47 protein-coding genes (2 of these 47 cut by a window edge) are annotated in these 57,671 nt (G+C 34.6%); 13 read left to right on the forward strand and 34 right to left on the reverse strand.

Going from position 1 to position 57,671, the window contains the following annotated elements; genetic code table 11:
• From KZH69_RS14835 to KZH69_RS14845, 3 genes are all read right to left on the reverse strand, one after another.
• Nucleotides 1-1,452 carry the 5' portion of an aminopeptidase P N-terminal domain-containing protein gene (locus tag KZH69_RS14835; protein WP_219318261.1) on the reverse strand. The gene continues 39 nt to the left of window position 1, outside the view, so the window shows 1,452 of its 1,491 coding nt (coding positions 1-1,452); its start codon is at nt 1,450-1,452; its stop codon lies beyond the left edge, outside the window.
• A 400-nt stretch (nt 1,453-1,852) separates the two neighbouring features.
• Nucleotides 1,853-2,398: a DUF1697 domain-containing protein gene (locus KZH69_RS14840; RefSeq protein ID WP_219318262.1), complete on the reverse strand. Its 546-nt coding sequence runs from the start codon at nt 2,396-2,398 to the stop codon at nt 1,853-1,855.
• A gap of 56 nt (nt 2,399-2,454) precedes the next feature.
• Nucleotides 2,455-2,901 (reverse strand): NanQ anomerase/TabA/YiaL family protein, encoded by a 447-nt coding sequence (locus KZH69_RS14845; RefSeq protein ID WP_219318263.1) that lies wholly within the window; start codon nt 2,899-2,901, stop codon nt 2,455-2,457.
• A gap of 190 nt (nt 2,902-3,091) precedes the next feature.
• On the opposite strand from KZH69_RS14845, the gene recG reads away from it, so the two are divergent.
• The 6 genes from recG to pheT all read left to right on the forward strand — a co-directional run bounded on the left by recG (nt 3,092) and on the right by pheT (nt 14,686).
• The gene (recG, locus tag KZH69_RS14850; RefSeq protein ID WP_219318264.1) at nt 3,092-5,200 is read left to right on the forward strand and encodes an ATP-dependent DNA helicase RecG; all 2,109 of its coding nucleotides are present in this window, start codon (nt 3,092-3,094) and stop codon (nt 5,198-5,200) included.
• A 461-nt stretch (nt 5,201-5,661) separates the two neighbouring features.
• The gene (locus KZH69_RS14855; protein WP_219318265.1) at nt 5,662-6,720 is read left to right on the forward strand and encodes an efflux RND transporter periplasmic adaptor subunit; all 1,059 of its coding nucleotides are present in this window, start codon (nt 5,662-5,664) and stop codon (nt 6,718-6,720) included.
• Nucleotides 6,721-6,788: 68 nt separating this feature from the next.
• Entirely contained in the window at nt 6,789-9,887 is a 3,099-nt protein-coding gene (locus KZH69_RS14860) for an efflux RND transporter permease subunit (protein ID WP_219318266.1), read from the forward strand.
• A gap of 44 nt (nt 9,888-9,931) precedes the next feature.
• On the forward strand, nt 9,932-11,242 hold the full coding sequence (locus tag KZH69_RS14865; RefSeq protein ID WP_219318267.1) for a TolC family protein: 1,311 nt from the start codon (nt 9,932-9,934) through the stop codon (nt 11,240-11,242).
• Nucleotides 11,243-11,268: 26 nt separating this feature from the next.
• On the forward strand, nt 11,269-12,132 hold the full coding sequence (locus KZH69_RS14870) for a bestrophin family protein (RefSeq protein ID WP_219318268.1): 864 nt from the start codon (nt 11,269-11,271) through the stop codon (nt 12,130-12,132).
• 133 nt (nt 12,133-12,265) lie between these two features.
• Nucleotides 12,266-14,686, forward strand: coding sequence for a phenylalanine--tRNA ligase subunit beta (gene pheT, locus KZH69_RS14875; RefSeq protein ID WP_219318269.1), 2,421 nt, complete (start codon nt 12,266-12,268; stop codon nt 14,684-14,686).
• A 110-nt stretch (nt 14,687-14,796) separates the two neighbouring features.
• Here pheT and KZH69_RS14880 read toward each other — a convergent pair whose 3' ends face one another.
• The 5 genes from KZH69_RS14880 to KZH69_RS14900 all read right to left on the reverse strand — a co-directional run bounded on the left by KZH69_RS14880 (nt 14,797) and on the right by KZH69_RS14900 (nt 23,867).
• Nucleotides 14,797-15,351, reverse strand: coding sequence for a fasciclin domain-containing protein (locus KZH69_RS14880; RefSeq protein WP_219318270.1), 555 nt, complete (start codon nt 15,349-15,351; stop codon nt 14,797-14,799).
• A gap of 206 nt (nt 15,352-15,557) precedes the next feature.
• Nucleotides 15,558-17,810 carry an OmpA family protein gene (locus tag KZH69_RS14885; RefSeq protein ID WP_219318271.1) on the reverse strand — a complete coding sequence of 751 codons (2,253 nt, stop codon included), beginning with the start codon at nt 17,808-17,810 and terminating at the stop codon, nt 15,558-15,560.
• Between the two features lie 11 nt (nt 17,811-17,821).
• Nucleotides 17,822-18,760: a PorP/SprF family type IX secretion system membrane protein gene (locus KZH69_RS14890; RefSeq protein ID WP_219318272.1), complete on the reverse strand. Its 939-nt coding sequence runs from the start codon at nt 18,758-18,760 to the stop codon at nt 17,822-17,824.
• Nucleotides 18,761-18,792: 32 nt separating this feature from the next.
• Nucleotides 18,793-23,145 (reverse strand): T9SS type B sorting domain-containing protein, encoded by a 4,353-nt coding sequence (locus KZH69_RS14895; RefSeq protein ID WP_219318273.1) that lies wholly within the window; start codon nt 23,143-23,145, stop codon nt 18,793-18,795.
• A 215-nt stretch (nt 23,146-23,360) separates the two neighbouring features.
• Nucleotides 23,361-23,867 (reverse strand): DUF2911 domain-containing protein, encoded by a 507-nt coding sequence (locus KZH69_RS14900; protein ID WP_219318274.1) that lies wholly within the window; start codon nt 23,865-23,867, stop codon nt 23,361-23,363.
• Between the two features lie 172 nt (nt 23,868-24,039).
• On the opposite strand from KZH69_RS14900, the gene KZH69_RS14905 reads away from it, so the two are divergent.
• Both KZH69_RS14905 and KZH69_RS14910 read left to right on the forward strand, forming a co-directional pair.
• Entirely contained in the window at nt 24,040-25,956 is a 1,917-nt protein-coding gene (locus tag KZH69_RS14905; protein WP_219318275.1) for a DUF294 nucleotidyltransferase-like domain-containing protein, read from the forward strand.
• Complete coding sequence (locus KZH69_RS14910; protein ID WP_255558135.1) at nt 25,956-26,555, forward strand: 3'-5' exonuclease; 600 nt, start codon at nt 25,956-25,958, stop codon at nt 26,553-26,555. The genes KZH69_RS14905 and KZH69_RS14910 overlap by 1 nt, the downstream gene beginning before the upstream one ends.
• 10 nt (nt 26,556-26,565) lie before the next feature.
• Here the strand turns inward: KZH69_RS14910 and KZH69_RS14915 are convergent, their stop codons facing one another.
• From KZH69_RS14915 to KZH69_RS14990, 16 genes are all read right to left on the reverse strand, one after another.
• Entirely contained in the window at nt 26,566-27,054 is a 489-nt protein-coding gene (locus KZH69_RS14915) for a 4'-phosphopantetheinyl transferase family protein (protein ID WP_219318276.1), read from the reverse strand.
• Nucleotides 27,051-27,305, reverse strand: a complete 255-nt coding sequence (locus KZH69_RS14920) for an acyl carrier protein (protein WP_219318307.1) — start codon at nt 27,303-27,305, stop codon at nt 27,051-27,053. Before KZH69_RS14920 ends, KZH69_RS14915 begins: the two co-directional genes overlap by 4 nt.
• A gap of 183 nt (nt 27,306-27,488) precedes the next feature.
• Nucleotides 27,489-27,815 carry a hypothetical protein gene (locus KZH69_RS14925; RefSeq protein ID WP_219318277.1) on the reverse strand — a complete coding sequence of 109 codons (327 nt, stop codon included), beginning with the start codon at nt 27,813-27,815 and terminating at the stop codon, nt 27,489-27,491.
• Between the two features lie 3 nt (nt 27,816-27,818).
• Nucleotides 27,819-29,249 (reverse strand): NADH-quinone oxidoreductase subunit N, encoded by a 1,431-nt coding sequence (locus tag KZH69_RS14930; RefSeq protein WP_219318278.1) that lies wholly within the window; start codon nt 29,247-29,249, stop codon nt 27,819-27,821.
• Nucleotides 29,250-29,262: 13 nt separating this feature from the next.
• Complete coding sequence (locus KZH69_RS14935; protein ID WP_219318279.1) at nt 29,263-30,756, reverse strand: complex I subunit 4 family protein; 1,494 nt, start codon at nt 30,754-30,756, stop codon at nt 29,263-29,265.
• A gap of 10 nt (nt 30,757-30,766) precedes the next feature.
• A complete protein-coding gene (gene nuoL / locus KZH69_RS14940; RefSeq protein ID WP_219318280.1) occupies nt 30,767-32,686 on the reverse strand; it encodes an NADH-quinone oxidoreductase subunit L in 1,920 nt (639 codons plus the stop codon).
• 12 nt (nt 32,687-32,698) lie between these two features.
• Nucleotides 32,699-33,016: an NADH-quinone oxidoreductase subunit NuoK gene (gene nuoK / locus KZH69_RS14945; protein ID WP_219318281.1), complete on the reverse strand. Its 318-nt coding sequence runs from the start codon at nt 33,014-33,016 to the stop codon at nt 32,699-32,701.
• Complete coding sequence (locus KZH69_RS14950) at nt 33,013-33,534, reverse strand: NADH-quinone oxidoreductase subunit J family protein (RefSeq protein WP_219318282.1); 522 nt, start codon at nt 33,532-33,534, stop codon at nt 33,013-33,015. Before KZH69_RS14950 ends, nuoK begins: the two co-directional genes overlap by 4 nt.
• A 4-nt stretch (nt 33,535-33,538) precedes the next feature.
• Nucleotides 33,539-34,015 carry a 4Fe-4S binding protein gene (locus KZH69_RS14955; RefSeq protein ID WP_219318283.1) on the reverse strand — a complete coding sequence of 159 codons (477 nt, stop codon included), beginning with the start codon at nt 34,013-34,015 and terminating at the stop codon, nt 33,539-33,541.
• 4 nt (nt 34,016-34,019) lie between these two features.
• Nucleotides 34,020-35,072: an NADH-quinone oxidoreductase subunit NuoH gene (gene nuoH, locus KZH69_RS14960; RefSeq protein WP_255558136.1), complete on the reverse strand. Its 1,053-nt coding sequence runs from the start codon at nt 35,070-35,072 to the stop codon at nt 34,020-34,022.
• A gap of 22 nt (nt 35,073-35,094) precedes the next feature.
• Nucleotides 35,095-36,216: an NADH-quinone oxidoreductase subunit D gene (locus KZH69_RS14965; protein WP_219318285.1), complete on the reverse strand. Its 1,122-nt coding sequence runs from the start codon at nt 36,214-36,216 to the stop codon at nt 35,095-35,097.
• A 6-nt stretch (nt 36,217-36,222) separates the two neighbouring features.
• Nucleotides 36,223-36,699 carry an NADH-quinone oxidoreductase subunit C gene (locus KZH69_RS14970; RefSeq protein ID WP_219318286.1) on the reverse strand — a complete coding sequence of 159 codons (477 nt, stop codon included), beginning with the start codon at nt 36,697-36,699 and terminating at the stop codon, nt 36,223-36,225.
• A gap of 11 nt (nt 36,700-36,710) precedes the next feature.
• The gene (locus KZH69_RS14975) at nt 36,711-37,271 is read right to left on the reverse strand and encodes an NADH-quinone oxidoreductase subunit B (protein WP_255558137.1); all 561 of its coding nucleotides are present in this window, start codon (nt 37,269-37,271) and stop codon (nt 36,711-36,713) included.
• Nucleotides 37,262-37,612, reverse strand: coding sequence for an NADH-quinone oxidoreductase subunit A (locus tag KZH69_RS14980; RefSeq protein WP_219318287.1), 351 nt, complete (start codon nt 37,610-37,612; stop codon nt 37,262-37,264). The genes KZH69_RS14975 and KZH69_RS14980 overlap by 10 nt, the downstream gene beginning before the upstream one ends.
• Before the next feature lie 28 nt (nt 37,613-37,640).
• Nucleotides 37,641-38,654 (reverse strand): 2-oxoacid:ferredoxin oxidoreductase subunit beta, encoded by a 1,014-nt coding sequence (locus tag KZH69_RS14985; protein ID WP_219318288.1) that lies wholly within the window; start codon nt 38,652-38,654, stop codon nt 37,641-37,643.
• Between the two features lie 2 nt (nt 38,655-38,656).
• Nucleotides 38,657-40,522, reverse strand: a complete 1,866-nt coding sequence (locus tag KZH69_RS14990; protein WP_219318289.1) for a 2-oxoacid:acceptor oxidoreductase subunit alpha — start codon at nt 40,520-40,522, stop codon at nt 38,657-38,659.
• A gap of 154 nt (nt 40,523-40,676) precedes the next feature.
• On the opposite strand from KZH69_RS14990, the gene KZH69_RS14995 reads away from it, so the two are divergent.
• Both KZH69_RS14995 and nifJ read left to right on the forward strand, forming a co-directional pair.
• Nucleotides 40,677-41,024, forward strand: coding sequence for a 4Fe-4S dicluster domain-containing protein (locus tag KZH69_RS14995; RefSeq protein WP_219318290.1), 348 nt, complete (start codon nt 40,677-40,679; stop codon nt 41,022-41,024).
• A gap of 160 nt (nt 41,025-41,184) precedes the next feature.
• Entirely contained in the window at nt 41,185-44,721 is a 3,537-nt protein-coding gene (nifJ, locus tag KZH69_RS15000) for a pyruvate:ferredoxin (flavodoxin) oxidoreductase (protein WP_219318291.1), read from the forward strand.
• Between the two features lie 104 nt (nt 44,722-44,825).
• On the opposite strand, the gene KZH69_RS15005 is transcribed toward nifJ, so the two are convergent.
• The 5 genes from KZH69_RS15005 to KZH69_RS15025 are packed head-to-tail and all read right to left on the reverse strand — an operon-like array spanning nt 44,826 to nt 49,659.
• On the reverse strand, nt 44,826-46,100 hold the full coding sequence (locus KZH69_RS15005) for a beta-ketoacyl-[acyl-carrier-protein] synthase family protein (protein WP_219318292.1): 1,275 nt from the start codon (nt 46,098-46,100) through the stop codon (nt 44,826-44,828).
• Between the two features lie 12 nt (nt 46,101-46,112).
• Nucleotides 46,113-46,541 carry a 3-hydroxyacyl-ACP dehydratase FabZ family protein gene (locus tag KZH69_RS15010; protein ID WP_219318293.1) on the reverse strand — a complete coding sequence of 143 codons (429 nt, stop codon included), beginning with the start codon at nt 46,539-46,541 and terminating at the stop codon, nt 46,113-46,115.
• 19 nt (nt 46,542-46,560) lie between these two features.
• Nucleotides 46,561-47,613, reverse strand: coding sequence for a type III polyketide synthase (locus KZH69_RS15015; protein ID WP_219318294.1), 1,053 nt, complete (start codon nt 47,611-47,613; stop codon nt 46,561-46,563).
• A 42-nt stretch (nt 47,614-47,655) separates the two neighbouring features.
• Nucleotides 47,656-48,366 carry a methyltransferase domain-containing protein gene (locus KZH69_RS15020; RefSeq protein WP_219318309.1) on the reverse strand — a complete coding sequence of 237 codons (711 nt, stop codon included), beginning with the start codon at nt 48,364-48,366 and terminating at the stop codon, nt 47,656-47,658.
• A gap of 54 nt (nt 48,367-48,420) precedes the next feature.
• Complete coding sequence (locus KZH69_RS15025) at nt 48,421-49,659, reverse strand: NAD(P)/FAD-dependent oxidoreductase (protein ID WP_369410667.1); 1,239 nt, start codon at nt 49,657-49,659, stop codon at nt 48,421-48,423.
• Between the two features lie 69 nt (nt 49,660-49,728).
• Between KZH69_RS15025 and dnaX the strand changes: the two genes are divergently transcribed.
• From dnaX to KZH69_RS15040, 3 genes are all read left to right on the forward strand, one after another.
• Nucleotides 49,729-50,814 (forward strand): DNA polymerase III subunit gamma/tau, encoded by a 1,086-nt coding sequence (dnaX, locus tag KZH69_RS15030; protein ID WP_219318295.1) that lies wholly within the window; start codon nt 49,729-49,731, stop codon nt 50,812-50,814.
• 290 nt (nt 50,815-51,104) lie between these two features.
• Nucleotides 51,105-51,479, forward strand: coding sequence for a DUF8439 domain-containing protein (locus KZH69_RS15035; protein ID WP_255558138.1), 375 nt, complete (start codon nt 51,105-51,107; stop codon nt 51,477-51,479).
• 118 nt (nt 51,480-51,597) lie between these two features.
• Nucleotides 51,598-52,155, forward strand: coding sequence for an acetate uptake transporter (locus tag KZH69_RS15040; protein WP_219318296.1), 558 nt, complete (start codon nt 51,598-51,600; stop codon nt 52,153-52,155).
• Between the two features lie 256 nt (nt 52,156-52,411).
• Here the strand turns inward: KZH69_RS15040 and KZH69_RS15045 are convergent, their stop codons facing one another.
• The 5 genes from KZH69_RS15045 to KZH69_RS15065 form a co-directional block, all read right to left on the reverse strand.
• Nucleotides 52,412-53,455 (reverse strand): o-succinylbenzoate synthase, encoded by a 1,044-nt coding sequence (locus KZH69_RS15045; protein WP_219318297.1) that lies wholly within the window; start codon nt 53,453-53,455, stop codon nt 52,412-52,414.
• A 278-nt stretch (nt 53,456-53,733) separates the two neighbouring features.
• Nucleotides 53,734-54,933 carry a tetratricopeptide repeat protein gene (locus tag KZH69_RS15050; RefSeq protein ID WP_219318298.1) on the reverse strand — a complete coding sequence of 400 codons (1,200 nt, stop codon included), beginning with the start codon at nt 54,931-54,933 and terminating at the stop codon, nt 53,734-53,736.
• Between the two features lie 140 nt (nt 54,934-55,073).
• Nucleotides 55,074-55,751, reverse strand: coding sequence for a metal-dependent hydrolase (locus tag KZH69_RS15055; protein WP_219318299.1), 678 nt, complete (start codon nt 55,749-55,751; stop codon nt 55,074-55,076).
• A gap of 54 nt (nt 55,752-55,805) precedes the next feature.
• On the reverse strand, nt 55,806-56,768 hold the full coding sequence (gene menA, locus KZH69_RS15060; RefSeq protein WP_219318300.1) for a 1,4-dihydroxy-2-naphthoate octaprenyltransferase: 963 nt from the start codon (nt 56,766-56,768) through the stop codon (nt 55,806-55,808).
• A gap of 74 nt (nt 56,769-56,842) precedes the next feature.
• Nucleotides 56,843-57,671 carry the 3' portion of a PH domain-containing protein gene (locus KZH69_RS15065; RefSeq protein WP_219318301.1) on the reverse strand. Its footprint extends 701 nt past the window's final position, so the window shows 829 of its 1,530 coding nt (coding positions 702-1,530); its start codon lies off the right edge, out of view — the gene reads right to left on this strand; its stop codon occupies nt 56,843-56,845.

The raw sequence follows: 57,671 nt of genomic DNA on the forward strand, positions 1-57,671 counted from the left end.
TTTTTCTGCCATCAGCTCTTCTATATCACTTGATTTTCGTGGAGCTTCAGTTGATAGAATAACTGGAGCATTATCCGTTACCAATATATCATCTTCGATTCGTACTGCAATTCCCCACCATTTTTTATCACAATCACTACCATTTGGAATATATATACCTGGCTCAACAGTAAGCACCATATCTTTCTCGAAAGTATTGTACATACCAGGATCATGCACATCCAACCCAATATGGTGAGAAGTTCCGTGAGGAAAGTATTTTCTGGAATCATCTGCTGTTTTGATGATTCCTAATTTTAGTAAACCATTGCTAATAATATCGCGAGCTGCTTTATCAGGAGCTATAAAACTATTGCCAATTTTTACCGTTACAATGCCCGCTTCTTGTGCTTCATAAACCAAATCGTAAATTATTTTTTGTTCTGGAGAAAATTTACCATTGGCAGGAATAGTTCGGGTGACATCGGCTGTATAACCATGATATTCAGCTCCGAGATCCATTAAAACCAAATCATTATCGACTTTCATTTTGCTATTTTCGATGTAATGCAAAACACAGCCGTTGTTTCCTGCGCCAACGATAGAAGGATAACCTTCGTATTCGCTGCCATATTTTTTATAGACAAATTCATGAATCCCTTGTATTTCAGCTTCAGACATTCCTGAATGCATGGCTTTCATAGTTTCGCGTTGACCCATCGCCGAAATACGAACCGCTTTGGTTAACAAAACCATTTCTTCCTTGGACTTAACCTCACGTAAACTCGCCATATAATTGGTAATAGTCTTGGTGTCTATGTTTGCTTTTTTAGGTGTAATGCTCTTAGAAGCATTAATTTCGTTTTGAATTTTAGAATCAGCATTGGTTTTAGTTTCAACTTTTGTATTGTAGCCAATTTGGTTTTTAAATGAACCTACTAATTTGTATAAATCAGCGTCCTCTTTTTTAGAATCGCGATAATCGTCTTTGAAATCAGTAAAGAAGACGTTGCTAAAATTATAAAAATCGATTCCTGAGTTTAAAAATTCTTTTCCATTAAGAGCGTTTTCAAAACCTAGATTTTTTTTGGTACCATCCACTCCTAAACGTACGCCTGTCCATTGTTCTGCTTTTGGATTTTTTTCTTGAACATAAAGAAGTTCATTATATGTTTTACCTTCTTTATTGGTTTGATTATCCGAAAAAATCACCAAGACACAATTAGGCTCTTTATATCCTGTCAAATAATAAAAATTAGGATCTTGATGGTATATAAAATCAACATCATTCGCTCTATTTCTAATGGCATTTCCAAAAAAAACGGCTACACTATTCTTCGGCATTTTTTTGCGTAAAGCTTCTCTTCTTTCCTTGTGAAATTGAGCCGACAGATAATCCGTTGGGTTTCCATTTTGAGCTATTGCCGTACAAACAAGTATTGCTGTGAGGATAAAAGAAAGTTTAAATTTCATATTGTTTCGGTTTTAGGATAATACCCGTTTGTTTTTAATGAATTGAAAGTAAATATAAATATTTTTTGCAGTTGGCTTGTGTTTTTTTCTTCCTTACTTACTATTACAAATAAAAAAGAGAACAATAAAGCAATGTACTTTAGAGCTCTCTTTTCAAAAATTGTAATAATTGAAAATTAACCAAACATTCAAATTATTAACAAAACGGGTAAACAATCCTCATCAATTTACCTTTTGACATTCTAATTCAGGATTATCTGAATTGTACTTATTCTTTGACAAAGAGTTCTTTTTTACAAATAGAATTCAGTATCAAAATGTTTAGTACCTACATTACTATAGATGTTGTCTTTAATAAAAGGTTGCGTCAAATTAGAATTATTTTTTCGCATTGTTAAATTTATCTCTCTTCATACATTTTAAACAACTGTGTAACGGTATTCCAATTGCGGATTGTTGCGGTTACATTCAGTTTTTTCTCGATGTATTTCTGATCAAATTTGGTTTTTCCTGCTCCTACAGCATATTTAATAAAGATTCTGTTTTCGTCGATGCTGGCTTCGTCTGGTTTTACCTGACTCATTTTTAAATCATTAATACTGTCACTTCGCAACGCAATTGAAACGAAAGCCACATATAATTTTTTAGAGTCAACATCATTTTCTTTCAAAAATGGATTGTTTTTGAGACTTTTTTCTAAATCCGATTTTCCAATAACAACGATAGGAACTTCGTGTCCAAAAGCTTTGAAAATTTCCTGTTTGATTTTAAAACCAACTGAAGCTGGGTTTTCCTCCTCGGTATCCACAAAAACATTTCCGGATTGAATATACGTTTGTACATTCTTGAAACCAATAGCTTCTAAAGTAGTTTTTAAAGCATCCATTTTTATCATATTGTGACCTGAAACATTGATGCCACGAAGCAGTGCGAGATGAGTTGTCATTTTTTTATTTTTATAAATGCAAAAGTATTGTGTTTATAGGTAGTAATGAGTGTTTATTAAATTTTCACCTTTACGACTACTTTTTTCACTTTCGAAATTTGACCTGCTTTGACTCCTGGTCTATGGAGATCTTCCGGAAAGAATAGTGTAAACATTCCTTCCTCTACTCTAAGCATTGAAGTTTCACCTTTATAGAAAGTGTAATCTTTTTCTAAGTTTTCTTCTACAACCTCTTGATTGGTTAAAGGGGTAAATCCCATCAGTTCAACTCCTTGAATAACATATTGTATATCGATGTATTTATGATGTCCTTCCAAAACACAATCTTTCTCTTCTTTGGTGTCATATTCCTGAACGATTGCAAAAATATCATCATTGTCAATTTGGTATTTTCCTGATTCTATTGTGGTCAAGTCAGTTTCAGTAATAAATTCAAATCCTTTAGCCAATCTTTTGGTAAGCTTACTGTATAGTCTGTAATTTTCTATTTTGTCGATAACCATTTTGTGTTTTTTTTATTTGATTTCAAAGGTATTGTGAATTATAAGAATTTCCTAAACATTCCCATTTCCAAATTTCCAAACAAAAAACTATCTTCGCTTTTTTAAAAAGAGAAAAGAAAATAGAACAAGGAGAATAGACTCCAAAAATCTAAATTCTAGAATCTGCAATCTAAATTCTGTAATCTAAAAAATGTCCAATAATCTCCTAGAAACTCCCATAGAATATCTTAAAGGCGTAGGTCCCAATCGGGGCGCGTTGTTGCGTAAGGAATTGGGAATTTTTAAATATGGAGATTTAGTCAATTTTTTTCCAAATCGTTACATTGATCGCACTCGTTATTACAAGATTAATGAGTTGCAGAACAATATTGCCGAAGTACAGATTATTGGTAAAATCATCAATATCAAAACAGTTGAATTTGGTCGCAACCAAAAACGATTGGTAGCTACGTTTGTAGATGATACAGGACAAATGGATCTCAACTGGTTTCAGGGACACAAATGGATTAAAGAGAGTTTGAAGCTCAATGAAGTCATTGTTATTTTTGGAAAATGTACTCAATACGGAAGCCAATACAGTATGGCGCATCCAGAAATCGAGTTGTTGAGCGAACACGAAAAAAGTTTGCGTTCCGCAATGCAACCTGTTTATCCTTCAACAGAAACATTGGCCAATCGCGGCATAACGAATCGCGTGGTGAATAAAATGATGCAGCAATTGTTTCTCGAAACGCAGGCATTATTTAGCGAAACTTTGCCTTCTTATTTGACCAGCGAACTCAAACTGATTCCCAAAAACGCAGCTTTATTCAACATACATTTTCCCAAAAGTGCCGAAATTCTGGCGAAAGCACAATTCCGATTGAAATTTGAAGAATTGTTCTTCATTCAATTGCAATTGATAACGAAGAATTTGATTCGGAAACATAAAATAAAGGGGCATCCTTTCACCACAGTGGGAGAGTTTTTTAATGACTTTTATCAAAATCATTTGCCATTTGAACTGACAAATGCTCAAAAAAGGGTAATCAAGGAAATAAGAACCGATATGGGAAGCAACGCCCAAATGAACCGATTACTGCAAGGTGATGTTGGGTCAGGAAAAACCATTGTGGCTTTTATGAGTATGCTTTTGGCACTGGATAATGGTTTTCAGGCCTGTTTGATGGCGCCAACAGAAATCTTGGCCAATCAGCATTTTATAGGATTGTCTGAATTGGCTGCTTCCTTAAATATCAACATAAAAATACTCACGGGTTCGACCAAAATTGCCGCCCGCAGAATCATACACGAAGAACTGGAAAACGGCACTTTGCAAATCCTTATCGGTACTCATGCTTTATTGGAAGACAAAGTTAAATTTCAAAATTTAGGCTTGGCAGTAATTGACGAGCAACACCGTTTTGGAGTCGAACAGCGTTCCAAATTGTGGAAAAAAAATACGGTTCCACCTCATATTTTGGTGATGACGGCCACTCCTATTCCAAGAACTTTGGCGATGAGTTTGTACGGCGATCTGGATATTTCAGTGATTGATGAATTGCCTCCGGGTAGAAAACCCATTCAGACTGTACATCGTTTTGATTCGAATCGACTAAAAGTTTGGAAATTCATTCGGGATGAAATTGCGTTGGGTCGCCAAATTTATATTGTTTATCCATTGATTCAAGAATCGGAAAAAATGGATTACAAGGATTTGATGGATGGTTACGAGAGTATTTCTCGTGATTTTCCACTGCCGCAATATTCGGTTTCGATCCTTCACGGAAAAATGAAACCTGCAGACAAAGATGAAGAAATGAAACGCTTTGCTGAAGGTAAAACAAATATTATGGTAGCCACAACCGTAATTGAAGTAGGTGTAAATGTGCCTAATGCGAGCGTTATGATTATCGAAAGTGCCGAGCGTTTTGGACTTTCACAGCTTCACCAATTGCGGGGTCGTGTAGGTCGAGGTGCCGATCAAAGTTATTGTATCTTGATGACTTCTTTCAAATTGTCAAGTGACAGTAAAACCCGAATGGAAACGATGGTGAGTACCAATGACGGTTTCGAAATTGCCGAAGTCGATTTGAAGCTTCGTGGACCTGGCGATTTGATGGGGACACAACAAAGTGGTGTTCTAAATCTCCAAATTGCCGATATTGTTCGAGACAGGGATATTTTAATGTTGGCACGAAACTATGCTATAAAAATTCTAAAGGATGATGCTCCTATGCAAAAACCGGAAAATGCTATCCTAAAAGCCGTTTTTATAGAATTGACCAAAAAGAAAAATATTTGGAATTACATTAGTTAAGTTACTAAGGTTCTGAGGTGCTAAGATTCTAAGTTTATAGAACATCTATTGTAAATTAAAGAAAATAATTAGGAGCGAAACAATAGGCTTTATCTGGAATTATGGGTTCCTGCTGTCCGCTATATTCCATCTCGCAAAAAAACGAGATGGAATACCACTTCCATCAGGGCTAAAGAGTCGGCAAAGTCTTAAAAAAAATCGCTATTGCACTTATTTTATTTTGTTCTAAGTAAAAAAACTCAGAATCTTTGTTTCTTAGCTGCTTAGGATCTTTTTCCAATTAAACCTTTCTATTTTTTTACTGTCTAAACCTTTAAGTTAAGTAGCGGTTTTGGCTAAATTTTAATATTTGTATGTACAAACGTTAAATAAAAATTAACAATTCAATTTTTCACAATTCTAAAACCTAAATTTGTCTTTTCCTTATCAAAGGATATGTTAAACTTCTTTTACTTTAAAAAATGAAAATAAAAAATCTTGTTTATGCCTTATTGTTAATAGGGTTTGGTGGATTTATCGCCTATAGAATTACTTCCAACAACGCAAAAAACAGTGGACCAAAAGATAAAGATGACAAAGACAAGCCAATCACCGTAACAGGAATAGTGGTTCATCCTAAAACTTTTGATAATAATTTATCACTTTCGGGTTCTATCGAAGCCAACGAACAAATTGAAATTCGTTCTGAAGTTTCAGGAATCGTTGAGGGGATTTATTTTCAAGAAGGAAGTAATGTGACAAAAGGGCAACTTTTGTTCAAAGTTAATGATATTGAATTAAGAGCACAATTGGCTCAAGCCAATACCAAAGAAGGTTTGGCTGCCGAAAATGAAAGAAGAGCTAAATTATTGCTACAAAAAGAAGCCATCAGCCAAGAAGAATATGACATTGCAAGAGCCGATCATAAATCTACTCAAGCCCAAAGTCAATTAATCAAAGCCCAAATTGCAAAAACATCGGTACGAGCTCCTTTCTCAGGAAAAATTGGACTTCGTTCTATTTCGCCAGGAATCTATATCACACCAACTGTTTTGGTTGCTAAATTGATCAACAGCAGTAAATTGAAAATTACTTTTTCGATTCCAGAGAAATATGCTTCTCAAGTTAAGACAAACGCACCTTTGAGCTTTACGGTTGAAGGTTCTGATGAAAAATTTACTGCTAAAGTCTATGCTATCGAGCCAGAAGTAGCCGTTACCACCCGAACTCTTCAGGTAAGAGCGATTACAGAAAACAGTCAGGGAAAATTATTGCCGGGTACTTTTGCAAATGTAGCAATGCCTTTGAGCATTATAAAAGATGCAATTGTCGTTCCTACCGAAGCGATTATTCCAGTTCAAAATGGTAAGAAAGTATTCATAGCCAAAAATGGTTTAGCCAAAGAACTTATGGTAGAAACAGCTACTAGAACAGATGCCTCTATCTTGGTGCTTTCTGGTTTGAAAGCTGGGGACACTTTATTAACAAGTGGTGTTATGTCCTTAAAAGACGAAGCACCAGTTAAAGTAATCATTAAATAAAATACCTATTTATTTAAGATTTTAGTATTGAATCTAAAATCTAAACTATAAAATCTAAAATTTTCTAAATGAGTTTATCCACTTTAAGCATAAAAAGACCTGTAATGACTATCGTTATGAACTTAACGATTATTTTGTTTGGTATTATAGGTTACACTTATCTGGGAGTTAGAGAATTTCCATCGATAGATCCAGCCCAAGTTTCGATTCGAACGAATTATACTGGAGCAAATTCGGATATTATTGAATCCCAAATTACTGAACCTTTAGAAAAAGCAATCAATTCTATAGATGGCATTCGAAATGTAACTTCCTCAAGTGCTCAAGGGAGCAGCACAATCACTGTCGAATTTAATTTGGACAAAAATCTAGAAGAAGCAGCTAATGATGTTCGTGATAAAGTATCACAAGCAATTCGAAATTTACCACAAGACATTGATGCTCCTCCTGTTGTTTCAAAGGCTGACGCTAATGGAGATGCTATTATTTCTATGACCGTTCAAAGTGATACTCGAAGTGCGCTGGAACTAAGTGATTATGCCGAAAATGTAATTGGACAAAGACTCGAAACCATTCCGGGTGTTAGTGGAGTTCAAATTTGGGGACAAAAAAGATATGCGATGCGATTGTGGATTAATCCAGAAAAGTTAGCCTCTTACGGTTGTACAGTTTCTGAAGTTCGTGATGCCCTAAACAGTCAAAATGTAGAATTACCTTCTGGAAAAATTACAGGTGATAATACTGAATTGACGGTTAAAACAGTTGGAAATCTTTCGAAACCAGAACAATTCAATAACATTATCATACGATCTGTTGGTGAAAAAATAGTACGCTTTAGCGATGTAGGTACTGCTGAATTAGGTCCTGAAAACGTTGAGACTAAAATGACGCAATCAGGTACTCCCCTAGTTGGTGTGGCGATTGTACCGCTTCCTGGAGCGAATTATTTGGATATTGCAAGTGCATTCTACAAAGAATTTGAGCGCCTAAAAAAGGATTTACCAAGTGATATCAAATTAAATATAGCGATTGACAACACTGTATTTGTGAAAAAATCAGTAATTGAAGTAGCCGAAACGTTAGGAATATCAATTGTATTGGTAATTTTAATTATTTTCTTGTTTTTTAGGGATTGGGCAATTGCTTTCAGACCTTTAATCGATATACCGGTTTCTTTGATCGCAACATTCTTCATTATGTGGCTTTTCGGATTCTCAATAAATGTGTTGACACTTCTCGCCATTGTACTTGCCACTGGACTAGTTGTGGATGACGGCATTGTGGTTACCGAGAATATTTTCAAAAAAGTAGAAGAAGGAATGTCGCCTATAGAAGCCGCAATAAAAGGGTCTAACGAGATTTTCTTTGCTGTAATTTCCATATCTATCACTTTGGCGGCAGTATTTTTGCCTGTTATTTTTCTCGAAGGATTTGTCGGACGATTGTTTCGAGAGTTTGGTGTGGTAATAGGAGCTGCAGTATTAATTTCAGCTTTTGTGTCCTTGACATTAACCCCAATGCTAAATGCCTACTTAATGAAAGGTGGTGAGCAAAAGAAATCAAAGTTCTACATTCGTACTGAACCATATTTTCAAAAATTAAACAGCACTTATGCCAATGCATTAGAACGTTTTATGAAAAGAAAATGGTTAAGTTTCCCTATTCTTATAGTGTGTTTTGGATTGATATATTTGTTTTTCAATATTTTGAAAAAAGAAACGGCTCCTTATGATGACCGAAGTGGTTTTGTGATGCGCATGACAACTCCCGAAGGTTCTTCATACGATTATACGGATCGTTTTATGCAGGAAGTTTCTAAATTGGTAGATGATTCTATTCCCGAAAAGAAAGTCAGTCTGGTGATTACTTCCCCAGGTTTTAACTCATCTTCTGTTAATAGTGGTTTTATTCGGGTTTCATTGGTGGAACCGGATCAAAGAAAAATGTCCCAAAAGGAAATTGCAGATAAATTGACCAAGTTAACCAGTCAGTATTCGGAGGCCAAAACATCGGTAATTGAACAACCTACTATCGCGGTAAACAGACGTGGTGGTTTACCAGTTCAGTATATTATTCAAGCTCCCAATTTTGAAAAACTTAGAGAAAAGATTCCTTTGTTTATGGATGAAGCAGCAAAAAGTGATGTCTTCTCTGTAACGGATGTGAATTTAAAATTTAATAAACCCGAAATCAATGTTTCAATTGACAGGGCAAAAGCCGAAAGTTTGGGAATATCAGTGAAAGATGTTGCTCAAACATTACAACTTTCTTTAAGTGGTCAGCGTTTTGGGTATTTTATTAGAAACGGAAAACAATACCAGGTCATTGGTCAGTTTGAAAGACAAGATCGTTCAAAACCTTTGGATTTAACTTCAATGTATGTTAAAAACAACAAAGGAGAACTCATTCAAATGGATAATGTGGTCAAGATTGAAGAACAAAGCAACCCTCCTCAATTGTATCATAATAATAGATATATGTCTGCTACAGTTTCTGCAGGTCTTGCTCCAGGCAAAAGTCTAAGCGATGGAATTGATGCGATGAATGAGATTAAAGCCAAAGTGCTGGATGATTCATTTACTACTGATTTAGGTGGTGAATCGAGAGATTTTGTCGAAAGTAGTTCGAATACTTCTTTCGCTTTTGGATTGGCTTTGCTACTGATTTTTCTAATATTAGCGGCTCAATTTGAAAGTTTTGTAGATCCATTTATCATTATATTAACTGTTCCAATGGCTGTTGCAGGGGCTGTATTTTCGCTTTGGTTGTTCAATCAAACGTGGAATATCTTTAGCCAGATTGGAACTATCATGTTGATTGGTTTGGTAACCAAGAACGGAATTTTGATTGTTGAATTTGCCAATCAATTACGGGAACAAGGTAAGCCAAAATTAGAAGCTATTTTGGAAGCTTCAGAATCCAGGTTGCGCCCTATTTTGATGACCAGTTTGGCTATTTCATTGGGAGCATTGCCAATCGCATTGTCACTTGGTGCCGCAGCTACGAGTAGAATTGGAATGGGAGTTGTAATCGTTGGTGGTACTATCTTTTCTTTGATACTTACTTTATTTGTAATACCGGCTCTATATCTTATGTGGTCTAAGGCAAGAAAACATTACCCAGAATTTGATCATATTGATGAATATGAAAGTGACGTAAAAAAATAATCTAAGACTCTAAGTTACTAAGGCTCTACCTTAAAAAAAACAATATGAATACCAAACTATCTTTTAAAAGTTTCCTACCGTTTTTCTTTTGCTTTGCAATAGGAAATGCACAAGAACTGCTTACTCTGGAAAATGCTGTTAAAATTGGATTGGAGAATAATTATGAAATAAAAATTGCCGACAATAATTTAAAAATTGATAAAACAAATGTAGCTATTGGAAATGCAGGAATGTTGCCTTCTCTAAGTGCAGTAGCCACAGACAATAATAGTATTTTGAATACTTCCCAAACCCGGTCAGACGGAACAACGGTAAACTTAAAAAACGCCAAAAATAATAATTTGAATTATGGCGTGGCTTTGGATTGGACCATTTTTGATGGTTTAAAAATGTTTGCCAAATATGATCAATTGAAAGAATTGCAAAATATGAGCGATGCGCAATTGAAAATGACCATTATCAATAAAGTGAGTAATGTCAATTCGGTTTATTATGATTTGATTCAGGAACAGCAAAAATTATCAGACTTGGATTCAACCATTATCATTTCCCAAAAAAGGCTAGAATTTACCAAAAATAGATACACAATCGGCAAAGGATCAAAACTCGACGTGCTGAATGCTCAAGTGGATTTAAATACGGATCTTGGTAATTTATTGAAAGAAAAACAGACGTATTCTAATGCTAAAACGCTTTTGAATCAGATATTAGCCAGAGATTTGAATGCAGATTTCAAAGTATCTCAAGGAATTAACGTGGACCGAAAATTGCAATTGGCTGAACTAATGGCTTTGGCTGAAAAGCAAAACCCTGAATTAGAGATGCAAATCATTAATAAAAAAGTATCGGAGCTTGAATTGAAGCAAATAAAAGGAGAACGATATCCAACGATTAAGTTGAATTCAGGTTACAATTTCAATGATACAAAATCAAGCCTTGGTTTTACCACCCAATCATCAGCACGTGGCTTGAATTATGGTTTTTCAGCCTCTTTGAATTTATTTGATGGTGATGCTCAAAACAGAAATGAAAAGATTGCAAAAATGCAAGTTGACAATTCTAAATTGCAAATTGATCAGCAATTAATTCAATTAAGAAGTAATTTGACGGTTGCTTTTCAAGTGTATTTAACCAATTTGGATTTGATTGATTTGGAAGCCAACAATACGGCTATCTCCAAACAAAACCTTGAAATCACTGCCGAAAAATTCAAAATTGGAACAATTACTTCAGTAGAATTCAGAGCTGCTCAATTAAACTACATCAATTCCAGAATTCGTTTGAGCAGTGCACAATTTCAAGCAAAATTATCTGAAATAACATTAAGGGAATTAGCGGGTAATCTTAATTTTTAGTTATTTTTGATGCCAAAATTGACAGAATGATTCCATACAACCCCAAAATTTGGTTAGCTTATATCTTTCGTTTTCGCAGATCGGATACTTTTAGAAATTTGTTCCCATTAATGCTATTTATTGCTATTTATACAGGAATAATTGCTTATTTCGAAATTGAATATTTCAAATTAACAGAGACTAGCCACGTAAAGAATCTTTTTGTGATTCATACAACTTTAGGTTTCGTCATCTCTTTATTGCTGGCATATCGAATCAATTCGGCCTATGATCGTTGGTGGGAAGGACGGAAATTATGGGGCGCTTTAGTTAATAATAGCCGAAATTTGGCCATTAAACTTTCTGTTATATTGAAGGATGAAAAAGATTTGGCATATTTTAGAAAGTTAATTCCAAGTTATGCATCGATATTAAATAAACATTTGAAAGATGAAGAAACGAGTATGCAATTGTTTGAGCATGTTGATTTGGCATTAGATCATTACAAACATAGACCGAATCAAATCGCTAAAATGTTATTTCAAAAAATTAATGACTTATATATTACTCATAAAATATCAGGAGATCAATTGATTATTTTAAATAATGAAATTCAATCTTTTACTGATATTTGTGGTGGCTGTGAGCGCATCAAAAATACCCCTATCCCCTATTCTTACAGTACTTTTATCAAAAAATTTATATTTATTTTTGTTTTAACTCTTCCTTATGCATATGTGTTTACTTTAGGATATTATGTAATTCCGGTTGTGACTTTTATTTTTTATGTATTAGCAAGTATAGAGTTAATTTCAGAAGAAATTGAAGAGCCTTTTGGGTATGACGATAATGATTTACCTACCACAAAAATTTCAGAAAATATTAAAAAACATATTGAAGAAATATTATAATAACAGTCGAGAAATTTGTGACAATAGAGGCAAATTTTGAGCCTAACTAACTTTGACCCTCAAGAAACATTGATTATATTTGCGCCCTCTACCGGAAGGTGGACGGACGAAGAAATCTTGAAAAAAACGTAACATGAAAATATCTTATAACTGGTTAAAACAATTTATTAAAATTGATTGGAAATCGGATGAAACAGCTGCATTACTTACCGATTTAGGACTTGAAGTAGAAATCGTCGAGAAATATCAATCGGTAAAAGGCGGATTGGAAGGAATCGTTATAGGACATGTTCTTACTTGTATTCCGCACCCAGATGCTGATCGCTTGAAAATCAGCACTGTAGATTTAGGTAATGGAGTTCCTTTGCAAATTGTTTGTGGTGCCAGTAATGTTGGTGCAGGACAAAAAGTGCCGGTTGCAACCATAGGGACCGTTTTATATGATAAAGATGGAAATTCCTTTATTATCAAAAAAGGGAAAATTAGAGGACAGGAAAGTCATGGGATGATATGTGCCGAGGATGAATTAGGCCTTGGCGAAAGTCATGAAGGAATTATGGTTCTTGATGAATCAATTCCTGCAGGAACATTGGCTTCAACAGTATTTAAAATAGAAAATGACGAAGTCTTTGAAATTGGTTTAACACCAAATCGTGCCGATGCCATGAGTCACTTAGGTACTGCACGTGATTTAAGAGCAGGACTGATACAAACTGGCATTAATGTAGAATTAATAACTCCATCAGTAAGTAATTTTAGAGTTGACAAAAGAACTTTAAAAATTGATGTTGATGTCAAAGATATTCAATTGGCTCCAAGATATTGTGGAGTTACTATTTCTGGTATCGTTGTTAAAGAATCTCCGGAATGGTTGAAAAACAGATTAAAAGCCATTGGAATCAATCCGAAAAATAATATTGTCGATGTTACTAATTATGTTTTGCATGATTTAGGTCAACCACTACATGCTTTTGATGCAGCTAAAATTAAAGGAAAGATAGTTGTACAAACACTTCCAGCCGGCACAAAATTCACCACTTTGGATGATGTAGAAAGAACTTTGCATGAAGAAGATTTAATGATTTGTGACGAAAAAGGTCCTTTGTGTATCGCTGGTGTTTTTGGAGGTAAAAAATCAGGAGTAACAGAAACGACCAATTCAATTTTCTTAGAAAGTGCTTATTTCAATCCTGTAAGTATTCGTAAATCAGCCAAAAGACATCAATTGAACACTGATGCTTCTTTTAGATTTGAAAGAGGTATTGACCCAACAATTACGGAATATGCATTAAAAAGAGCTGCTTTATTGATTCAAGAAGTGGCTGGTGGGGAAATCACATCGGATGTTGTTGACATATACCAAAAGAAAATTGAAGATTTTCCTGTATTTTTAAATTTCAAAAATGTTGACCGAATTATTGGCCAAGAATTGCCTAAAGATACAATTAAACAAATTTTAGCTTCTTTAGAAATTAAAGTAAACAGTGTATCAGATGCAGGCTTAGGATTGACAATCCCTGCTTACAGAGTTGATGTACAAAGAGAAATTGATGTAATCGAGGAAATTTTAAGAGTGTATGGATATAATAATATCGTATTTTCTAAAAAATTAAATGCCACGGTTTCTAATTCTCCACGCAATGAGGACTATAAAGTACAAAATATAATAGCTAACCAATTGAATTCTCAAGGTTTTCATGAAATGATGGCTAACTCATTAACTACAGCGTCTTATGTACAACTTTCAGAAACATTGAAAGAGGAATACAATGTAACAATGCTAAATCCATTAAGCAGTGATTTGGCAACAATGCGTCAGTCATTATTGTTTTCTGGATTGGAAGCTATATCCTATAACATTAATCGCAAAAATTCCGATTTAAAATTATTTGAATTTGGAAAATCATACCATAAGTTTCTTTCTGGTTATGAGGAAATCAAGCACTTAACCTTGTTTCAAACTGGAAATAGAAACCAAGAAAATTGGACAAATGCTCAAAAACCTTCTGATTTCTTTTTATTCAAAGGATATGTGGAAGGTGTACTTTCAAGATTAGGAATTTCGAATACTAAAAGCATAGCAGTAGCTTCTGATATTTTTTCAGAAGGAATTGCTTTCGGTTTGGGCAGTGATTCTTTGGTTGAATTTGGTGTAGTTAAGAAATCGGTTTTAAAGCATTTCGGAATTAAGCAAGAAGTTTTTTATGCTGATTTTAATTGGGCTAAAGTTTTAAAATTAATGTCGAGTAAAATCAAATACACTGAAATTCCAAAATATCCAGAAGTTCGTAGAGATTTGGCTCTATTGGTTGATCAAAATGTCACTTATAGTGCTATTTATTCTATTGCTAGGCAAACAGAAAAGTCATTATTGAAAAATGTCAATTTGTTTGATGTATACGAGGGACAAAATTTGCCTGAAGGAAAAAAATCCTATGCATTGAGTTTCACGATTCAAGACACTGCCAAAACACTTGAAGATGCTCAAATTGACAAAATAATGAATAAACTAATAAAGAATTTTGAAACAGAACTTGGTGCAAGTTTGAGATAATTTTTTTATAATGAATGTAAAATCCCAATACTATAAAAAATAGTATTGGGATTTTTTTGTCCAGATATGAATGAGGACTTGCAACAAATCAATCAACAACAAGCAAAAAATTATTGTTTTGGCAATAGCACAGTGTCAATCACATGGATTACACCATTAGATTGGTTTACATCAGCAATTGTTACTTTAGACTTTGTGCCTTTTTCATCTGTGATGTATAAATCTTTCCCTTGCATCCAAGCGGTTAATGTCCCACCGCTCACAGTCTTCAACATCGCTTTTCCATTTCCTTTTTTAATTTCATTCATAATATCTGTAGTATTCAATTTTCCGGACACCACATGATAGGTTAAAATGGTTTGCAATGTTTTCAAATTTTCCGGCTTCAGTAAATTTTCTACAGTTCCTTTTGGCAATTTATCAAACGCAGCATTTGTTGGGGCAAAAACGGTGAAAGGTCCGGTACTTTGTAAAGTTTCAACTAAGCTAGCTGCTTTTACTGCAGCAACTAATGTGGTGTGATCTTTTGAGTTTACTGCATTTTCAATAATATTTTTGGTAGGATACATAGCAGCTCCTCCGACCATGAGACTTTTTTGAGCAAAAGAAGTTACTCCAAACATTAATCCAAAAAATGCAATCGATAAAAATTTTGTAGTTTTCATAAAAATCTATTTTTTAAAGTTATATATAGACATTTACGCAAACGGATTACTTTTGGATTTAAAAAATATTTTTTTTTAAAATTATATTTCAAATTGCAATTTAAAAGCTACCATTGAATTGTATTTCAATCTTTTAAAATAAAAAATAAAACAACAACAAGATTTAAAATTTTATTGTTGTTTTACAAAGGTGATATTTTCACATATTATAAGTTCTTAATCACAAACTCACTTCTTCTATTCAATTCGTGTTGCTCTTCATCACAGGAATCTTCAGGAATGCATTTTACAATTGGAACGGATTCTCCATAACCTTTAGCAAGAATTCTATTTTTGGGAATTCCTTGTTCCAAAATATAATTTCTTGTGGCATCGGCTCTTTTTTGGGAAAGATCTGTATTGAATTTTGCATTACCACGATTGTCAGTATGTGAGCCAATTTCGACTACCATTTCTGGATATTTATTCATTAATTCAATGACACGATTTAGTATTCGTTTTGATTCTTTTCGAATATACCACATGTTGTAATCAAAATAGATTGGATCAGTTTTAATGATTAATCTATCTTTATCCTTTACAACATCTTTTTCGGCAGCAACAATAGCTGCTGTTTTCTCTTTTTTCTTTGCTAAAGCTATCTCTGCCGCTTTTTTATCAATAATCAATTTGTCCTTTTTAAATTGTTGAACCGCTGCTATATCGGCCAATCTTTTGGATTCAAGCGCAATAGCATCTTCTTTTTTCTTTTGTTTGAATGCATTGGCATCAGCAATTTTCTTTTCCTGTAGAGCAATGGCATCTGCTTTCTTTTTTTGTTCCAAAGCAACCAATTCGGCAGCTTTCAGTTGTTGGGCTATAAGTAAATCGGCTGCAACTTTTTTCTCCAAAGCTACTTGTTCCTCTTTTTTGATAATCTCCATAGATCGAATTTCCATAGAACCATCATTCGATTTATTTCTTTCTTCGGAAACATCGAAAGATTTAGAACTCTCCGTATAATTTTCTTTAGTCGCCAATAAAGAGTAATTAGATTCACATCCGACTGTAAAACTAAATTTCCCATCAACTGTAGTGGTTGCTTTCTCAAGTTCTTGCTTACTGCCATTTTTCAAAATTACCACAGCATTTTCTAAAGCTAAGTGCGAATCGACATCTGTAATGATACCAGCAATATATTGTTTGCAATCTTCAATAAGCAAATCTTTGGTTTCTTTGAAGGAATAGATATCGTCCTTTCCTTTTCCTCCTGGTCGATCCGAAGAAAAATAGCCATATTTAGTATCAGAATCAACATAATAGGCAAAATCGTCATAACCGGAATTTACAGGAAGTCCCACATTTGAGGCTTTAGAATAGGAATTATCTTGAATATCTGAAACAAAAATATCCAAAGCACCATAGCCTTCATGACCGTTGGAAGAAAAATACAATTTATTGTCATTTGATACAAAAGGAAATTGCTCTCTTTTAGCTGTATTTATTTTATCTCCCAGATTCACTGGTCTTCCATAAGTCAACCCATCTACAGAAACACTAAAGATATCCAACGAACCTAATGTTCCTGGCATATCCGATGCAAAATACAAGGTCTTTTCATTTGGGCTCAACGCTGGGTGCTCAACAGAATAATCAGGACTGTTGAAAGGCAATGACTTTACATTAATCCATTTATTATTGACTAATTCAGCTCTAAAAATTTGAATGTTTGATATTTTATCTATATTCTTACCTCTCTTACCGTTCTTTGAATTATTTCGCGTAAAATACATCGTTTTACCATCTTTTGTAAAAATAGCATTCGATTCGTGCATAGACGATTTCAAATCTTTTGAAAAATAAGTTATTACCACAGAATCATTTAATTTTTTTAATGGAACCGCAACAAGATTAAGATACGATTCATTATTCCATTTATAGGTTTTATCAAATAAATTAGGCTTCATTTTGACAGCTGCAAATACTAAATTATCTCCTAAAACTACTCCCCCAAATTCTGAATTAACCGTGTTTAGCGCTAAATTTCTGATATCAAATCTTTCTCCAATCGCAGTAATATTTTTTAAGGTTTTGATATCTCTTTCCAATTTCCCAATGGCTGCATCATTATTGGAAGCCTGATAAAACTTTCTCATTATATCATTTGCTTCAGCGTACTTTCCTCTAGCTTTTAATGTTTGGGCATATCGAAAATAGTAACCTTCATCCAGATTTTTGTTTTGAATTAGAAGAGCATATTGTTCTTGTGCTTTACCATAATTATTGGTAAAATAATAACAATCCCCCAACTTTTGAATAACATCAACGGTTTGGTTCTTTTCGCTAATTTTTTCATACAAAGGAATTGCGGTACTATAATATGTTTTTCCAAACAATAGGTTTGCTCTTTGCAAATCCTGCTGTTGGGCATTTGCGAACTGGATTAAAAATACAATGAGGAGTATATATATTCTTTTCATTTTTTACTTTTTTAGAAGAACCTAGGTGATTTATCGTATCCTTTGCCTAATAAATCCAAGTTATATAATAGCACAATTTCATGTGAACCGGAATTAAATTGACTTAGATTTGAGATGGTGTAATCATAGGAATAACCAATTCGTAAATTGGGCGTTACATTTATATTCATTAATAAACTAACCGAATCATCAAATCGATAGGCAGCTCCAAGTTCAAACCTTTCATTATACAATACATTAGCCGTTAAATCTACAGAAACGGGCGCTCCTTCAACAAATATGGCCATTGCTGCAGGTTTTAATTTAAATGTTTCATTGATATCAAAAACATAACCTCCTGTTAAATAGGTATGCATTTTATGGCTTCCAAAAGAATTAATTTCGTCACTAGATGTTCTTATATGTTCAGCTGAAAGAAAATTTGGAGTTGAGATTCCTATATAGTATTTATCGGTAAAGTAATAGACACCAACTCCAATATTGGGAGCAGTTGCATTTGTGTTTTCGGCAAATGCTAAATCGGTAGTTGCATCACCACTATTCAATTGAAAACCATTAAAGTTGGTACTTATTGAAGAAAATCCAGCTTTTAGTCCAAACGAAAGTTTTTGTTTTTCATTCAATTTAAGGATATAGGCAAAATCGGCAAAAAAATTGGTTTCTTTCTTGGCTCCATCCCCAATATCATCCGAAATTAAAGAAAATCCACCTTCTACCTTTTCATTTAATGGTGCATGGGCAAACAGAGTAAGCGTCTTGGGAGCTCCTTTAATTCCTGACCATTGGTAACGATACAAACTTCCTAAATTTAGAATAGCTGGGGTTGCTGTTGCATAAGCAGGGTTTACAACACTCATATTTGTCATATACTGAGTGAAATGAGGATCTTGCTGAGCGATTACCTTTAGTATGGAAAGGAAAAAAAACACAAAGAGTATTATTTTCTTCATCTGAATATAGTTATAAGTAAAAAAAATTAGAATTATCGGTTTAAATAAAGTTGACCTTGTTCTGGAGGTAAGTTTTCTTTATTATAATTGATAATATAAAAATAAACTCCTGTTGGCGCATCGCCATCAATAAAACTTGAATTGGAATTTTTTCCATCCCATGCAGGTTTGTTTATATTTCCTTTGAATAATAAGTTTCCATATCTATTAAAAATTTCTAATGTATAATTTGGGTATAAAAATTCGATATCCACAATTTGAAATGTATCATTCACACCGTCTCCATTTGGTGAAAATCCATCTGGAATAGCTAAGTCATCTGGAGTAACAGTACAGTCGGTAAGAGAAACCGCTACTGGTAAAGGACTTGAATAACATTGTGCAGCTGTATCATAATCAAAACCATAATAGGTAACTCCTTCTGCTAGTAAATGGGTATTTGTCAGTACGATTCCATTTATTGCTGCATCATACCACTTTAAATTCCCTGATGCTATCGTGTTATTGGATAAATTTTGAATTGTTGGCTTATCAGCACCGCAAAAATCTTCCCCATTTGATTTTAAAACTGGAGTAGGAACAACATTTATTAAAACACTAATTGGAGTAGGAAGAGATCTACAAGCAGTAGTTAGATTTTCTTCCTTTAAATAATAATCTGCAGTTACCAAAAGTACATTCGAATTTAAAGGTGTTGTACTTATCGGAGTATCAAACCATTTGTACTGATTTCCGCTTGGAACTAAATTGCCTACTGTAGCAAGCTCTGTTTCACAAAACGGTTGATGATTATCTGCAGTTGGGCTGCTTGGAATAGCATTTATTGTAAATTTTTGGGAAACCGAATTTATTATAGTAGAACAACTATTTCCAATATTGGTTAAATCAGTTATGGCTAACGTGTTCTCTCCAGTACTCAAAAGATTAGCAGCGGGAATTAAAAAGTTAGTGTTACCACCCACTACTAACAAAGAAACAGTTTGAGATACTATTGTATTAGCACCTGTTACTGCATAATTCAAAGAAATATTCGTTAAAGTCCCCAATCCAGCAATATCAACATTAACATCTTGTCCCAAACAACCATCTTTGACAGTGACAACCATGTTGGATACATCAGGCAATGGATTAACAACAAAAACTTTTGTTAGATTTGATACATTTGCACAACTTGTCAACTGATTTATAATACTAGTAATTGCAATTGTGGTATTGCCTGACTTCGGAATTAAATTGGAAGGTATTGGAAATGAAAATAAGCCACTTGTAACAATTACATTTGCAGAAACCGCATTTACTATATTACTATCACTTAGATTGTAGAGAATATTATAATTCCCATCCATAAGACTGGTCGATCCCAAAACACTAGCATCAGAGCCTTGACAAATGGGCAAAATTGTTAATGTTGCGTCGTTTATATCAGGCGTAGCGTTGATAATTACGCTAATCCCTTTCAAACTAGATTCGCATCCTGTTGTTACATTTACTTCTTTGACAAAATAATCAGAAGTAATTAAGGTAGTAGTAGCAATTAATGGTACTGTACTTGTTGCCATATCAAACCATTGGTATTGATTTCCTTGTGGCATTAAATTAGCTACAGTTGCATTGTCTGCAGTACAAAATGTCTGAATATCAACTGCAACGGGAGTATTAGGTATCGGATTTACTGAAAAATTCGTTTTATTGTTGATAGCCAAAGTACAACCAGTTATAGTATTGGTTATATCGGTTATGGTAAAAGTTGTTATTCCTCCAATAGGAATATCGGTTGCAGGGATAAAAAAGCTAGTTTCACCAGCTACAACTGCTAACGGAATAGTTTTAACACCAACGGTATTTACTCCCGAAAGGGTATAATTAATCTCAATAGATGTCAAAGTTCCTAAGCCTTTTAATTCTACTTTAGCGGATTGACCTTGACAAACATCTTTAGTTGTTACTATCAAATTGGCCACATCTGGTAAAAGATTTACAATAAAATCTTGTTTAAGGGTAGATGTACTGGAACATTGCGTAGCAGAATTATTGATTTCTATAATCGAGAGTGTATTGCTTCCAGCAATTGAAATCAATGAACTTGGAATGATAAAAGAACCTGATCCACCTGTAATACTCAAAACAGCAGGAATCGAAAAGGCTATATTAGCACCACTTACATCATATAGAATATCATAATTTCCATCAGCAAGATTAGAAGTACCAGAGAAACCTACAAAAGCATCTGAGGTTTGGCAAATTGGTGAAATTATTAATGTAGCGTCGTTTATAACTGGAGTTTCATTAATAAGCACACTAACCATTTTCAAACTAGATTCGCAACCCGTTGATGCATTCACTTCTTTTACAAAATAATCAGCAACAATTAAGGGAGTGGTGGCAATTAATGGTACGGTGCTCGTTACCGAATCAAACCATTGGAATTTACTTCCTTGTGGTTTTAAATTGGCCACAGTTGCATTGTCCGCAGTGCAAAATGACTGAACATCGGCCGCTGTTGGAATATTAGGTATTGAATTTACTATAAAATCAACATTCCTATTGAAAGACAATGTACAACCAGTTACAGTATTAGTTATAACTGATACGGTAAAAGTTGTTGTTCCTACCATAGGAATATCGGTTGCCGGAATAACAAAACTACTTACACCTGCTAATACGGTCAACGGAATGGTTTGTGCATCTAAGGTATTTACTCCCGAAAGTGAATAATTAATATCAATAGCTGTCAAGGTCCCTAGGCCTTTTAATTCAACTCTAGCAGATTGACCTTGACATACGTTTTTAATTGTTATTGCTAATTTACTAACATCAGGCAAAGGATTTACTGTAAAATCTTGCTTAAGTGTTGATATATTTGTGCAATCGGTAGTAGGATTTGTAATTTGGGCAATTGTAACGGTGGTCGTACCTACTTTTTGAATAAAAGCTGCAGGTATGCTAAAAGACGATAGTCCTCCTATTACATTAAGAAAAGCTGGTATTCCGTTTAGAATATTGCCGCCACTTAAATTATAAAGAATATCATAATTACCATCTGCAAGATTGGACGTTCCAGAAAAATTCACCAATGCATCTGAGCTTTGGCAAACTGGAGAAATTGTAAGTGTTGCTGCATCAATTTTAGGAATGGGATAGATATGCAAAACATCTTCAATTATTCCTAAACTATAATTACAAATCTCAAAATTATTTGCATCAGTAATTTTTATTATATGTATTGTATAATCTTTAGCTTGTTGGAAATTTATTGAAGGTATAGGGAATATTAAAACACCGTTGACAAAATTTTGTCTTGATATCAATGGGGAAGATACCCCAGATATGGTATAGACAATATCATAAACTCCATTTGGAATAGATTGTGCTCCTTGTTTTAGAATTCCTGTATAGCTAGCTGTAGGAATCTTATCCTCACAAATATCTGAACTTACCTCTAATGTTGACCCAGTAAAATCCAACTGTTTTTCTATTATAACATCAACACTCGAGGACTCATTAATACAAACCGTATTATTTGAAATTACAGTATATGTAAATCTATAAGCACCTGGCCCTTTTGTATTGTAAATATTTTGAATATCAATATTGGAATCTAAACTACTGCTTATTTCCGAAGTTCCAGATTCTGACCAAGTTCCTCCAGGATCAGCCCCAGCTAATTGTGAATTTAAATCAAAATTCGTATATCCCCCTAATTGATTAGAACATAAAAGCAAATTAGATGCTTTTCCTGGTTCTGGAGCACGATAAATGGATACAAAAATTTGAACTGGTGGTGGTGCGGGACATGAGCCAATTGCATCTATGCTATAATTATAAGAATATGTATCATTAGGAGTAGGAACTGATGCATTTAATGTTCCCGCATTTGGGTTTAGTCCTCCCGAGTTATCATTGTCATGCCAAAGCCCTCCGATTTGAGGAGATAAATTAGGCAATCCCTCAAAAACTTGAAATAAATTATAAGCTGTTTCAGAACTACAAATAGACGCATTGGGCGCAGGAACTCCCGTATAACCCCCTACTGTTACAGTTACCACCGCGGTGTTATCGCCACATCCTGTAATACCGGGAACTGTGTAAGTATATTTATAAATACCACTTTTTTTAATTTTCTGCACATTTAGAACTCCCGTATTCAGGTCTAAACCTCCAGAATTATTATCGTCATTCCAAGTACCTCCAGTAAGAGGAGATCCTCCTAATGCACTAAATAGATCTACAACTGAACTACTTGGGTCAGGAATATTACAAACATCTTTTATACCATCATCTCCAGCACATTGAGCATTAATATCAATGGAATAGAAAAAAAGAATACAAAAACTTAGATAAGTAACCAATTTAAAATGGTCTGAAAAAAGTAGCTTTGGTACCATAAATAGCATTTGTTTTAGCCAAAAATAAACATTTTCATTCTAGTTAACATAGCATTAACTTTTTTATTTATGATAAATTGGGTTTTAAATAATTAACCGATTAAAAATCTACCTTTAAAATTACTTAAATAGAAAAAAAAGCATCACAAATTGTGATGCTTTTTGCATTAAAAAAACAATTTAATCAATCAAATATGTTTTTTTTGTGAGTTGAATTATTTAACGCTAAAACCTATAATCCATTTTTCCCAAACTAGTTCTACATCAGTTGCATTAATAATATATGTCAATTTTTCAGTACTTGAATCAGCAATTTGCTGTTTCACTTTGACGCGTAGTTGATCTTTTCTTTCATCATATTTATAAGCTCCCCATTGTTTAGGTTCTTTATTAAAAATAATTACGCATTCGGTTTGGCTTGGAATAACAAAAAAAGAATACTTACCTGCAGGCAATCTTAAACCTTCAATTAAAAGATCTTTATTTGTTTCAAAAGTTGTAGCTTCATTGGCTCCGGCGCGCCAAACTTCACCAAAAGGTACTAATTTACCCCAAATTTCCCTTCCCCTAACGGAAGGACTTCCATAATTAATTTGAATCGTTGCACCGTTTATCATTCCACTCACTTTTTCAGCGGGACTCTTGGGCTTCTCTTGGGCAGTTGCAACAGAAATGGCAAGGAATGTTATTATTGCCAAAAGAGCGAATTTTAAAATTTTCATAGTTTATATCTTTATTTAGCATTAAATTTAAATAATCATAGCCAATATTGTACTATTACATAGTATTTTATGAAAATTTTAACTATACTACAATTTATGAAATTTAGTTTTTAAGGCTTCATTTTGCAACCTATTTTTATTATTTTTACAAGCATTACTTTACAACAAAACTATGAATACAATTGCCGAACATATTGCTGAATTTTTGAAAGAATACCCGCCATTTGACAACTTGACTTTCCAAGAACTATCAGCGATCGCCACAAGTATCCGGGTTTTGAATTTGGAAAAAAATGAAACTCTGTTTCAAATAAATGACAAATTACACGATTGTTTTTATGTGGTTGCATCTGGAGTAATCCATTTGTCTGTTATAGCTGATGCTGAAGAAACACTTTTGAATAAATGTCATGTTGGTGATGTATTGGGATTAAGACCTTTTTTTGCCAAAAACAATTACATGATGACAGCCAAGGCTCGTGAAGAAAGTATTGTTTATGCTATACCTATAGCAACTTTCAGACCTTTTGTTGCCAATAATCCGGATGTTTTAAATTTTCTGTTGGAAAGTTTTGCTACTAACACTTGGAATCCTAAAGACAAAGAAAATCTTAGAGGTAAATTGTCAACTGATAATGTCTTTTATGTTGACCAAAAATCCGAAATGCAGTATTTTCAATCGTTGACCTACAATAGATCACCACTTACTGCAACTATTGATGAAACAGCCAAAGACATTGCGTTTCGCATGACTGAAAATCTCTCCACCAGTGTCATAATTTGTGAAAATTTTTTACCTATTGGAATCGTAACGCATACTGATATGTGCTCCAAAATTGCAACTGGACAATTTCCATTAACCGTCACCATGAAAGCAATTATGTCTTCTCCTGTGGTAACTGTTGTCGAAAATGTATCTTTGGCAGAAGCACAACTAATGATGTTAAAAAATAATGTGACCCATTTGTGCGTAACTTTAGACGGAACTGACAAATCCGCTGTTAAAGGTGTGATTTCGGAACACGATTTAATTATCGCCCAAGCCAATAATCCCGGTGTTTTGATTAAAGAAATCAAAAGATCTTCCAATGCAAAAGAATTAAAACAGCTTAGAGAAAGATTGACGGAATTGATTCAGAATTCAATTCATAAGAACATTCCGCTTTCAAATATAAACAATATAGCCAGTGAGATTAATTCTGCTATTCTAAAGCGTGCAGTAGAATTATCAATTTTAGATTTGGGTTCTCCTCCGGCCCGATTTGCATGGTTAAGTATAGGAAGTCAAGGTAGAAAAGAACAATTGCTTCTTACTGATCAAGACAGTTTATTGATATTTGAAGACGTAATGCCTGATAAATATAGAGATGTTAGAGATTATTTTTTAAAACTAGCAAAGAAAACAACTGCAACACTCGAAAAAGTTGGCTACGAATTATGTCCAAACGGTCATATGGCAAGCAATATGCTCTGGTGTAAATCACTGACAGACTGGACCAAACAATACGATAGCTGGATGAATACTCCTGGCGAAAATAGTAATGATCTCAGTAGTATATTCTTTGACCTAGAACTGGTATTTGGAGAAAAAAAGATTTTCGAAGCTATCGAAAATGTCATTCTAAAAAATTTGGAACACAATTCCTTATTTTTTGATTTCTTGGGTAATGATGCTTTAAGGAAAAATTCGCCACTTACTTTTTTCAAGAAATTTGTATTGGAAGAAGACGAGCCGAATAAAGATAAATTTGATATAAAAACAAGAGCCTTAATGCCATTAATTGATGGCGCAAGATTATTTGCGTTGCATTTCAATATCAAAGGTTTAAACAATACCTATTTACGTTTTAAACAATTGGCTATTATTGATTCGAAAAATTCAGATATTTATTTAAATTGTGCCGAAGCATTTTTAATTTTGTCAAAATTTAGAGTGAACGAAGGGTTAAAAAATGAAAATTCAGGACAGTATATCAATATTAGTGAATTAACCAAATTAGACAAAGAAAAATTAAAAAACGCATTAGCCCCAATGAAAGAACTAGAAGAATTAATTAAAAGTAATTTCAAACTAACGCAATTTTCATAATGATGCTCGATTGGCTTAAAAATATAAATAAAGAATATCCTGATTTCTGGAAAACTTACCTTTCTAAGTTTGAACATAAATCAAGACGTTATGTTGCATTCACAACAGAAACTTCTGGTTTGAATCCTGATAAAGACGTAATTTTATCTATTGGCTCCTTTGCCATTGTAAACAATAAGATTCATATAGGAGATAGTTTTGAATCTATTTTATTGCAATATAAATATTTTCATGATAATGGTTTATCCAATGAATTTATTCTGGAGAGCAAAATGAAAAAATTGAGCGAACCAGAGGCGATTCATGCTTTTATCGATTATATTGGCAATGCAGTATTAATTGGACATCATGTTGATTTTGATGTTGATATGATTAATAGCGCTTTGGTAAGATTGGGCTGTGGTAGATTAAAAAATGAAGCATTGGATATTGATGTCATGTATAGAAAATTAATGGACATTAACGACAAACAATTTTCATTGGATGAATTATCAGATCTTTTTAAACTTCCTAAAAGTTACAGAAAATCTCCATCTGAAGACGCTTACACTATAGCTTTACTATTTTTAAAATTGAAAACAAGACTTGGGATTAAATAGTTTTATAGAATTACTTTAATGTTATTATCTTTTGAAAACGCCCATGGTGAGTTATAGAAACTGGGATCATTTTATTTGAAGTTACGTCCAAAGTATAAGGAATTCTATTCTCTTTTTTTATATTTTCTAAAGTTTCTAGAACCGATATTTTATTAAATAGACCTATATCAGAGACGGCTATTGAATAAACATAAGAGTCTGTAATTTGTGTTTGGGTATGAAAAACAAAGTCACTAACAATTACAGTTCCTGAATTCAAGTCTTCATAACTACAATTTAATCGCCAAGGAAAATAGCCACTAATTCCGGTATTGCGATTGAATATTTTATAAGCTGCCTCCTTCCTGCTCCATAAATTCCAAACCATGATTTCTGGATTTGAATCATTATGGATTAAGTATTGCTCTTCCAAAGAAAAAATTTTCTCCAAAAAACCTTTTCGTTGCCAATTACTTTCTTTTCGAGCCAAATCAAGATCAACAATATCGTTACCTATCATTCTTTGGACAATTCAGTCTCAATGATACTGATAGCCGCTTTGACATTGACCATTTTCTCCATTGATTCATTATCAATGATGATATCAAATTTCTCTTCAATATCTAAAATAACATCAACTAAATTTGCCGAATTTATCCTCAAATCATTTATAAAGTCCGTTTCTTCTGTGAGAGAATCGAAAGCCTCCTGATTTTGAACATAGGGCTTTACGATATCCTTTAATTTTTCTAATGCTGCTTCCCTACTCATAGATTGGATTTTATTGTTCATAAATTATAATTTACTAAGATACTAACTTTTCCCACTTAATGATAATTATTATCAACCTCAAGTAAAAAAAGGTGTTATTTTATAGTAATCCAATGTTTTTACAGCAATTTATGCAATTAAAATACAAAATGAAGAATACAATTAAATTTAAAAAATTGATTTTTACGAATTTTTCCAATATTGTGGGTTCGTGTCTTTAGTTCTTTGAAACCAATAATCTTGGGTTACTTTGTGCCCGTCCAATGTTTTAAGTTTACGCTCAAAAATAGCAACCGTAGGATTAAAAACCATATCAGTCACCGCCACAGTATACAATTGTGGACCTTCTTCTGATTTTTTGCTTTCTGCATCAATAATAACTTCAAAACCGTTGTGTTCCAAGAGTTGCTGCAAGAAAATTTTACGCTCTTCAGTAACATTTTTTTCTACAAAAGTAACTCTAGTTTCTCCGATGCTTCCAAATAAATGTTTCCCCTCTAATGTTGCCATAACTTATTTATTAAAAATGGTACTTAATTCAAATATGTAATCGTATAAAGGACTGTATAAACCAAGAACCAGAATACCAATTACAGCAATTATTAATCCCAAACGCATATAAATTTTGCTTTTAAAAAACGGAATCGGATCCTCACTTTTTCGAATGAACATGGCTCTGATCACCAATAAATAATAGTACAGTGATATTGTTACGTTGACTACCGCCAAAAACACCAAAAAGTAATATCCTTTACTTGCCGCTGCCGCAAAAAGAAAAAATTTACCAAAAAATCCTGCCACAGGCGGTATTCCAGCCAATGAAAACAAAGCCAACATCATCACCAAGCTTAGGTTCGGATTGGTTCTGTACAAACCATTATAATCGTCTCTATTCTCTTTTCCAGTTTGTAAGGAAATGGCTTGAACTACTCCAAATGCCGCCAAGTTTGAAAATATATAAATCAAGACAAAATAAACAATAGTTGCCGTTCCTAATTGAGTTCCGGAAATCAAACCCAGTAAAATAAAACCTGCTTGGGCAATCGATGAAAAGGCTAAAAAACGCTTCATGTTTTGTTGGCGCAAAGCAAATAGGTTTCCAATAAACATTGTGGCTACCGCAATTACATAAATAATAGTTTGCCAAATGTGCATCAACGGTTTTAAAACAGTAAACAGTAAAATCATCAAAATAAACACAGCTGCTCCTTTTGAAATTACGGATAAATAGGAAGCTGTACTTATGGGCGCTCCTTCGTATACATCAGCAGTCCAAAAATGAAATGGAACTAAAGATATTTTAAAAGCCAATCCTGAAAAAAACAAGATTGAACCTAATAATGTCAAATTATTTGATGTTAAAGTCGTCATGACATCATTATAATAAATGGAACCTGTTGCGGCATATAATAATGAAATCCCAAATAAGGAAACTCCAGTAGCCAATCCAGCCGAAAGAATGAACTTGACACCTGCTTCACTCGAAATTCTTTTGGAGGTTTCAAGTGCTACCAGCGCCGCTACAGGCAAAGTAGACAATTCCAATCCAATAAAAAACATCAGAAAATCACCGGACGATATCATAAAATACATTCCTAAAAGCGAAGAAAACATCAGGATGAAAAACTCTGTCCCTTTGTTCTGCCCTATAACTTTTTCCTGAATCCAATCTGCCGATTGAAGCAACAATACAAATACACCAACATTAAGAATATTTTTGAAGAGATGAATCATATTATTGGTACGAAACATTCCACCAAACAAGCTACTCTCCTCAATGTTACAGAATCCCACAATAGTATGAATCCCAAATAGGAATAATGCCAAATGTACGATGTACCTTTTTTTGTTTTTAGGAATAAAAATTTCACCTACAACTAGCCCAAGTGTAATTGCCAGTAACAGAATTTCCTGTCTCAGTATTATAAAACTATTGAAGTCCATTTTGATGTCAATTTTAGAATTTTAATACTCCTTTTATAAACGGTTGTATGCTTGCCATTATCATATCGCTTAGCCAAAGTGGGGCTACTCCCATTCCGATCATCGGAATAAGCAATAACAAAATACCTGTTATTTCATACCAAGTTGTTTTTGGTAAATCTAAAAATTCAGCATTATTAATTGGCCCCATCAGCATAATTCCCAGAACCCGAAGAATGTAAACCGCTGTCACAACAATTGCCGATACCGAAATTATGGTGGCTACTCTGTAAAACAATTCATCATGTTGAAAAGCCCCTACAAAAATGTTCATTTCGGCAACAAAGCCGCTAAATCCAGGCAAACCCAATGACGCTAATCCCGCAATTACATTAATAACGGATATAAAAGGAATCACTTTTAGTAAACCTCCCAATTTAGTGATGTCTCTAGTGTGAGTTCTGCCATATATCATTCCGATTAAAGCGAAGAATAATGCTGTCATAAAACCATGGGAAAGCGATTGTAAAATGGCACCATTCCAAGCGGTTTTGTTTAGCATTAACAAAGCAAACAATACCATTCCCAAGTGACTTACGGATGAATAAGCATTGATGTATTTCAAATCAGTTTGTTTTAAAGCACCAAATGCACCATAAATTACTCCTATTGCAGATAATATGATAAAAAACCAAGACCACTCTTTTGCTCCTTCGGGTAATAAAAACATGGCGATTCTAAAAATTCCATAGCCTCCCAATTTCATCAAAACTCCTGCGTGCAACATGGATACCGCTGTGGGTGCCGAAGCATGACCGTCTGGTGACCAAGTATGAAACGGAAACAATGCGCCAAGAACGGCAAAGCCAATAAAAGTAAGCGGAAAAAATAATTTCTGGGCCACAAATGGAATGTAAACTTTGGAAATTTCCAAAATATTGAAAGTCAAAGCACCACCATTCGCATTTGAGTTAAAATAAATTCCGAGAATTCCAACCAACAAAACAGCCGAAGCCCCCATTAACATTAGCGTTAATTTCATTGCTGAATACTCCTTTGGACCAGAACCCCAAATTCCAATTAGTAAATACATCGGTATTACGGCAATTTCGTAAAAGACAAACATCGTGAATAAATCAATCGATATAAAGAATCCATATACTCCAGTGGCCAGCACCAAAAGTGAAATAAAAAATTCTTTGGGCAAATCATCTATTTTCCATGAAATAAAAACACCGGCCAAAACTATGATGGATGTCAATAACAATAAAGCTGCCGAAATTCCATCGACTCCTGTGGCAAAATGAATGTTGAAATGCTCAAACCAAACTCTGTCTTGGGTAAAAAGCATAATACTTTTATTAACGGCTCTTTCTTCGAAATAAGAAAAAATCAAGTGGATAGCCATTCCCAATTGAACCAAACTGCCAATCATTGCGGTTATTCGTGCTTGTTTCAAGTCTTTGGTAAAAACCAAAGCCAATATTGTTAGTACGGGAACAATGACAAAAAGTGATAAAATATCCATAGTCCTTATATTAATTTGTCCATATATAAATAAAAACCAATGCCAAAACCACAACCCCTCCCACAAAGAAAAAGGCATAATCTTGCAATCTCCCTGATTGCAATCCTTTAATTTTATTGGAAATCAATACTGTTTTATTTCCGATTCCTTCCATCGTGCCGTCAACATACTTTTTATCGAATCGGGCAATTGGTGTAGAAACATGGTCGAAAATTATTTTTTTGGTTACAAATAAATAAATTTCGTCAAAATAGAATTTGTTGCTCGTCCATTTGTAAAATATTCCAAAGAAGGAAGAAAATATCGCTGCCAAATCATTTTCTTTTTTATAAAAAAGCCAAGCAATAATAATTCCTGTTAATCCTATAGCAACAGCAACAACTGCTAGAGGATAATCCATATGTCCTTCAAAACCAATTTTATCAGCAGTGACCAATTCGCTAAAAGGAACAAATCCTGCCACAATGCTCATAAAAGCCAAAAACAATAAAGGAAAAGTCATTGACAGCGGTGATTCATGTGGTATGTGTTCGTATTTAGTTTCTTTTCCCCAAAATATTCCAAAATAGAGTCGGAACATATAAAAAGCGGTTAATCCTGCCACAAATAATGCCACATAATAAAGCAATCTATTGTTCTCGAATGCCGCAACCAAAATTTCATCTTTACTCCAAAATCCAGCAAATGGTGGTACTCCGGATATTGCCAAAGCGGCAATTAAAAAAGTAATATTGGTAATTGGCATATATTTTCGTAATCCGCCCATATCTTTCAAATAATTACTATGAACAGCATGTATAACAGAACCAGCGCAGAGAAACAACAAAGCTTTGAACATCGCATGGGTAAACAAATGAAACATAGAAGCCATATAACCGACACCTTCAATGCCTTTATAACCGGAAACACCCAGTGCCAACATCATATAACCAATTTGAGACATGGTTGAAAAAGCCAAAACCCGCTTGATATCGGTTTGTGTGACCGCAATTATTGCCGCAAACAAGGAAGAAAATGCCCCTACATAAGCTACAATCTTCAAAGCAAATCCATCTTCAACAAAATAATACATCGGAAACAGACGAGCTACCAAATACACACCAGCCACAACCATGGTTGCTGCGTGAATTAAAGCTGAAACTGGAGTTGGTCCTTCCATTGCGTCAGGTAACCAAATGTGTAAAGGAAACATGGCCGATTTACCCGCCCCCCCCATAAATATCAACAATAATGCCCAAGTGATTACGGACAATCCCATATAAGAAGTAGATGCCCAATTTAAAATAGCGCTGCCTTCAGGATTATTTAATGTCTCAAAATCAAATGTTCCAGTATAATATCCAATGATTAGAATTCCAATTAGAAAACCAAAATCAGCAAAACGAGTTACAATAAAGGCTTTTTTGGCCGCTGCTATTGCCGAAGTTTTGGTGTAATAATAACCTATTAATAAATAAGAAGAAACACCCACCAACTCCCAGAACATATAAATTTGAAAAAGATTTGTCGCCAATACCAACCCAAACATTGAAAAGGTGAACAACGACAGAAAGGAAAAAAACTTAGTATAGCCATCATCTCCTTTCATATAACCACGGCTATAGATATGAACCATCAATGATATGGTCGAAACCACGACCAACATCATTACTGATATGGGATCTACCAAGATTCCCATATCAATATGTAGCGTATCGGTAAAATTCATCCAAACTGTTTTTTTAACAAAAGTTTGATAAACTTCATCGACTTTTCCATAGACAAAAAAGTATTGATAAGCCGCATAATACGACAATAACGCCGAAATTGATAATCCGATCACGCCAATGTATCCGGAAATCGCTGGTTTAATTTGTTGATTGAAAATACCCAAAAGCAAGAAAACACTAAATGGAATCAACGGAATGAGTATTATATAAGTTATATCCATATCTTTAGAATATTAATATTTCATGATTTCAGTGTCTTTTACCTCAACAGAACTGATTTGTCTATACAGATTAATAATAATTGCTACTGCCAGAGCCGTTTCGGCAGCGGCAACTGCTATTATAAAAATCGAAAAGAAAACCCCCTGTAGCACCTCAGGATATAAATACTTGTTGATGACAACAAAGTTTATCGCCGAAGCATTTAAAATTAATTCGATAGAAATTAAAATCGAAATCAGGTTTTTTCTGGTAATGAACCCATAAATTCCAATAAAAAACAAAATTGAAGTAAGGGTAAGAATTTCGTAAATGCTAATTCCGGCTATCATATTGTTTCATCTTTTTGGGTTAGTTTATCTCCTTTTCCAATAATTATGGCTCCAATCATAGCAGCCAATAACAAGATACTGATTACTTCAAAGGGCAAAATAAAACCTCCTCGATCATAGCTTAAAAGACCCGAGCCAATATCAGCAACTGTGGTAGTTTTATAATTTTCCACAACTTTGAAATCATAGGAATAAATTGTTGCCAGAAAAACACCAAGTCCAAATAAACAAAGAACTCCAGTTAGAATTTGCTTGGAAATTTTGGCCAATTCAAGCTCCATTTCGATATGGTGAACCAACAAAACAGAGAAAATTACCAAAACAATAATCCCTCCTGCATATATGGTAAGCTGAATTGCTGCCAGAAAATTATAATCGATTAAAAAATAAATTCCCGCTATCCCAATCAATACAAATAATAAATAAACCACTGATCTAAGCATTTTACGACTGGTTACAGAAGCAATTGCAAAAACAATCATTAGTAGTGCCAAAATATAAAATACAATTTTTTCCATAAGATTAATCTTCTAAACCAGAAACCACGCGTGATCCTGGTTTGTTTAATACTCGAGTTAGGTAGGTTCTGTCATAAACGGAATTCTCAAAATTCTGAGCCCATTTTATGGCATCTGTCGGGCAGGCTTCAATGCAAAGTCCACACATGGTACACATGCCTAAATGATAAATGTGTTGGTCTATCAATTTTTTCTTTTTACCGGTTTCCGGATCGATTTGTCTATCCCAAATAATTTCGATACTTCCGTTTGGGCAAGCCAGTTCGCATTTTTGGCAACCTGTACAACGGTGCTGATTATTTTCATCATGAGGCATTACTACTTCGCCACGAAAACGATCAAACATTTTTAAAGTAGCTCTATTATCAGGATACTCTTGTGTTATAGCTCCTTTTCTTGCATGCAAAAAATACTTACCGGTAACACTCATTCCTGTAAGAAGCGAACCTATTGCATGATATATATCTGAAAAATAACTCATAATCTTAAAATTTAATGGTTAATTTAAGTAACACTATCAATGCCATTAATACTAAGTTCATTAAGTTTAACGGAAGTAAATATTTCCATTCCAAAACAAGGAGTTGGTCAATTCTTAATCTCGGAAACGTCCACCTGAACCACATCATTAAAAAAATGAGTACCAAGGTTTTTGCCAAAAACCAAAATACACCCAATAAAGGAATCGATTCGGTTATCCCGAATGGAGATAAATAACCTCCAAAAAAAACGGTTGTGGCAATAGCCGAAATAATAAACATATTGATAAACTCGGCCAAAAAGAAATAGGCAAACTTCATTCCCGAATATTCGGTATGGAAACCGGCACCAAGCTCGGATTCAGCTTCAACCAAATCAAAAGGCGCTCTGTTGGTTTCGGCAGTTCCTGCAATCATATAAATCATAAAGGCGATTATTGCGGGAATATGTCCTTGAACAATAAGCCATCCGTGTTTTTGAACTTCAACTATTTCAGAAAGCTGAAGTGAACCAGTCATCAAAACCATAGTCATTAATGATAATCCAACCGAAAGTTCATAACTAATGGTTTGAACTCCGCTACGCATAGCACCAATCATCGCGAATTTATTATTGCTGCTCCAACCTGCCAATAATATGCCGATCACTCCAATCGATGATATCGCTATCAAAAAGAATATACCAATGTTGATATCAAAAGCTTGTAATTCTTTAGAAAAAGGAAAAAGTGACAAAGCCATCAATGCGGTTACAATTACAAAATAAGGTGCTAAATTGTATAAAAACTTATCGGCTTTGATCGTCACCGTCAATTCTTTGGACACTAATTTTAAGGCATCGGCAATAGTTTGCATCAATCCATGAAAACCTACTCGGTTCGGACCAAGTCGTAACTGAAACCAAGCTGCAACTTTTCTTTCAAGCAAAACCAAAAATAATCCAGCAATTGCAAAAAAAGCCAAATAAACCAAAGCTATTAACGTCATTTCTACAATACTTGCCGCTGTTTCGGGAAGTATAGCCAAAAGCCATTCGTGAATATTTTTTGTGATGTTCATTGCTATATACATAGTATGGAATTTATCGGTCAATATCTGGAATTACAAGATCTAAAGTTGCCATTGTTGCTACCAAATCCCCTATTTTACCACCAACGGCAATATGGTTCAATAGTGATAAGTTTGAAAATCCTGGTGAACGAAATTTTAATCGATAGGGATTTTTTGTTCCTGTACTTATAATAAAAACGCCCAATTCTCCTCTGGCAGTTTCTACCTTTTGATAATACTCTCCGGCAGGTAATTTGATTACTGCATCGGTTGTTGCTTTATAGCTACCCTCGGGAATGTTATCAATTAATTGCTCAATAATGGACATAGACTCCCACATTTCCTGAATTCTAACTTGGTATCGCGCAAAAGTGTCTCCTTCTGTTTTCAATACTTCGTTAAAAGTCACTTTATCATAAGCACTATATATATGGTGCTTTCTAACATCACAGGAATATCCTGATCCTCTTCCTACTGGCCCTGAAGCCCCAAATGCAATAGCATCCTCTTTTGTCAAAACACCAATTCCTTTCATTCTTTTTTGAAAAATGATATTTCCTGTCAAAAGCGTGTCGTATTCCGGAAGTTTTGTTTTAAAATGGGCAATAAACTCTTTAACCCTTTTTACAAAATTGGGATGAATGTCAAACATTAATCCTCCAGGAACATTGTAATTCATTGTCAAACGAGCTCCACAGGTTTCTTCAAAAATATCGTTAATCAATTCGCGATCCCTGAATCCATAAAAATAAGTGGTCAAAGCTCCAACATCCATCCCCATAACTCCCCACCATAACGTATGGGAAGCGATTCGGGTTAATTCGGCTATAATGGTGCGAATCACTTTTACACGATCGGGAACTTCTAGTTGAAGAGCATTCTCAACCGTAAGACAAACTGCTTCATTGTTGATATGAGCGGATAAATAATCCATTCTATCCGTTAAATGCACAATTTGTTGATAGCTGTCGTGCTCACATATTTTTTCAATAGAACGATGAATGTATCCTAAATCGGGTTCCACTTTTTTGATTATTTCACCATCTATAGTTAACAACAAACGCAAAACACCATGTGTTGCGGGATGCTGCGGTCCCATATTGATAAAATACTCTTCGGATTTAAGGTTATTGATTATAGTAGTTGCATCCATATTTCCTTATTTGATGATCATATTAATTTCATCCACATAATCTTTTCGAAGCGGAAACCCATCCCATTCCTCAGTTAAAAAGAGTCTTTTTAAATTGGGATGATTGTTGAATTTTATCCCGAAGAAATCAAAAACTTCTCGCTCATGGAATTCGGCTGTAGGCCAAATATCAGAAACCGTGTCAAAAGTTGGATTTTCTCTGTCTTCCGTTTTTACTTTTACAACAATAATATGACGGTGAGAGGTGGACTCTAAATGATAAACAACACCCATCTCTTTTTCCCAATCCACACCGCTTAAACAAAACAGATAATCGAAATTCGTTTCACTATTGCTTTTCAACTGAACCATTAGTTGATGAAGTCGTTCCGGCTGAACGGTGATATTCAAAAACTGTGATTTCTCTTCGGTAAATTCCAAACCATTGGTTATCGGATCAGGATTCCAACTGTTTATTAAACTTTGTAATGCTTCGTTTGTCATAATCTTCATTATTAAAGCCCTTCATCAAAGCCGTCAATAGGATATGTTTTATTTTTCATACTCTCTGTTCTAATTTTTGCCTGAAGCATCAACATCCCTTCCAATAAAGCTTCAGGACGAGGAGGACAGCCAGGCACGTAAACATCTACAGGAATAACATGATCTGCTCCTTTCACTACTGAATAGGAATTATAATAAAAAGGCCCTCCAGAAATAGCACAAGCTCCCATGGCAATTACATATTTGGGTTCGGCCATTTGATCGTACAAACGACGTAAAACTGGTGCCATTTTATTGACGATAGTCCCCGCAATAATGATTAAATCGGCTTGTCTGGGTGAAGGTCTTGCAACTTCAAAACCAAATCTTGAATAATCATGGCGAGCGGCTCCTGTTTGCATCATTTCTATGGCGCAACAACTGGTTCCAAAATACAGAGACCAAAGAGAATTAGATCGTCCCCAATTTATAATTTGGTCTAATGAAGTGATGACCACATTGGCTCCATTTCCTGCAGGGATAACTTTTCCTGGGAAATCTGCAGGGATTTCCGGTATGTTGTTTATTCCCATTTTAATGCTCCTTTTTTCCAGGCATAGGCTAAACCTAATCCCAGTATGACTAGAAATATGATAATTTCAACGAATGCAACCATTCCTATTTTTTGAAAAACTACTGCCCATGGAAGTAAAAATGCTACCTCCACATCAAAAATCAAGAATAAAATGGCATATAAATAATAACCCACTTTAAATTGAACCCAGGTAGGCCCAATGGTTGTCATTCCGCTTTCGTAAGGCTCCCGTTTTTGTGTATTATCGGATTTTGGCGAAATTAAGTCTGATAAAAAATTAGCACCTGCAACCAAAACAATTCCGGCTAACAAGAATACTATTATTGCTTCTGAACCCATATTTATAAAGTTTAATTCGTTTGTTCTATTATTTTACTTCATATGTTTCACCCGAAAAGAATAAATCATCCGTTTTCGTGAAGGGAGAATTTGCTTTGACTTGAGCAGTTAAGGCTGCTTCTCTTTCTTCTAAAGTTACATCATCAAAACTTCTGATTACCCCTGTTGCCAATGGATATTCCAACTTAATCAACATGTGGTGAAGTGTTGTATCTTTTTCTTTGGCATTATGAATCAAAATATCCTCTTGGGTTATTCCGTTTTCGCCAATGGTTACAACCTCTAATTTCAGTCCGTTTAACACTAATCCTTTATCACGGTTTTTTCCAAAAATCATCGGTTTTCCATGTTCCAGAAAGATTTGTTTGTCTTCTTTCACTTCTTTATCTGAGATTTGATCATAGCAACCGTCATTAAAAATCACGCAATTTTGCAAAACTTCAATCAAAGATGTTCCTTTAAATTGGTGCGCTTCTATGAAAATTTGTCCCATTTCTTTTGGACTATTCCCCACAACCCTCGCAAAAAATCGCGCTTGGGCTCCCAACGCCAGTTCGCCAGGTGAAAAAGGAGGTTGCGTATTGCCATAAGGAGAAGATTTTGTTTTTTGTCCAATTAATGAGGTTGGCGAAAATTGTCCCTTTGTCAAACCATAAATTTCATTGTTGAATAAAATAATATTCAAATCAATATTTCTACGCAAAACATGGATGAAGTGATTTCCTCCAATAGCCATTGCGTCACCGTCACCAGTAGCAATCCAAACGCTTAGATTTGGATTGGCCAATTTTACGCCTGTAGCAATTCCGGGAGCTCGACCATGAATACTGTGAATTCCATAGGTTTCCATATAATACGGGAAACGGGAGGAACATCCAATTCCTGAGACAAACACAACATTTTCTTTGGCAACACCCATTTCGGGTAGTACTTTTTGCATCGTACGTAAAATCACGTAATCATCACAACCAGGACACCATCTTACTTCTTGATTACTTGTAAAATCCTTGGATGTATATTTTTGATCAATAGTTGTTTCCATAATTATACGAGTTCTTTAAATTTTCTAATGAGGTCGTTACTGCCAAAAGGTAACCCCTGAATTTTGTTGAATTGCAAAAATTCGAATGTGTCGAAATTAATTTTTAAAACACTCGCAAACTGACCTGAGTTTAATTCACAGACAACAATTTTTTTGAATTTTGATAAAATTTCTCCGGTATTCTTAGGCAATGGATTGATATAATTAAAATGGGCATACCCTATATTTTTATATCCTTCCATATTTATTTGTTTTACTGCAGAATGTAAAGAACCATAGGTTCCGCCCCACCCTATCACCAACAAATCACCTTCTTGTGCAAATTCCGTTTCTAAGTCGGGTATATTAAACTGTACGCGTTTAATTTTTTCAGATCTAATGGTAGTCATCTTCTCATGGTTTACAGCATCATAAGAAATATTACCCGTTACACTGTCTTTTTCCAAACCACCAATTCGATGTTCTAATCCTAGAGTGCCAGGAACTGCCCAATTACGAGCGAGAGTAGTAGCATCTCTATCATAGGAGTGCCAATTTTCTTTTACCTCCGTAATTTTATTGTTTTTGATGGCAGGCATTTCAGCCACCGTTTTAATTTTCCACGGAGCTGATCCGTTTGCGATGTAGCCGTCTGTCAATAATATTACTGGGGTCATGTGTTCCAAGGCCAGTCTCGCTGCTTCATAAGCAAAATTAAAACAGTTCGCCGGTGTGCTCGCCGCCAAAACAATGACAGGGCTTTCACCATTTCGGCCATACATGGCTTGCAATAAATCCGATTGTTCTGTTTTTGTAGGCAATCCCGTTGAAGGTCCTCCTCGTTGCACATCAACTATTACCAACGGAAGTTCCGTCATCACGGCTAAGCCAATGGCTTCACCTTTTAATGCCAATCCTGGGCCCGAAGTAGTTGTAATCGCCAAATCACCTGCGAAAGCAGCACCAATAGCCGATGTGACACCTGCAATTTCGTCTTCTGCCTGAAAGGCTTTTACGCCAAAGTGTTTGTGTTTGACCAATTCGTGCAAAATATCGGTAGCTGGAGTAATAGGATAAGATCCCAAAAACAATTCCAAGCCCGATTTTTCTGCTGCTGCCAGAAACCCCCAAGCCGTGGCCGTATTCCCCATAATAATTCTATAGGTACCCGCAGGCATTTTTGCTGGAGAAATTGAGTAGGAATTTGGCATAAGTTCTAAAGTTTCGGCATAATAATATCCCGCATTTAAAACTTTGGTGTTAGCTTCAATTAGATTAGGAGTCGCTTTAAATTTTTTATTCAAAAACTCAACAGTATGTTCAGTAGAACGATTGTACATCCAATAAATCATACCCAATGCGAACATGTTTTTGCTTCGGGTAATTATTTTATTGTCTAATCCTTCAATGTCTTTTAAAGCCTCTCTGGTCAATGAAGTCATATCAACTTCTATAATTCTATAATTTTCAAGACTTCCATCTTCTAAAGGATTAGTAGTATATTCGGCTTTTTCTAAATTCTTTTTTGAAAAGGAATCCGAATCTACTATAATAGTATGACCTGGTTTTAAGGCATATAAATTTGTTTTTAAAGCGGCAGGATTCATCGCCACCAGTAAATCCAAATTATCACCTGGAGTACTCACTTCAACACTGCCTATGTGTACTTGAAATCCGGAGACTCCATACAAACTTCCTTGTGGAGCTCTAATTTCGGCAGGATAGTTAGGGAAGGTTGCAATATCATTACCAAACATCGCAGAGGTATCAGAAAACTGGGTTCCGGTTAACTGCATACCATCTCCTGAATCACCAACAAATCGAATTACGACTGCTTCTAGGATTTCAGGCTTGGAATCAAGTTGGGGTTTTAATTTATCTATAATCATAATTTTAAAAGAATTAAATTTTTCGAAATAGACTAAAAACAACATTTGAGATATCAAATATAATTTAACATTTATCGAAAAAACATGACATAAATCATAAAAAAAAAATAAAATAGCAATTAAATTTACCTATAAATATTAAATACATAAAAATATGGCTATTATTATAACTGATGAATGCATTAACTGCGACGCTTGTATTTCAGAATGTCCAAACAATGCAATCTACGAACCAGATGACAAATGGTCCTATTCTGATGGGACTACTTTAAAAGGAATGGTAAAATCTCCAAAGGGGATTGAAATTGATGCAGATGCAGAACACAAACCTCTTTCAGATGAGTTTTTCTACATTGTATCCGATAAATGCACAGAGTGCAAAGGCTTTCATGAAAAACCTCAATGCGCTTCTGTTTGTCCTGTTGATTGCTGTATACCAGATGTAAATCATGTAGAAACCGAAGAGGAATTGCTACAAAAAAAGGAATGGCTGCATAGTTAGTAACGCATCTAATACAAGAATCGAAAGCCTTTAAATATTATATTCAGTTGATTATTTTTAAAATTTTCGACCATAAACCCTATACTGTCAATAATTTGTATCTGTGTGTGGAATAAATAGTAAGCAGCAAATTCATGATGGTAAACAATCATTTAATCTTATGAAAAACAAAAAATTTCCTAAATTAATTTGTGATGCCAATGAAGCGGTTGCTATTATAGCTCATAAAACAAATGAAGTCTGCGCTATTTATCCCATCACACCCTCTTCGCCTATGGGCGAGCATGCAGAGCTTTACAGTTCTAAAGGTAAAAAAAACATTTGGAATAATGTTCCTAGAATTATTGAATTGCAAAGTGAAGGTGGCGCGGCAGGTACTGTTCACGGGGCTTTGCAAGCTGGAGCTTTGACTACAACTTTTACTGCCTCGCAAGGTTTATTGTTGATGATTCCTAATATGTACAAAATTGCAGGAGAATTATTGCCCTGCGTTATCCATGTAGCGGCCAGAACAATCGCCACTCACGCTTTATCTATTTTTGGTGATCACTCCGATGTAATGGCATGCAGACAAACAGGATTTTCTATGTTGTTTGGTGGATCCGTTCAAGAAGCACATGATTTTGCCCTAATTTCACAAGCAACAACATTAAAAACACGAGTGCCAATTATGAATATTTTTGATGGTTTCAGAACTTCTCACGAAATCTCAAAAATAGATGCTATTCCAGACGATATCATTATAGCAATGATACCCGATGATAAAGTTATGGAACATAAAAAAAGATCATTAGATCCTGACCATCCCGTGTTAAGAGGAACAACCCAAAATCCCGATGTGTTTTTTCAAGCCAGAGAAGCCGCAAATTTATTTTTTGATAAAGTCCCTAGTAAAGTTCAGGAAACTATGGACGAATTCTATGAGCATACCGGACGCAAATATAATTTGTTTGATTATATAGGACATCCAGAAGCCGAACGAGTAATCATAGTTATGGGATCAGCCGAAGGTCCTGTAAAAGAAGCCCTAGACGTTATGATAGCGCAAGGTGAAAAAGTAGGAGTTGTATTAGTTCGTTTATTTAGACCCTTTTCTATTGCCCATTTCATTGAAAAGCTACCAAAAACTGTTCAGAAAATAGCTGTTTTAGACCGAACAAAAGAGCCGGGTAGCATTGGTGAACCTTTATATTTGGATATTGTCTCTGCTTTTGTCGAAAGTGGTAGAAAAATGCCAGTTATAATAGGAGGTCGTTATGGTTTATCTTCTAAAGAGTTTACTCCGGCAATGGTAAAAGGAATTTATGATGAGCTTTTAAATGACAAACCTAAAAACCATTTTACTATTGGTATAAATGACGATGTAACTTTTAAAAGCCTATACTATGACCCTGTATTTGATAGTAAATCAACAACTATTAATTGTATGTTTTATGGTTTAGGGTCAGATGGTACCGTTGGAGCGAATAAAAACTCCATCAAAATCATTGGTGAAACTACCGATAATTATGTACAAGGTTATTTTGTTTACGACTCCAAAAAAGCGGGTGCCCAAACTATTTCACATTTGCGTTTTGGTCCAAACCCAATTAACTCCAATTATTTAATTGATAAAGCCGATTTCATAGCCAGTCATAAATTTAATTTCATCGAAAAATTCAATATGATTGCCGACTTAAAACAAGGAGGTACCTTTTTGCTAAATTCTCCTTATCCAAAAGATGAAATTTGGGATAAATTACCCCAAAAAATTCAAAAAGGAATTATTGACAAAGAAGCAAAATTCTATGTAATTGATGCAACCCGCGTTGCTCAGGAAGCCAATCTTGGTAAAAGAGCCAATACGATCTTGCAAACCTGCTTCTTTGCTATTTCAGGGATTTTACCAAAAGACGAAGCCATTCAAAAAATCAAAAATGCTATTGTTAAGTCCTATTCTCACAAAGGAGAAAAGGTTGTAAACATGAATTTTAATGCGGTGGACAAATCACTCGAAAATTTGCATTTAGTTGATTATCCAAAAGTAGCAACAAGTGAAAAATCAATGTTATCGGCAATGAGAAATGCCCCAGACGGCTTTGTTAAAGATGTATTGGAAAAAATATTGGCTGGTTTTGGAGATGAACTTCCTGTAAGCGCTTTCACAGTGGATGGAACTTTCCCTACTGGAACTTCACAATACGAAAAAAGCGGAATTGCTGATTTTATTCCAATTTGGGATGACGAAAATTTGTGCACACAATGTAATAAATGCATCGCCATTTGTCCTCACGCAGCCATTCGATCTAAAGTAGTTTCAAATGATGAATTGTTTGGGCTACCAGTATCTCTCAAAAAAGTACCTACAATAGGAAGGCCTTTTGCTAATGACAAAGAATCCTATATTTTGCAAGTTTCACCAGAAGATTGTACTGGCTGTGATCTTTGCGTAGCGGTTTGTCCAGCCATCAGTAAAGAGAAAGAAAACTTTAAAGCCATCAATATGCATAGAAAAATTGATGTTGATGTCGAAGAAAATGTAAACTGGAACTATTTCGTCAACTTACCGTATTATGACAGAACGGTTTTGCAAACAACCAACGTAAAAGGAGCTCAATTTTTAGAACCTCTATTTGAATTCTCAGGAGCATGTTCCGGTTGTGGTGAAACCCCTTACATTAAATTACTTACTCAATTGTACGGAGACAGCATTATGATAGCCAATGCTACAGGATGTTCTTCTATTTATGGAGGTAATTTACCAACGACTCCCTATAAAACCAATGAATTTGGCAGAGGACCCGCTTGGGCAAACTCTCTTTTTGAAGATAATGCCGAGTTTGGTTTGGGTATGAGATTAGGTTTGTCAAAAAAACAAGAAATTGCCGTTGATTTATTAAAATCATTGGAAACAGAAATTGGTAGCGAAATAGTACAGTCTATTTTAAATAATACTGAAGAAACAGAAATCCTTAAAAAAGAAAAATTTGCTCAAATTAATGCACTAAATAAAGTATTAGCCAATTTGGAAAATAATGCTGACGCCAAAAAATTAAGTCAATTAACAGAATACCTGCGCAAGAAAGCCGTTTGGATTCTTGGTGGTGATGGCTGGGCTTATGATATTGGTTATGGCGGTGTTGACCACGTTTTATCCACTGGGGAAGATATTAATATTATGGTATTAGATACCGAAGTCTATTCTAACACTGGAGGACAAGCCTCAAAATCAACTCCTCTTGGGGCTAGTGCCAAATTTACTATTGCGGGCAAAAAAACCAGTAAAAAAAATCTGGCGCTACAAGCTATTTCTTATGGAAATGTATATGTTGCCCAAATTGCAATTGGAGCTAAAGATTTACAAACCCTAAAAGCAATTGAGGAAGCTGCCGCTTATCCTGGACCATCATTGATTATTGCTTACTCTCATTGTGGCGAACATGGTTATGACTTGAAAAATGCAATTTCCCAACAAGAAAAAGCTGTTGAGACAGGTTATTGGCCACTCTTTAGATTTGACCCTTCTAAACCGAAAGGAGAACGTTTTAAATTAGATTCTAAAATGCCTAGCGCACCATTAGGCGAATTTATGTATAATGAAACCCGTTTTTCTAGAGTAGCAAAACAAGATCCTAAACTTGGAGCAGAATTGCTTCAAAGAGCACAAGAAGAAGTGGAATCCAAATGGGAAAGATTGGAACTTTATAGAGACATGTAATACCGTCCGATTTCAGCATTTGCAACAAAACCTGCACAGAAATAAGCCCGTGCAGGTTTTTTATTTAGTGGTATCTAGTAAATAAACAAGAACTTATGTTTATATCAATTCTTAAATTTCTTAAAAACAACACAACCATTAACATCGCCAAAACCAAAACTGGCTTTCAGAATAATATTCAAATCTTTTTCAAGCAGTTCCTGAGGAATTCTTGAAGAATCAATTATGGCTGTGATTTCGGGATGTAAGTCCTCACAATTTTGATTAGGAAAAACAAATCCTTGATGCAATTGCAAAACACTCGCTACACTTTCAATACTTCCAGCTGCCGATAAACAATGTCCTACAGTCGATTTTAATGAATTAATATAAGGAAAATCTATACCGCTTCTGTTTAAAGCAATACTCCAATTTGAAATTTCTAAACTATCCTTTGTCGTTGCCGTAAGATGACCATTAATGGCATCTACTTCTTGACCAGTAATACCAGCATTTTCCATCGCTTTTTGAATGCATTTTTGAACAGCCACAGGATTCGGCGCTGTTAAAGACCCCAAACCTCTTTGCCCTCCCGAATTTAAGGCTCCGCCTAAAACTTCGGCATATATTCTGGCTCCTCTCGCTAAGGCAGTTTCTAAATCTTCTAGAACCAAAGCCCCGGCTCCACTAGCAGGAACAAATCCTGAAGCACTTGCAGACATGGGTCTTGAGCCAGTTTCAGGTGCATCATTATGCTTAAAAGTACATACTCGCATCGCATCAAATCCTCCCCAAATGTAAGGTCCAGAATCACTCGTACTTCCTGCTAAAATTCTCTTGGCCTGTCCCGATTTTATACGATCAAAAGCCATAATTATACTTTCAGCCCCTGTTGTACAGGCTGAAGAATTGGTGGTAACTTGATTACCCAAACCCAATTTGCCCGCCAAATAAGCACTGATACCACTATTCATCGTTTGAATAACACTTGTGCTTCCTAAATTCCGAGTTTTAAAATCATCAATCTTATAAATGCTTTCTCTAAATTTTTCTATTCCAGATGTTCCTGCTCCAAAAATTGTTCCACTATCCCAATCAGGATCGTCTTCTATTTCCATTGATAAGCCTGCATCTTTCCAAGCATCAATTCCGGCGATAACACCATACAAAATACCGGTTGCATTAAAATTTTTAAACTCCAACTCGGTAAAATAGTTCAAGGCCAATTCATTTGAAACATCTGGCAGTCCAGCAATTTGACAGGAAAATTTCAATCTTTCTAATTCCTCAAAATGTCTGATTCCAGAAATACCGTTTTTTATAGCATGTTCAAACGCATCCAGTCCCACCCCATTTGGAGCAACTACACCAAGACCCGTTATGACAACTCGATTTTTCATTTTAATTGTATTTTAAATCATCATTCCTGAGATTGTCCCGCTGCAAACTGTTTCTTTTTTCTCATTTTGCATACTCACTTTGCATTTTAACTTTCCAAATCTGAAATAGATTTTTTGAGAAATAACAGTTACTTTTTGATTTGGAAAAACAGGTTTTAAAAATTCGATTTCAGCTGATGCTAAAGCGATTAATGAATTTGAATTTAATTTATCATTTAATAGAAATATACCCAAACAAACCAAACCAATTTGAGCCATCACTTCGATCAAAATGACTCCTGGCGTAACTGGATTATCTTTAAAATGCCCTTTGTAAAAATCTAAAGCAGCATCAAAAGTATATTCTCCCTCCACTCCATTTTCATTAATTTTGATGATTTTATCCACAAACAAAAACGGTTTGGAATACGGCAATTTCGATAAAATATCTTTTTTATCCATTGATTTATTGTAAAAGAATCTAAAACTGTAACAAAACTCTTTGAGCCGAAAATCCGGGTCCAAAGCTTAACATCAAACCTTTAGAGCCTTTTTGCGGTTTTTTATCCATAAATCGCTCTAAAACATACAATACGGTTGCACTTGACATATTTCCATAAAGCTTTAAAACTTCTTTCGTGTCATCAATATTTTTTCCATATCCTGAAAAGAGATCTTCTACAATTTGTACAATTTTTTTTCCACCTGGATGAAAAATCAAATGATCGACATCTTCTATTTCCATATTGTTCTTTTTCAGAAAAGGATGAATAATAGCTTCAAAATGTGACGCAATAGTTTCTGGAACTTCGATATCCAAAATCATTTGCAAACCAGAATTCGTTAATTTGAATCCCATCATATGAATATTGTCGTAAAAATGATACATCTCTTCGGCAATAATCTCAGGTCCTTCCTCATCTTCAACCGAAGAAAGCAAAACACAGGCAGCACCATCACCAAAAATAGCAGCACTTACTATGTTTGCCATCGAATAATCATTCAATTGAAAAGTAGCTGTCGGACTTTCAACCGCAATAACTGCAGCTCTCTTTCCAGGATTGGCCTGAAGAAAGTTTTTAGCATAAATAATCCCCGATATTCCTGCTGCACAACCCATTTCGGTAACAGGCAACCGTATAATATCCTGCCGCAATTTCAAACTATTAATCAAATAAGCATCCAACGAAGGAATCATTATTCCTGTACAGCTTACCGTGATGATATAATCCAACTCTTCGGGCTGCCATTGCGCTTTTTTCAAAGCTTTATCCAAGACTTTTTCACCCAAATCAATTACTTCCCTAACATAAATATCATTTTTAGCTTCAAACGATGAGCTTTCAAAAACTTCTATCGGATCCATAATCGAATATCTTTTGTCGACTGCTGCTCCCTCAAATATTTTTTTTACTTTTCGAATAAAACGTTCCTCCTGACCTTCTAACCAAATATCCAAAAAAGGAAGAATTTCTTCGGTTGTTCTTGAAAACTTAGGCAATTGCTTGCTAACACATTTAATTTTTACACTCATTATTTTTTTGTCAATTTTGAAATATAAAATTTCAAATTGTTACTATTTCTCCACAATCCATTGGTAACGAAAAGCCCATTTCCACTGAATACTATATTTTTTAAATTTTAAATTTTCTGAAAACCCGATCAATTCTTTCTTCTTAAAGCCTCTTAAAATAGAGGTCAAACCATCTTCTCGTGACATTTTATTTAATCTAAAAACAATGCAAAACCCTTGAAATAATCGATAAGCAATTCCACTTCTGTGCAAATCATTCACCACAAAACCAAGCCTTGAATTTTTATTAAATAATGCTAATAATTTGACAATTTCACTGTTTTTAAAATGATGTAAAGTCAAAGTGCACAATGCTATATCGTATTTTAATTCATTAAAAGATTCACTAAAAATATCTTCAAACCTATACTTGATATTTGGATATTTCACGGATAAATCAATTGCGTAATTTATAGTAAAATTATTAGCATCAACCCCAATAAGTTCTAAATTCAAATTATTTTGCAAACCGAAATCAGCTAATTTTCGCAACATATCTCCATTTCCACAACCAACATCCACAATGGTGATTGAATTTAAATGAGGAACTTTTTTGAGTAATTTTCGAACCCCTCTCAAAGTCAATTGATTCCCTCCTAAAAGCTGGTTTATAGATGCAATTTTATCTAGAGCTTCTTTCAATTCGTCGCCTTCTAAATCAAAATCATCCATGATTTCTGGCTCGTCCGTTCTATTTTGTGTATTTACAAGCACTAATTTCAAATTATTTTAAATTAATATTCCAATTACTATTACTATAAAAATGCATCATTCAACAGAAATTAGCTTGCCGTGTGTTTGCTTTATAATGATTGGTATTAAAAATGGAAATTTAATCATTATCCACATCAAAAACTTGTAAAATTTTTGGTTTTGCAGTATAAATGTCAAAATACGTCCAATTCTTAATCTTTTTTCAAAATTACCCTTCCATTCTGCAATGTACTTTTTCTCTAATTCCTCACGAGATTTTATTTCATTACTATAAACTTTTCCTATTAATTCTGATACTATCTTAGCACTATGAATTGCCATTGCCATTCCATTTCCGCACAAAGGATGAATAAGTCCTGCCGTATCGCCAATCATTAAAATATGATTTTCCACTGTTTCTTTTTTATCAAATGACACCTGACTAATCGTTAAAGGAGCTTCAAAAAGCATTTTACTCCTATCAAAAATTAATTTCAGATGTGGATTCTTAACTACAATTTGATTTTGATAATCCTCAATATTTTTAAATCTTTTGAAAGACTCATAACTAGCCAAGTAACAAATATTAATCGCATCATTTTCTACTTTCGAAACCCCACAATAACCCCCTTCAAAATTATGCAAACTCACTAAATTATTTGGAAATTCACCTGAATAATGAGCTTTTACAGCTAACCAATGTGATTTTTTTTGAACAAATGACCTTTTTAATTTCTGATCAATAGTAGATCGTTTTCCAAAAGCTCCTATTACAATTGATGAGGTAAAAATCCCACTATTTAAAGTTGAAATCTTGAAACTATCATTTTCATAAACAATATCATCAACACTATCCTGCATGATTTCACACCCCATTTCGATGGCTTTTTTACATAAAAAAGCATCCAGAGCAAATCGGCTAACACCAAACCCTCCAAGTGGTAGATCACAATTGATTTTGGTTCCGTCTGCAGTTGAAAACTCCAGTTTCGAGATATGAGTGGGGTTTAATTCGGATATATTTAGTGAAAGCCAATCCAAATAAGGAATTATTTCATTTGAGATGTATTCTCCGCAAACCTTATGCTTCGGATATTCACTTTTTTCGATCAAAACGACTTTTATGCCAATTTTAGACAAATGTATGGCTGCCGTAAGTCCGGCCAATCCTCCTCCAACAATGGTAACTCCTTTAGAAACATCCATAGAAAAGTCATTTAATAACAATAAGGAATTAATCCTTGGTGAAAATACACAAATGTTATTTGAAAAGCGAATCGAACTGGTAATTTTACAAGAAAATAATAACCTCATAAAATTAAAATTTAGGAACTTGTTTTTTGATTTTTCAAGTCCTATATTTGCTTTCGAATAAAAAAACCTATGGAACAATTTGTAGTATCGGCACGTAAATACCGTCCACAAACATTTAAAGATGTGGTGGGACAAAAAGCGATTACCAATACGCTACTCAATGCCATAGAAAACAACCATTTAGCTTCAGCCCTTTTATTTACTGGACCTCGTGGAGTTGGAAAAACAACTTGTGCTCGTATTTTGGCTCGAAAAATCAATCAGCCCGGTTACGATGATCCTACGGAAGATTTTGCTTTTAATGTATTCGAACTAGATGCTGCTTCCAACAATTCAGTAGACGATATCCGAAATTTAATTGATCAGGTTCGTATTCCTCCACAAACAGGGCAATACAAAGTATATATCATTGATGAGGTTCATATGCTGTCTTCGGCTGCTTTTAATGCTTTTTTAAAAACATTGGAAGAACCGCCAAAACACGCCATCTTTATATTGGCAACCACCGAAAAGCATAAAATTATTCCAACGATATTATCGCGTTGTCAAATATTTGATTTCAAAAGAATTACCGTAAAAGACGCCAAAGAACATCTTGCTGATGTAGCTACCAGTCAAGGTGTCGCTTTTGAAGATGATGCTTTGCATATCATTGCCCAAAAGGCAGATGGTGCCATGCGTGATGCTTTGTCTATTTTTGACAGAGTGGTTTCTTTTTGCGGAAATAATCTTACTCGTCAAGCGGTTACCGAAAATTTAAACGTTTTAGACTACGAAACCTACATCAACGTTACTGATTTAATTCTTGAAAATAAAATACCTGACTTATTAATGGCATTTAATGATATTCTGTCCAAAGGGTTTGACAGCCATCATTTTGTTTCAGGATTAGCCAGTCATTTTAGGGATTTATTGGTAAGCAAAACTCCTTCAACACTTGTATTACTTGAGGTTGGAGAGCAAGCGCAAAAAATGTATGGAATTCAAGCACAAAAATGCAGTCAAGAGTTTTTACTAAAAGGAATCGAAATTGCCAATGATTGTGATTTAAAATACAAAGCCAGCCAAAATCAACGACTACTTGTCGAGCTTTGTTTGATGCAATTGGCCTCTATCACTTATGATGGAGAAAAAAAAAAGTTGAACAATTTATAATTCCACCCACTTATTTTAGAAAAGTTGCAGATTATTCTATAGCTGAAATTTCAAAGGAAAAAGCCCAAACTCCAATTGCAACCGAAGGAATTGCAAAGGAAATTGCAAATAACGAAATCTCAAAGCCTACAGCTTCAATAGAGGAAAAATCAAAAGTTCAGCAAACTGAACCGCCAAGTGTACCCAATAACGAAACTAAATTTTCGGCTTTATCGCTTTCGAGTATTCGTGCTAAAAAGGCTTTAGAAGAAAACTTAAAAGGATTTATCAAAACAGACAATACCGCCACATTGCCTACAGAACCATTCACGGAAACAGAAATGATGCTGCAATGGACAAAATACGCGCAACGTCTTGGTGAAAAAGGATACAAAATAATGGAATCCCTCCTTTTGATCAATGATCCAAAACTTGATGGTACCAATATTACATTTGAATTACCTAATGAGGGATCCAAATTGGATTTTGAAAGCGAAATGATTGGTCTTTTGGGACATTTACGTGGTCATTTACACAATCACAACATTACCATAGAAGTGAATGTAAATGAAACCATAGAAATCAAAAGAAGCTTTACCGATCAAGACCGCTACAACAGACTACTGGAAATCAATCCAAATATCGAATTATTGAGAACAACTTTTGGTTTGGATTTAGATGCCTAAATGATCCATTACCATCAGAAATGAATAATTTCTATCATAAAATGTCATTTTCGTATCAATTGATAACGAACTATAACGTTATTTTTAAACTTTACTAACTATTAAAAAAAACTAAAAAATGGAGAACAAACTAGCTAATCCTGCGCCATTAGGTCTATTGGGTTTTGGAATGACCACAATTTTATTGAATATTCACAATTTAGGATTCTTTCCCGTCAGTGCCGTAATCATTTCGATGGGTATTTTTTATGGAGGATTGGCCCAAATAATAGCAGGAATATTGTCATTCAAAAATGGAAAAACATTTGCGGGAACTGCTTTTGTTTCCTATGGCTTTTTCTGGATTTCTCTTGTAGGTATTTGGCTTTTCCCAAACACCGGTTTTGAAATGGCAGGAACAACTCCAGCTCCATTCTTCGGATGCTATTTAGCCATTTGGGGAATTTTTACCGCATTTATGTGGTGGGGAACCTGGGGTGGCAGCAAAGTACAGCAATTTGTTTTTCTTTCATTAACCATTTTATTTTTCCTTTTGGCGGTATCAAAATTCACCGGAAGCGAAACCATCACAGTCATTGCTGGAGGTCTTGGCGTAATTTGCGGAAGTAGTGCTTTTTATTTGGCAATGGCCGAACTTTTGGAAGAAGTAAAAAATAAAAGAGTTTTACCTTATTAACAATCAGTTCTTCAATGCCATACAAAAGGCTCCAGACAATTATTCGTTTGGAGCCTTTTTTAATTTAAATCATTAATATTTTATGTAGTGATTCTTTATTTGGGCGAGTCCCTTCGTAAAAACTACGGGTCGTGCTGTCCGCTCCCGCTTTTTTCTAATCAATTGCCACGGGTTTAAACCCGTGGCAATTGATTAGAAAAAGAGCTCCGCTTCCATCACTCTCGCAAAAACTGCATATAACCTATTCTCGTTTTAATTAAAATGTATCGATATCCAAATCCCAGTTTAACGCATTACTGTACCATAATTGACCTTGAGAAACTTGCAAAGGGCAGTCAAAATTATTAGTATATAATGCTCCTGTTCCCAATCCTTGTGGCATCGAATTGTTGAGTAAAAAAGTCCACTGAGCAATAGCATTCAATCCAACATTACTTTCCAAAGCAGAAGTAATCCACCATCCAATATTATGCTTTTCTGCCAAGGTGATCCACTCTTGAGTACCACGAAATCCACCCACAAAACTAGGTTTCAAAATGATGTATTGTGGCTTAATTTTGAGTAATAAATTCTCTTTTTCAGCAACGGTAAACACCCCTATCAGCTCTTCATCCAACGCAATAGGAAAAGGAGTAATTTTACACAGCCCTGCCATACTGTCAGTATTGTTTTTTTGAATTGGCTGCTCTATACTATGTAATTCAAATTCAGATAGTTGATTTAATTTACATAAAGCTTCATTCGAATCAAAAGCACCGTTGGCATCGACTCTTATTTCTACTTGCTCTGGAGTGAAATGTAGCCGAATATAACGCAATAATTGCAGCTCTTTATCAAAATCTATAGCTCCAATTTTGAGTTTAACGCATCGAAATCCATCAGCTAATTTCTCCTCGATTTGTTGCTTCATAAAAGTGGCTGAACCCATCCAAACCAATCCATTTATTGGGATTGATTTTGTCCCTTTTGTGAAGTCTGACGGAAATAGTAAAAAAGGATTTTCACTAGCCAAAGACCGGAAGGCCATTTCGACTCCAAACTGTATGGATGGGAACTCTAATAAGTCTTCCCAAAGTTGATCTTTACCAAGATGAATATTAGCACACGCCCATTGTAATTTTTCTTCATAATCGGGACGATCGTCAATACTCAATCCTCTCAAAATGCCACACTCCCCTATTCCCTTTTTACCGTCTTGCTCCAAAACAATAAACCAGGTTTCTTTTTCGGTCATTACTCCACGAGAAGTTCCGGATGGACGTTTGAAATTTAAAATGTATTTGTGGTACGTTGCTTTCAAAGTGAATAGTTAGAGGTAAATAGTTTGTATTAAATAACTTTTATTTTAAGTGAGTTTTTTTAATTTTAAATAAGAAATTCCTATTAATAACATTCCAAAAAGTAGTATCGCAAAAAACAGGTATGTTGGCCATTCATTAAAAACAAACATTTTGAAGTTTAAAATTATTCCAACTAAAAGAAGAAACAATCCTAGATAGCGTATGAACAAAACTACTTTTTTCATGTTCTATTGATTAATAGATATTTTTATTTACAATGCAAAACTTAATAAATTAACTACTCCAGTAATTTCAAAATACGCTCAAAATCCTTATTTTGAATTCCTGCTTTTTGAAAAGCTTTAAAATCCTGCTCGGTTTTTTGAACCCAGCTCAAACTATCGGTAACATTTTGGTTTTGGTATTTCTTGTAGATTTTTTTGGCTTCTTTGTAATTGTCGTTCAGCAAATAGGCATGTGCCAAATTCAACTGCAACAACAACTCTGTACTATCGAGTTTTTCACCATCTTGAAGATACTTTAATCCTTTTCCGAATTGCTTGGTCAAAAGATAGCAGCTCCCGATTGCACTGTAATCTAAAACCGTAGCCTTACCATCGCTTACAATTACCCCTAATTTTTCAATTGCATCCCCATATTTTGCTTTTTTTATCAAAAGTGATGCTTGGTTACGCAAATCAGAATAAACAGCGTTAGAAGTGCTTGTTTCTCCAAAACAACTGTTTCCCGAATCTTTAAAAACTTTGGATCGTTCCACTGTCAATAGCTTTTGAAACTCCTGATACTTGTACTTATTTTGGATTTTATCTAACACACATACGCAAAAATCATCCGAATTGCCCATTTTTTGAGCTAAATTAGAAGTCTTACATTGGTCAATAATCGCTTTTCTATTGTCCAGACTCCATCCTCTGCTTAGTTTTTTATCCACCCAGGGCACTACTTCTAAAACGATTTTTTGGTTCATGATCCAGTTTTTACTTTCAAAACCAAACCATAAGGCTGATCCGTTTCCACTCAAACAACTTGACTTATCAACTGAAAGACGTTTGGCATCTTTGCTCACTGGTTCGTTCTGAACCAAACAGGATTCCAATGTTTTTCCTGAATCTTTGTATTCTAACGCTAACTTATCTGATGAAAAAATAGCGTAGGTACATTTATCATCTCCTGATATTTTGGACAAAACAAAAACAGCTCCGGCAGATCCTTGACTGATTCCGGTGGGGTCAGGAATTGATTTTAGAACCGAAACCAAACTATTGGCCAATTGCTGATTTTCGTCCAAAAGGGTAATTCTGTACACAATTTCGGTAGTTCCAAGTGGTAAATCTTCAGTTTTTATTACAATTCGATCTCTAGCAGAAACGTTTATTTCTTTGGTCGTCGATCTGTCTTTATCCCAATATCCGTCTTGTTGTGAAAATGTAAGCGTTGTAAATAGAAGCGTAATGAATAAAAGAAACTGTTTGGCCATTATTAAAAAGTTAATCTAGTTTTAAAAAAAGGATCTTGAAATCTGGTATGACCTAGCCCTGATAGAAGCGATATCCTTTATTGAAGCGATTTTTCTTCGCTTCAATAAAGATACAAGCGGATAGCAGGATTAGCTCCTAATTATAATTCTATAAAACTGCCAATTTCTAGTAACATCAAGTCTTTTCCTTTATCGAAGAATTTTTTGATGGCTTGTTCATGATTGATTTCGATATAACCAAATGTGTCGTAATGAATACCTAGAATTTTATCGCAGGCCACAAAATCGGAAGCAATTATGGCGTCCTCCACATCCATTGTGAAATTATCTCCGATAGGCAAAATCGCCAAATCGAGCTTGGTTCGCATCGGAATCAGTTTCATATCCATTGTAAGGGCAGTGTCGCCGGCAATGTAGATGTTTTTGTGCTCGCCTTCGATCACGAAACCGCCAGGATTCCCGCCATACGTTCCATCAGGAAAAGAACTCGAGTGAATGGCGCTTACATATTTTAGTTTTCCGAAATCGAAATTCCAGCTTCCACCGTGATTCATTGGGTGTGATTGAAATCCTTTTTTGCCATAATAACCTGCAATTTCTGCATTCGAAACAATCACGGCATTGGTTCTTGACGCAATGTATTCTACATCGAGAATATGATCACCGTGAGCGTGCGTCAACAGAATAAAATCAGCTTTCAGATCGTTAATATTGATATGTGAAGCCTTTGGATTGGCCGAAATATAAGGATCAACGAGAATGTGTTTGCCACTAACTTCAATTCCCAAAGAAGCATGACCGTAGAATGTTATTTTCATTTTATTATACGTTTAAAATGTTAGAAAATACTACTTATTGATTTTTGAAATTATTTATCGTCCACCCAAGAAAACATTTACTATGATGTCTGAAATTAAAGAAATCATACATAAAGATAATAATATCGAAAGCAAAAAGGTACTCAATGCTACTTTCTTTAATTCGGGGTCAAGCAATTTTGGATCTTGATTTTTAGATACTGTGATTAAATGTTTCGTTAACGGAATGTATGCCAATAAAAACAAATATTGATCAAAGCGGAAATTACTGAATATTGCAAATGCAACTACCGAAATCATAGCCGAAACTATTAAGAAATAGTGGTATTTTTTGGCTTTCTCGGCGCCCATTTTTACCACAACAGTGTTCTTGCCTGATTTGGCATCCGAGGATTGGTCACGCATATTGTTCAGATTCAAAACAGCAACACTCAATAACCCGATTGCAATAGCGGGCAAAATAAGTACCAAATCCAATTGTTTTGAATATAAAAAGTTAACTCCCAAAGTACTTACCAATCCGAAGAATACAAAAACAAAAATATCACCATAGCCTTTGTATCCATAAGCTGAATTCCCCACAGTATATCGAATTGCCGAAATTATTGCCATAATTCCTAAAGTCAAAAAGAACAAGGAATACACGAGATTTGTCTCTCCAAAAGCAACATAAATCAAAAAGATTGCCGAAAATAATGTAAGTACAGAAGTTATTACCAAGGCACGTTTCATTGCCTGAGGAGTTATCACACCACTTTGTATAGCGCGTTTCGGCCCTACTCTATCTTCATTATCGGTTCCTTTTACACCATCTCCGTAATCATTGGCGAAATTTGAAAGCACCTGCAGTCCTAAAGTGGTCAATAATGCAAACGCAAATATCTCCCAATTGAAAACATCTGTTGGTGTCAATACATTATCAGTAGGGTTTGCTAACGCGTACATACTTCCTACGATTATTCCAGAAACAGATAATGGTAATGTTCTTAATCTCGCGGCTTCAATCCAGTGTTTCATGTTTTTTATTTAAAGTTTAAAGTTTCACGCTTTCAGACTCCAAACTTGAAACCTGAAACTTGAAACTATTTGTTTTACATCCAATTGCTATCGGAAGTTTCTATTTCGTACAACCAAAGATTGACGTATTGTTTTATGGCAGTAAAATTACCCAATTGAAAACTAATATTCCCTCCTGCGGTATGCAAAGTTAAGGAACCAATATTAATATTTTTATGCCAAAAGAGTTGAGAAGTTGTAATCGCTTGAATTTTACTAGGTATAATAATATTATTAGTAACATCCCAAGCCCCGCTTTGCAGGATTATAAAGTCATCATTAATATAAAGACGATTGTTTTTGAATATAAAAAGCTGAATTATACCAATAAAAACAACAAACAACAATACAAAATAATCAATCGTTGGCAATTCTTCAATTAACAGATCTCTAACAAAATAAAAGACTAATAGTGGTAATCCAATAGTTAGGAAAACAGAAAATCCCAATTTTCTAAAATTAGGTTTGAGCATTACACCTTTTTCGGGAATTTTTTGAAACAATAATTTCAAAATCGCATCTTTCTCGAGTTTGTCACAACCCGGAATTTCGATAGCGAGTTTATTGTCTTCTTTTTCTCCACCAGTTGCCTGCTTTATTTTTAAATGCAAAACATTCATTTTCTTTTGAAAATAATTCTGGGTAATACTTGTAATCTGAACCTTTTCGGGCTTAATGATGGTACTTTTGGTGTTTAACAATCCGTAAGAAAGCAGCAAGGAACCTTTTTGTCTGGCAATTTTATAATCAAAAAAGGTGAAAATTGTTTTGACTAAATTAATTACAATAACTGCCAAAAAGAAAGTGATAAATAATATAAAAAATGCGGTCACAACTTGGCTTTTATCTACATAATCTTCGATG

The sequence above is a fragment of the Flavobacterium taihuense genome (assembly GCF_019351435.1).
GTDB lineage: Bacteria > Bacteroidota > Bacteroidia > Flavobacteriales > Flavobacteriaceae > Flavobacterium > Flavobacterium taihuense.

Coding starts and splice junctions, on each gene's coding strand:
- KZH69_RS14840 (WP_219318262.1), bottom strand. CDS start 2,398: ATGACAACTCATCTCGCACTGCTTCGTGGCATCAATGTTTCAGGTCAC.
- KZH69_RS14845 (WP_219318263.1), bottom strand. CDS start 2,901: ATGGTTATCGACAAAATAGAAAATTACAGACTATACAGTAAGCTTACC.
- recG (WP_219318264.1), top strand. CDS start 3,092: ATGTCCAATAATCTCCTAGAAACTCCCATAGAATATCTTAAAGGCGTA.
- KZH69_RS14855 (WP_219318265.1), top strand. CDS start 5,662: ATGAAAATAAAAAATCTTGTTTATGCCTTATTGTTAATAGGGTTTGGT.
- KZH69_RS14860 (WP_219318266.1), top strand. CDS start 6,789: ATGAGTTTATCCACTTTAAGCATAAAAAGACCTGTAATGACTATCGTT.
- KZH69_RS14865 (WP_219318267.1), top strand. CDS start 9,932: ATGAATACCAAACTATCTTTTAAAAGTTTCCTACCGTTTTTCTTTTGC.
- KZH69_RS14870 (WP_219318268.1), top strand. CDS start 11,269: ATGATTCCATACAACCCCAAAATTTGGTTAGCTTATATCTTTCGTTTT.
- pheT (WP_219318269.1), top strand. CDS start 12,266: ATGAAAATATCTTATAACTGGTTAAAACAATTTATTAAAATTGATTGG.
- KZH69_RS14880 (WP_219318270.1), bottom strand. CDS start 15,351: ATGAAAACTACAAAATTTTTATCGATTGCATTTTTTGGATTAATGTTT.
- KZH69_RS14885 (WP_219318271.1), bottom strand. CDS start 17,810: ATGAAAAGAATATATATACTCCTCATTGTATTTTTAATCCAGTTCGCA.
- KZH69_RS14890 (WP_219318272.1), bottom strand. CDS start 18,760: ATGAAGAAAATAATACTCTTTGTGTTTTTTTTCCTTTCCATACTAAAG.
- KZH69_RS14895 (WP_219318273.1), bottom strand. CDS start 23,145: ATGGTACCAAAGCTACTTTTTTCAGACCATTTTAAATTGGTTACTTAT.
- KZH69_RS14900 (WP_219318274.1), bottom strand. CDS start 23,867: ATGAAAATTTTAAAATTCGCTCTTTTGGCAATAATAACATTCCTTGCC.
- KZH69_RS14905 (WP_219318275.1), top strand. CDS start 24,040: ATGAATACAATTGCCGAACATATTGCTGAATTTTTGAAAGAATACCCG.
- KZH69_RS14910 (WP_255558135.1), top strand. CDS start 25,956: ATGATGCTCGATTGGCTTAAAAATATAAATAAAGAATATCCTGATTTC.
- KZH69_RS14915 (WP_219318276.1), bottom strand. CDS start 27,054: ATGATAGGTAACGATATTGTTGATCTTGATTTGGCTCGAAAAGAAAGT.
- KZH69_RS14920 (WP_219318307.1), bottom strand. CDS start 27,305: ATGAGTAGGGAAGCAGCATTAGAAAAATTAAAGGATATCGTAAAGCCC.
- KZH69_RS14925 (WP_219318277.1), bottom strand. CDS start 27,815: ATGGCAACATTAGAGGGGAAACATTTATTTGGAAGCATCGGAGAAACT.
- KZH69_RS14930 (WP_219318278.1), bottom strand. CDS start 29,249: ATGGACTTCAATAGTTTTATAATACTGAGACAGGAAATTCTGTTACTG.
- KZH69_RS14935 (WP_219318279.1), bottom strand. CDS start 30,756: ATGGATATTTTATCACTTTTTGTCATTGTTCCCGTACTAACAATATTG.
- nuoL (WP_219318280.1), bottom strand. CDS start 32,686: ATGGATATAACTTATATAATACTCATTCCGTTGATTCCATTTAGTGTT.
- nuoK (WP_219318281.1), bottom strand. CDS start 33,016: ATGATAGCCGGAATTAGCATTTACGAAATTCTTACCCTTACTTCAATT.
- KZH69_RS14950 (WP_219318282.1), bottom strand. CDS start 33,534: ATGGAAAAAATTGTATTTTATATTTTGGCACTACTAATGATTGTTTTT.
- KZH69_RS14955 (WP_219318283.1), bottom strand. CDS start 34,015: ATGAGTTATTTTTCAGATATATATCATGCAATAGGTTCGCTTCTTACA.
- nuoH (WP_255558136.1), bottom strand. CDS start 35,072: ATGAACATCACAAAAAATATTCACGAATGGCTTTTGGCTATACTTCCC.
- KZH69_RS14965 (WP_219318285.1), bottom strand. CDS start 36,216: ATGGATGCAACTACTATAATCAATAACCTTAAATCCGAAGAGTATTTT.
- KZH69_RS14970 (WP_219318286.1), bottom strand. CDS start 36,699: ATGACAAACGAAGCATTACAAAGTTTAATAAACAGTTGGAATCCTGAT.
- KZH69_RS14975 (WP_255558137.1), bottom strand. CDS start 37,271: ATGGGAATAAACAACATACCGGAAATCCCTGCAGATTTCCCAGGAAAA.
- KZH69_RS14980 (WP_219318287.1), bottom strand. CDS start 37,612: ATGGGTTCAGAAGCAATAATAGTATTCTTGTTAGCCGGAATTGTTTTG.
- KZH69_RS14985 (WP_219318288.1), bottom strand. CDS start 38,654: ATGGAAACAACTATTGATCAAAAATATACATCCAAGGATTTTACAAGT.
- KZH69_RS14990 (WP_219318289.1), bottom strand. CDS start 40,522: ATGATTATAGATAAATTAAAACCCCAACTTGATTCCAAGCCTGAAATC.
- KZH69_RS14995 (WP_219318290.1), top strand. CDS start 40,677: ATGGCTATTATTATAACTGATGAATGCATTAACTGCGACGCTTGTATT.
- nifJ (WP_219318291.1), top strand. CDS start 41,185: ATGAAAAACAAAAAATTTCCTAAATTAATTTGTGATGCCAATGAAGCG.
- KZH69_RS15005 (WP_219318292.1), bottom strand. CDS start 46,100: ATGAAAAATCGAGTTGTCATAACGGGTCTTGGTGTAGTTGCTCCAAAT.
- KZH69_RS15010 (WP_219318293.1), bottom strand. CDS start 46,541: ATGGATAAAAAAGATATTTTATCGAAATTGCCGTATTCCAAACCGTTT.
- KZH69_RS15015 (WP_219318294.1), bottom strand. CDS start 47,613: ATGAGTGTAAAAATTAAATGTGTTAGCAAGCAATTGCCTAAGTTTTCA.
- KZH69_RS15025 (WP_369410667.1), bottom strand. CDS start 49,659: ATGAGGTTATTATTTTCTTGTAAAATTACCAGTTCGATTCGCTTTTCA.
- dnaX (WP_219318295.1), top strand. CDS start 49,729: ATGGAACAATTTGTAGTATCGGCACGTAAATACCGTCCACAAACATTT.
- KZH69_RS15040 (WP_219318296.1), top strand. CDS start 51,598: ATGGAGAACAAACTAGCTAATCCTGCGCCATTAGGTCTATTGGGTTTT.
- KZH69_RS15050 (WP_219318298.1), bottom strand. CDS start 54,933: ATGGCCAAACAGTTTCTTTTATTCATTACGCTTCTATTTACAACGCTT.
- KZH69_RS15055 (WP_219318299.1), bottom strand. CDS start 55,751: ATGAAAATAACATTCTACGGTCATGCTTCTTTGGGAATTGAAGTTAGT.
- menA (WP_219318300.1), bottom strand. CDS start 56,768: ATGAAACACTGGATTGAAGCCGCGAGATTAAGAACATTACCATTATCT.